The following is a 55683-nucleotide window of genomic DNA, read 5'->3' on the forward strand; positions in this document are numbered from 1 at the left end:
GGGTCTGCTTGCGCTTGCCGGCGTACTCGGCATCGGCGAAGGTCATCTGCTTCATCGGGAAACTCGGGCAACGGGATCGGCGTATTTCACCAGATTCGGGAAGTCTTCTTCAGAATTTCCTTAAGTCGCACCTTTGATTTATGCTGGCGATAGGTGATGCTCATGGATTCAGATTTTTAAATCTACCATTTGCAAATGAGTGGTATTGAGTTTTACATGTGGATTTAATTGGAGAGGTGAAGTATTCAATGCTTTCTTCAGAGTCAATATGCTGATAGATCTGTACGTACTGCTCACATACAGAAAGCATGTTGCCAATTAGTTTTCTAGATGTTCTCTCGATGGCCTGCTCTTCATAAGATAGAACGCTTGCCAAGGGGAGTTTGTCAATGATGGTGCCGGACTTGTCGTAGGTTGATACTGTCAAAACAAGTCCATGAGAGTCATCGCCTAGAACAACTTGATGTAAGTGAAAAATTAACTTCCAGGAAATTCCATTACATTCCCCTTTGCTAAGTAGCAGGTGATTTTCTGATGATGCTTTGTTGAGTTTTATTTTTAAATTCTCAAAAGCCAGTTCTGGGGTTGGCTCAATATTGTAAATGTCTATATAGTGATCTATGGAAAAGTCTTCTCCTTTGCTACTTTTGAATATTTCATCTGTGATCTCGCAGGCTAGAGAAGTCTGGAAGGCTAGAAGAAAGACAATAGAGTATAGTGCTCTCATGGTATTACGCGATCACTAAGTGTACGGAGAGTAATTATGGTGAGATTGGGCGGAGTGAGTTATCTAGAATATTATAATTACGGCTGATTAAAAATAAATCACTCAGGGTCTGTCCCTGAGTGATTCCAGTCGCCGTGCTTCGTAATTCAGGGGCTAATTCTCTCATTTGTCTGAGAGAGCTGTTTTTTAAGAGCCCATCCTTCTATAGTTTCACCATCTTCTCTAAAGTACATTATTGATAGGAACTCATTAAATTCGGTGTAAGCCTGTACCTTGTCATTCTCAATGAGAAATATGTTTTCACCATATGAGCATTTTCTATTTGGAGCGCTGTAGAGGTAGAGCTTATCAGGCCCAGTGACTCGATATATTTGCCCTGGTGGAGTTAAGTAAGTTTCGTCTCTATACGTTGTTTCATTGACTTTGTCGCAAAAGTCGCTTGCGTAAGAGGTGGTGGAAGTTATTAAAATTGCCAGGGCTAGGGAAAGTTTGATTAAAGGTCCCATGATTTTATTATGCCTTTGAGTTTTTTTGCATACTGGCTGTCAGTGGCATAGCCTCTCTTTTGTAGCTCATCAGCCCAGAAATTTGAGTCTTTACTAGATAAGAGGTCATGATATCGTTTGTTTTGCACAAAGAAATCGGTTCTGCCTTTAATGCTGTCGTCAAATGATTGGTAAGCCATGAACTTGTCCAGTATCTTAATCCTCTTTCCATTGACTTCCTCGTGTGTCCATATCTCGACAAAGTCAGGATTTCCATGTGCTTTGATTCCAAAGAGATTGTAGCTATATTTTTTCGTATTCACATCTGTCGGTACATGTCTTCCGTAGCCAGTCTCTAGTATTGCTTGCGCTGTTGTTATCGCTGCGGGAACGCCAGAGCGCTCTTCTTCTCTTAATGCCGACTCATGTACAAGGCTGACGAAATCTTTTTTCGAGAGATTTTTTCCAATTTTTGTGGCAACCTTGTTAGTGGTTGGTCGTAAGTTGGTTATAAATGTAATAGGGTGAAAGTGGTACACCTGCTTAGGTAAGGTGACTTGCATAGCCCCTTCAAGCTCATTCCAAAATACCAAGTTATCAATTCGCTCCTTTTCATGACGAAATAGTTCGCGGGTAGAATTGAGTAAGTTGTTAATCAGTTGGATGTTTGAGTTTCCAGACTGCTTCTTAATGGTCTCATAGTTTTCTTTAAGCAAATCCTCCAGCACGTGCCATTTAGGCTCGTTGGATTTTGCCTGCCACTCGGTCGGATGGTACGCGATCAGTTTTGACCAACGCTCTCTTAGGGCTGGATCACGGAGAGCCGACTGTAGTTCTATTGGGGTGACTTTTCCATTTTTGTCACCCAATTTATCGATTTCTCTATAAAGTTCTTGAAAGAACTCTGGCATATCCTCCGGGTCCAAGAATCCGTCCGCATCTGGATTGTTTTCTTGTACAACTCGGAAGCCCAATTTTTTCCAGTCATGCTGGGTTATAACTTCTGGGCTACTCGGAGTAGATGAGTTTGGTTTTTTAACCAGACCGGATATAGTTTGAGCATTATCGTAGACCGTAACCGAATACCACTCTTGACCTTTTTCATCTTTCTGTATGGGGCATTTGTTGAGCTCAACTGCATGCTCGCGTTCTAGCCTACTAGCAGTAGAGGCTGGAAGCAGTTGATTGCTAGTTAGAATGTTCTTGTTGTGGACTTCAGTGCCTTGCGGCAGAAGAAGGTATTGTTTGCCATCTTTGATATCTGCTTCATTGCGCAGAAATTTATCCAAATTCCTATCGTCGGTGAAAATCTCAAAGTGTACTTGATGGTTGCTATTCTTACCGCCATTTATACTTGCAGGGGTTTCATATAACCCAAGATAGCTAATTGGATCGCCTGCTTTAATAGGGGTGGATACGCTGACAACTTTGTCGAACTCAGTAGGCTGAGCGGTGCTAAGTTCTAGTGTTGTGTCATCAATACAAATCCACACAAAGGCAGGGCATAGTTGACGATCCCACAAGCCTCCACTAGCGATTGAGCACTTGGCCATTGTCTTTTCCTGGCCAGCACGAACTACTTTTTTTAGTGAGTCGGTGTGGTACTCGAGGGTGCTATTCTCCGCAACAAGCCCTATTCGCTTAGACTCTTCATCGTTTGGGTTTTGAAATGCAGCGATCCGCGCCTTGGTACGAGCGATAACTTTACCTTTCCAGTAGCGCGGGCGCGTTAGCGCATGTTTAGGTATTTCATCGACGAATGACTTAGTTGGCTTATTCTCTTCGGTCATACTGAGGGCTAGCCATATAGTGTCTCCAGTACCGGCGGTTTGTTTTCCTGCCTTCCTAACAGAGCCACTGATAATTTTGGCTTGTGCGAGCTCGTAGACTGTAGCGTCTTCAGGCGTTTTTCGATGTACGGGATCTGCCGTAATTACCTCTAGAATAGATCCAGTTGAGATGTGCCCAAGTGGCTCTGAAGAGAGATTATCGCTAGATCGCACATTAAGGCCATGAGCTTTAACTTTTACCCGTCTCTTAAATGCACCTTCAGTTTCTGGGAACGCCTCAAATGGCAAGAGATGCATATAAAGACTATAAAAGGTGAGCTTGTTTCTTTCTGGCTTAACATGAGCAGATGCTTTTTGCTCGACAGGGGTAGGATTCAGAATCTTGAATATTTCATTGTTATTCTTGTCTTTAACAGGGTTTCCGTTCTTGTCGAGTGCGGCAAACCAGATAGTCTCCCCGGTAGCCCGCGTGGAAGCATGGCCATCTCTATTTGTACCTATCAACTCACCACTGATAATTTTGGCGCTGGCAAAACGATAACCACTGCGGGCTGAGTCCTGGATCTCTAAGATCTGTAATTCAGTTGCCGCGGGCATCAGCGCCTCAAAATTGCCGCTTTCTCCGAGCTTCACATCGGCGATATCACGTCCATAACGAGCGCAAGACAAGCTGATGTGGCTACCTGCCAAATTTACCTTCGGTTTCTCTTTTTTTTCTGGTGCGCGCTTGGGGGATTCATAAGTATGGCGAACTAGACAAAAAGATGTTGAATATTGCAGGTTTGTACTTTGGGTCAGCCCTTTAAACTCAGATTGCAGATAGCGTCTATTTAGGCGGTAAGCAATCACTTCTCCGTCCGCAATACAGCGTACAGGCTGATCAACTCTGCAATGAGGGACGCTTTTTTCACTGAAATGAACTCCGCCATGCCAGAAATCATGATTCCCCAATAAATAATGCCCAGTCGTTTCTTGCTCTAAAACTTTAAACAGCTCTTCGGTTTGAAAACTATTACCATCAGCCTTGCGCACGGGAAATTGATAGAGCTGATCATTGTTGCCTTCTGCCAAACCTTCTCCTGGAATGATCGCTCCAGTGGCAATATCGGATATGTAGCGGATGAACTGGTCTTTTTCCAGTTCGACGTGCACGTGAATCGCATATGTAACGGTTCCAGCAGCACCTGTTCCAGACTGAATGCCTATTGGCTGGCCGTACTCGACATAGTCGCCGTTCTTGACCTTGAAGTTTGTGCTCAGGTGAAGCACCTGCCCGATCAGCTTGCCGCCTGGGGTGTCATAGATCGATACCGTGCCATAAGCAGATTTGGTTTTTACATATCCAGAGATGGGGCAAGGAACAGGAATGTTCGCATTGCTTCCATTCACCAGTAATACGAAGTCTTTTTTTATTAAAATGCGACCGTCGGAGGTCTTGCGAATTTCCTCAAGATCGCCGTCTATGGTTTCGTAGTCCCGACCAGCTTCCTGCCCAGAAGATGGATGGTGCTTCTCTAGGTCATCGAAAGTAGTGACCGTTTGTATTGCACTGCCGACGCTCTCGACAATGCTGTATCGACTGGCTGACATAACTCTTCCTTGAATATCTCAAGCGACCAATGTGGCTGGCATTGCAATTAAATTCCGCAGCGATTTCCGAAGGTTTTAAGCTGTTGCTTCCCGGATGGTGTCTCCACCCAGAAGTCCACATGGCGGTCGTCCGACTCTCGATACTCGGAAAAATTAAACTGTTTGATGATTGAGTAGCCGGCTTGGGCCGTAGTGACCTCACTCGCAAAGCGAGCTGACTTCTCATCCGCTTCCGTTTGAATGAGCTCTATGAGCTTTCCACTCAGTTTCAGATACAGAACATCGTCGATGACAATGGCAATCGGTTTGGCAGTAGCGGTCGCTTCGTAATGGTCATTCGCGATCTGGTGTATGCAACGGTAGATTTCATCGCGTCCTGCGTGATGGTAGGCCTGCAGTGCTTCCTCATAAGAAAGTGCTTCCAGTTGGAGAGTGACCTCCTGTGCGCTGCAAGCGCTGCTGAGCAAAATGAAGGGAAACGAGGCCAAGAGAGCGCAGATGCTTGGTTTCATGTGAGGTTCCAAAATCATTCGGAGAACAGAAAGAAGGCCTGAGGGGCGCTCTCGGTGTTTGGCAGATTGTTGAGCAAGGCCTGATCCAGCAAATTCCCCGTCTTGTCCTTGTCAGCCATCCCCGGCTGCAACGGCTGTTTGAGGGCGATACCACTGCCCGAACCCGGTGCGCCGCCGGCGTTGAGTTTGGCCAGGGGGCCGACCAGGGTGATGCCGCCGGGGTCGAGTTTGATGAAGCTGCCGCCGGCCTTGAGGGTGAGTTCGACGCCGGCCTCAATGACCATCTTTTGCCCGGCCTTGAGGTGGATCTCGCGGCCGGCCTTGGTCAGCTGGGCGGTGCCGAGCTTGATGTGCTGGTTCTGGGCGATGGTCAGGTGGTCTTCGGCCTTGACCTCCACCTTGCGCTCGGCATGGGTGGTGTGGTGTTCCTCGGCCCTGAGCTCGGTGTAGCTGTTGGCCTCGACGGTGTCGTGGCGCTCGTGGCCGATGCGGATCTTCTGGTCGTGCTCGACGTTCTCGTCCCAGTCCTTCTGGGCGTGGATATAGATCTGTTCCTGGCCTTTCCTGTCTTCGATGCGCAGCTCGTTGTAGCCGCCACCGCCCGGGCTGCTCAGGGTCTTGAATACCGTGCGGGTCTTGTTTGCCGGCAGGTCGTAGGGGACCAGGTGTTCGGCGTGGTATAGGCAGCCGGTAACCAGCGGCTGGTCGGGGTCGCCTTCGAGGAAGGTGACCAGCACTTCCATGCCCACGCGCGGAATGGCGATGCCGCCGTAGCGGTCGCCGGCCCAGCTGGAGGACACGCGCAGCCAGCAGCTGGTGGTGTCGTCGGCCTGGCCCTCGCGGTCCCAGTGGAACTGCACCTTGACCCGGCCGTACTGGTCGCAGTGGATTTCTTCGCCCTTGGGGCCGGTGACCACGGCGCTCTGGCTGCCCAGCACCTTGGGTTTAGGGTGGCGCAGGGCGGGGCGGTGGAGGACATCCCAGGGGGTGGCGGTGAAGCGGTTGCGGTAGCCCTGGTGGAAGTTGTCCGAGTGGCCTGTCGCACCCTCACCCCCGGCCCCTCTCCCGGGGGGAGAGGGGAGTTGGCCGCCGCGGAAGTTGGTCACCGATTCTTCCAGCACCTGCGGTTGTTTGCCTTCGTGCAGCACTTCCTGCAGCAGCCACAGGTCGTTCCATTCGTGGCGCGGGTGTTCGGAGATTTCCAGCAGGTGGCCGGTGACCAGGCGCGGTTGGTCGCTTTCGCCCTGGGCCAGGCGGTAGTCGGCGCGGTGGCGTTCCAGGCTGCGTTGGCTGAGGTGCTTGCCGCGTGCACGCTCGGTGAAGCGGCCGGGGTAGTCGTAGTCTTCCAGGCGGGGCTCGAACTCGGCCTTGGCGCCGCACTCCATGAGCAGGCGCGGCTGCTCGAAGTCGTAGTCGCGGCGGCTGACCTGGTTGGTGCGGGTGGCCAGGCGCAGGGCGAAGCGCTTGATCACCGGTTCGTCGGCGACCATGCCGCTGTCCTGCACATAGGCGGTGGGCTGGCCGAGCTTGGGGAAGCCGGTCTGGTCGTCGCCGAACACCAGCACATGGGCCTCGGGGCCGTGCTCGAAGTGGTAGTGGATGCCTTCCTCCTCGCACAGGCGCTGGATGAAGTGCAGATCGGTCTCGTCGTACTGCACGCAGTAGTCGCGCTCGGGGTAGAGGGTCGGGCCGAGCTGGAAGCGGTAGGCGCCGCCGAGGATGCCGTGCTCCTCCAGCACCTGCGCGATGATCTGCGGCACCGTCAGGTGCTGGAAGATGCGCTGGTTGCTGCGATAGCCGAGCCAGGTCAGCTTCGGGCTAAGCGTCAGGCGGTAGCGGGTCAGGCGTTTGCCGGACTCGCCCTGACCGGCGTCGTGGATCAGGCCGTGGATGCCGCTGCCGTCCGGTGCGAAGGCGAGGAAGGCCGGCTTGCCGAGTAGCTCGGCGAGATCCAGGTCGGGGCGCTCGCTGACCAGTTCGACCTCGAAGCGGTAGGGCTGGTCGAGGGCCTCGCGGCCGCTGAACTCGAGCACCTGCAGGTCGTGTTCGACGCCGTCGAGGGTCAGGCTGAAATGGGTCTGGTTGGCGGGGTTGAACATCTGATCGTCCTTGTCGAGGTGCCGGTTCAGGCCAGGCGGTGCAGCAGGCGTGCGAGCAGCGAGGCACTCGGTTGTTGGGCACGGAAGGCGTGCAGCAACTCGGCCAGGCTGCCGCGCTGTTCGGGGTCGAAGGCCAGGGCGCGGCGCAGGGCCGGCCACAGGTTGCGCGGCAGGTCGGCGGGTGCTTCCAGCGGCAGTTCCATTGCCTGTGCCTGTTTAGCACTTTGCCGGCGGAAGGGATGTTTGCCGCTGCACAGTTCGTAGATCACGCAGGCCACCGAGTAGAGGTCGGCGCCGGCGCTGAGGGCGGCGCCGTCGAGCAGTTCGGGGGCGGCGTAGCGTGGCGTCCAGGCGGCGAAGCGGCTGCGTGCCAGGCGCGGCAGGCCCTTGAGGAAACCCTCGCGGGCCTGGCCGAGGCCGAAGTCGAACAGGCGGATGTCGTCGCCGAGCATCAGGTTGCTCGGCTTCAGGTCGCCGTGCAGCACGCCCTGGTCGTGGGCGTAGTGCAGCGCTTCCAGCAGGTCGACGGCGATGCGCTGCGCCTCGGCCCAGGGCAGGCCGCTGGGATACTGGTGCAGCACATGGTCGAGGGTATTGCCGGCGAGCAGCTCCATGGTGATGAAGGCGCGCTGGCAGGCCGGGTCCACCTCGAAGCTGTAGAAGCGCACCAGGCTGCGCTGGCTGAGCCGCGCGGTGAGGGCGAACTCGCTGTAGAGCAGGGCGCTGGCGTCCGGGTACTCGGCGAAGTCCTCGCTGAGGGTCTTCAGCGCCACCCAGGGTTGCGGCTCGCCGAACTGCTCGCGCAGCAGGTCGCGGGCGCGGTACACGGCGCCCATGCCGCCGACGCCGAGCAGGCGCTCGATCCGGTAGCGGCCGCCGAGCACCTCCGGCAGGCCTTCTGGCAGCGGGCGCGAGGCGCGCTTCGGGCTGGCCCCTGCCATCAGGGTCAGGTCGGCGCTGCAGGCCTTGGCTTCGGCGTTCATCGGTTGATCACCACGGCGCTGAGGTTGTCGCGGGCCGGGCCCAGCAGGGCCAGTTCGAACAGGCGCTGCAGGGCCAGTTGCGGGCTGGGACGCAGCAGGGCGGCGGTGAGCAGATCGTGGTCGAGGTCCTGGTAGAGGCCGTCGCTGCACAGCAGGAACACGTCGCCGGGCAGGCTCTCCAGTTCCAGGGTATCCAGCTGCAGCTCCTCGGCCGCGCCGATGGCGCGGGTCAGGGCGTGGGCGCCGGGCTGGCGCGCGGCCTCTTCCGGGCTCATGCCGCGCTCGTCGACCAGTTGCTGCAGCAGCGAGTGATCGCGGCTCAGCTGGAACAGCTGGCGCCCGCGCAGCAGGTAGGCGCGGCTGTCGCCGGCCCACAGGCAGGCGACCCGGCTGCCCTCGGCGAGCAACGCCACCACGGTGCTGCCGACCAGTAGGTCCTGGGTCTCGCCGGTCAGGGTCAGGCCCAGGCTGAGGTGGCGGTTGATGCGCTGCAGGCAGTCGCGTACGGCATCCAGGCGGTCTTCGAAGTCCAGGCCGGCGGGCAGCTCGGCCAGGCTCTCGACGATCAGGCGGCTGGCCAGGTCGCCGGCCTGGTGGCCGCCCATGCCGTCGGCGACCACCCACAGGCCCTGCTGCGGCTGGTCGAGAAAGGCGTCCTCGTTGCGCGCGCGCACCTTGCCGGTGTCGCTGCGCCCGGCGCTGCTCCAGAGGCGTTGGGCGACCTTCATCAGAGGGTCGCCGGCAGCTTGAAATGGCGCAGCAGGCTGGCATCGAAGGGGTTCGGCGAGCGCTGGCTGTGCAGCAGGTACTTGGCCTGCAGGCCGCCGAGGTTGGCTTTCACCAGCAGCACGTCGCGGCCGCTGTGCTGCTCCACCTGCATCATGTCGAGCAGGCGGAACAGTGCCCAGGGCCCGCTGTTCTTCTCGATGCCGACGCGGCGTCCACCCTGTTCCTCCAGCACCAGGCTGCTGCGCTCGCTGGCGCCCTCGGCCGGCCAGCGGAAGGCGCTGGCGACGATCGGACCGTGGCGGTATTCCAGCTGCTGGCCGCCGAACTTGAAGTCGGCGCGGTTGAGGCTGTAGTCGAGGGCGAAGGGTTCCAGCTTGAACAGCACCAGCGGCTCGGCCGGGTTCTCGGCGAAGAAGCTGCGGCGGATCACCTGGGTGCGGTTCATCTGCGCGAGGAACACCGGCGACAACGGCAGGCCCTGGCCGTCCATGCGGCGCAGCTGATACTTGCCGTCGCTGTCGCTGACGAAGGCCTTGAGGTAGCGGTCGACGAAGGCATCGGCCACGCCATCGGCCTTGAAGAACTCGCGGAAGTCGGCGATGGCCACGTCGCTCTCGCTCTTGGCGCTGAACGGATAGCGCTTGAGCAGCGACTCCTTGTAGAAGCCGTACAGCTCGTGGCGGTAGCGCTTGTTCAGGTAGCCGTAGGCGTCGTTCAGCACCAGCTGCCAGCTGTCGTCGGCCACCAGGGTCAGCCAGTTGGCCACCGGTTGCGGCAGGCGGGCGGCGCTGCCGCGCACCTGGTTGATCGCATCCGGGCGGCCCTGCATGCGCGCCTTGGCCATCTCGAAGGCGGCCTGTTCCGACGAGCTGGCGTGGGCCAGGCTGCTCAGCTGCAGCTGCAGGGCGTCCAGCGCCTGCAGGGTGGCGGCCAGTTCGGGGCCGGCGCCGCTGTTACTGTCGAGCAGTCGGTGCAGCGGTTCGAAGCGGCGTTGCAGGGCTTTGCGCGCGGTGTCCGGCAGGCTCTTGGCGACGGCATCCAGGCCCTTGCCGGCGGCCGCGGCTGCCAGCTTGCCCTTCTTGCCGAGCTTGGCCTGGGCGGCCAGGTCGTCCACCTGGTCGGCGGCGGCCGGCAGGTCGAAGCGGGTGTTGTCGCGCACTTCCACCAGCACCTGCAGCAGCGGCGAGTTGGCCGCGGTCAGCGCGGTGAGGGTGACGATGCCCTGGGCGGTATTGCCGATCGGCTCCAGGCCCAGGCGGGCCACGGCCTCGCCCCAGTAGTTGGCGTAGTCGCGGAAGTACAGCTGCTCCAGCTCGACCATCAGGCGGCCGAGGTCGCGCTCGCTGAGCTGGTTGCCCTCGCCCAGCACCCAGTTGTCTTCGAGGATGTCGCGCACCAGGCCGAGGCCCTGGGCGACGAAGTACTGTTGGTAGCCCTTCTGCGTGTACAGGCCGGGGATCGCGTAGTCGCTGCCCAGCAGCAGCGGCGCCTGGGCGCCGAGGGCCTGGGCGATGCGGTACTCGGGCAGGTTGCGCGCCTGGTCGCGAAGCATGCGGTAGACCACCTGGGCCAGCGACTCGCTGCGCAGGATCTGCCGCGCCTCGGCCACCAGGTTGTCGTTCAGCGGGTAGGCGGCGAACGGCTCGGCCAGCAGGCGCTTGAAGTGCGCGTTCAGCTGCTTCTGGGTCGGCTCGTCGCCGGCGTAGCGCAACGACCAGTCGGCGGCCAGCCAGTCCTGCAGGAAGGCCGGCTCGCGGCGTTGCTCCAGGTTGAGCATCAGGTAGGCGCGCAGGCTGCCGAGCAGCAGCTCGCGGTCGTCGCGGTTGGCGCGGATCTGGCCTTCCAGCTGACGGGCCACGCGCGGCAGCAGCTGGCTTTCCAGCTGGCGGCGGTAGGCGGCATGCACCTCGGGCTGCACGGCCGGGCCCTGGTACAGGCCGCCGCGTTCCAGCAGGCGGGCGTCGGCGGGGAACACCTGGGTGGCGGCGTAGCCGCCGCCCAGCAGCGGCAGGGCCTGCTTGGCCTCGTCCTGGGCGCTCAGGCTGTCGCCGTCGCGACCCAGCTGCAGGGCCAGTTCGCGCAGCTGTTCCAGGCGGCCGTGGTTGGCCGAGTAGCTGGCGCCCCAGAACAGGCCGAACAGCAGCAGGCAGCAGGCGGCGCCGGCGTACAGGGCGCGCTGGCGCCAGTCGATGCGGCGGATTTCCTTGTCGTCCAGGCCGGCCAGCTCGGCCTCGGGGAAGATCACCCGGCTGAGCAGCTGATGAATGAAGCGCGCGCGGCCGCTGCGGTAGGTCGGCAGGCTGCTGCCGGCCAGGCCGAGGTTGCGGCCGATACCGGTGGTGCTCGGGTCGAGCAGCTCCTGCAGCTGCGGCGCGCTGGTCAGGTAGAAGCCGCGCAGGTGGCTGGCGCGCTGGTAGCGGTTGCCGCTGAAGGCCAGTTCCACCAGCAGGCACAGACGCTCGCCGAGCTGGCCGAGCTGGTGCGGGAAGTCGAGGATATGGCCGCGGCGCTGGGTGTCGCGCTCCTGGTGCAGGCGCATGATCACCTGGCTGTTGAGGCGGCGCAGCAGTTCCTCGAACTCCTGGCGTACCACGTTGGCGTCGGTGGCCACCTGGCCCTTGCGGAAGCTGGCGCCGAGCACCTGGTCGCTTTCCTCGCGGCTCAGCTGGTCGAAGAACTCGTCGAAGCCCATGACCTTGTCGGCCTTGCTCAGCACCAGGTACACCGGCACCTCGGCGCGCAGTTCGGCGTGCAGCTCATGCAGGCGCTGGCGCAGCTGGCGGGCGAAGTTCTCCAGCTCCAGCTCGCTGGCGTAGAGCAGGGTGTCGACCGGCACGGCGACCAGCACGCCGTTGAGCGGGCGCGCGCGGCGCTTGCGCAGCAGGCTGAGCAGGGTGTGCCAGGCGCGGCTGTCCACGGCCACGTCGGGCTGGGTCAGGTAGCGGCCGGCGGTATCCAGCAGCACGGCGTGGTCGGCGAAGTACCAGTCGCAGTAGCGGGTACCGCCGACATCCTTGGTCAGGCGGCGCTCGTCGCCCTTGTTCAGCGGGAAGTCCAGGCCGGAGAACTCCAGCAGGCTGGTCTTGCCGCTGCCTTCGGCGCCGAGCAGCAGGTACCAGGGCAGCTCGTTGCGCCACTTGTCGCTGCGGCCGCGGTACAGGCTGGAGGTCTTCAGGGTGTGCAGGGCCTGCTTGAAGCGGCTCTTCAGCTCGACCTGCTCCTCGCTGATCAGGCCCTCGCGGCGCAGGCGCTCCTGGGCGTCGACGTCTTCCGCCTCGGCCTTCTTGCGCAGGTTGGCGCGCCAGCTGATGAACACGATGAACAGGCCCCAGGCGAGGAACAGCAGGCTGATGCTGACCAGGCGGCTGGCCGCCGACTCCCAGAACTTGGAGTCGGCCACCGCCAGCAGCGGGCCGACGAACCAGATCAGCAGGGCCAGCACCAGGACCAGGCACAGGCTCCAGACCCAGGTCTTGCGGAACAACGCCGCGGTTTTCTTGAGAAAGTCCTTCATCTCAGATCATCCCTGATTGCTTTGTACGGGGGCCGGGGCAAGCTCGGCCGCCTGATAGGGTTGCAGCACGGTGCCGCGCTGCTCGTGCAGCACCCAGCTGAAGCCTGCATAGAGCAGCGCCAGGCCGGCGACGGTGGCCACCGCCACCAGCCAGCCGGGGACGATGCGCACCAGCCGGCGACGGCCTTCCTTGAGGCCTTCCCAGTGCGGCGACAGCTCGCGCGGGATGTCGCCGCGCAGCTGGCGGATCTGCCGGTACAGGCTGTCGCGGATCGCCTCCAGTTCGAGCATGCCGCGCGGCAGCACGCGGTACTTGCCCTCGAAGCCGAGCGACAGGCAGATGTACATCAACTCGAGCATGGCCAGGTGCTTGACCGGGTTGCGCGACAGGTGTTCGAGCAGCTGGAAGAACTTCTCGCCGCCGAAGGTCTCGTTGTGGAAGGTCGACAGCAGGCTCATCTGCGACCAGGCGCTCTCGTTGCCCCAGGGCGTGGTCACCACCGCCTCGTCGACCACGGTGCACAGCACGTAGCGCGCGGCCATCACCTGGCCGCCGTCGACGCCTTCCTGCAGGGCGCGGTGTTCGAACAGCTTGATCGCCACGTTGAGGCGCTCGTTGAGCGCGTCGAAGTTTTCCGGGTTGGCGTTGGTCTTCAGCCGCACCACTTCCGAGAGCAGCAGCGCGCTGGCCGCCACCAGCGGGTTGAAGCTGATATTGAAGACTTCCGCCGGGCGCATGCGCGCGGCGTAGACCATGCGCTCTTCGAGCTGCTCGAAGCGCGGCGTGTTGAAGTCGGTGAGCGGGCCGCGCGGGGCGGCGCCTTCTCCCTGGCGGCTGAGGACGACGGTGGTGTCCTGTGCTTCCCTGATCATGTTCAGCTCCTGATCGCCCAGAATTTCAGTTCAAGCCCGGCGAAGTCGCCGGACACGTGGAAGGCAAAGCCGCCGGAGCTTTCCAGTTGCGCCAGTTCCTCGGCGCTGAACTCCAGGGCGAAGTAGGTCTTGCCGGCGTGGAAGGGAATCTGCCGCGGCGCCACCGGCAGCGGTTTGACCTTGATCCCCGGCAGGTGCAGGTTGACCAACTGGCGGATGCGCTCCACGGCGCCGATCTTCAGGTGCGCCGGCAGGCGCTTGCGCAGCTCCTCGGACTCGCACTGGGCATTGGCGGCGAGGATGAAGGTGGCGCTGCCGAGCAGCTTGTGGTCCTGCAGCGGCGAGACCTGGATGCCGTACTGGCGCTGCTGCAGCGGCAGCTCGATGGCGTGCTGCTCCAGCACCATGGACAGCACCTGGCGCAGCGCCTCCATCAGCTTGCGGAAGCTGCCGGCCTGGTCGTTGTGCAGGTAGCGGCCGTCCAGGCGCGGGCGCTTGTGGTCGGCGGCGAAGGTGGCCAGCTCGCCGTGCAGGCCGACCAGCTCGCGGTACAGCAGCTCCGGGTGCATCTGCTCCAGCGACAGGTAGTGGCGCAGCTGCGGCTCGTAGCGGTTGACCAGCTGCAGCATCAGGAAGTCGCCGACTTCGGTATTGCCCAGCTTGCCGGCGGCGCGCACCCGCTCGGCGAGGATGTCGCCACGGTGGCCGAGCAGGCTGATCACTTCCTTGAGGCAGGACAGCAGGTAGCTGGAGGCCTGGGTATGCAGAAAGGTCGGCGTGAAATCTTGATCGAGGCTGATCACTCCGTCCGGGCTGGTGTCGAAGATTTCCGCGACCTTGAGGCTGACGAAGGCCTGGCCGCTCTGCTGCTCGCCGAGCAGCAGGCGGAAGTCCGGGCGGCCGCAGCTGACCTGGCTGACGGTGGCGTCGCCGGCGTTGGAGTCGGCCACTTCCAGGTCATGGGCGCGGTAGCGCGCCAGCACGTCCTGCTGCTCGCTGCGGCGGCTCTCGATATGGTTGCCGGTGACCAGCGGCAGGGCCAGGTACACCGGGGTGGCCGCGGTGTTCGGCGGCACGTCGAGGGCCAGCGGTTCGCGGCTGGCGTCCAGCTCGAACAGGCTGCCGTCCGGCAGCACGCCGCTGGCCTGGCTGAGCACCAGCTTGCCCATGCCGAGGAACTGGCGGTCGATCTCCAGGCTGAAGAAGCCCCAGGGATAGATGTCCTGCAGGCGCGAGCGTGACTTGAGCTGGTGCTCGAAGTAGCGATCGTTCTGCTGGAAGTGCTGCGGGCGCAGGAGCATCCCTTCCTGCCAGACAACCTTGAGCATTTCCATTGCTCAGTCCTCTTGCTTGAGCGGCGCGATGCCGTGTTTTTCCAGGCGCACACCGGCCCGGTTGATTTCCTGCTCCTGCAGGCTGACGACGAAGCGCCAGCTGGCTTCCGGCAGGTCGCGGTAGGCGGCGATGACGCCGACGTAGCGGCTGCCCGGCTGCACCGAGAGCTTCAGTTCGCGCTCCTCGCCGGGGCGCACTTCCAGCTCCTCGAAGCTGACCAGGTCCGGCATCAGCGATTCCTTCGGGCGCTGGTAGAGGGAGAAGAAGTCGCTGTTGCTGAACGACGAGGGGTTCTTCAGTTCCAGCAGGCGCACGACGATCGGTGAGGGCCGGCCGTGCAGGTCCGGGTTGAGGTCTTCGCTGGCCTGCAATTTCAGGTCGAGCTTGGTCACGTCGGAGTAGGGCGACAGGCTGGAGCAGCCGCCGAGTGCGGCGAGCAGACTGAGCAGGCTAAGGCTGATAAGACGGCGCATGGCATTCATCCTTGCTTCTTAGGAAGGCTGGTAATCGGTGTTGAGGGTGGCGATCAGGCGTACCTGTTCTTCGTAGGTCTTGGCGAAGTCGCGGGCGAACAGGCGCTGGCTCCAGTCGTCGTCCTTCTCCAGCGCGCGGAAGTGGCGCTGGTAGGCGCGCCAGCGGCTGCCCGCGGTGGCGATTAGCGGCTTGCGATCCTGCTCGAAGCGCAGGGCGAGCTGCTCCGGGGCGAACTGCTCGAACAGGCCCTGCACCGCCGTGCGGCTGGCGGCATACAGCGCCACCTGGTGCGCCTGCAGGTCGCGGAAGGCGCGGCCGACAGCCTGTTCGGCCGGCAGCTGGCCGGGCTTGTTGCCGCGCAGCAGGGCGCCGAGGGTCTCGCCGGCGTCGCCGACCTGCTTGAGCGGGTTGTTGCCGGCGCTCTGCACTGTGGTTAGGGCCAGGCGCAGTTCGTTCTTCAGCTCGCTGCGGGTGCGCAGGCTCTGCTGCAGGCCGGCCACGCTCTGCTTGAGCAGGCGTGCGGCTTGCACCGCCAGGGCCTCGCGGGCCTCGGCATCGAGGTCGTCGACTTTCACCCCCAGGGCCTCGCCGAAGCGTTGCCAGAAGCCCTCGGCCAGCGGCTCGGCAGGCGGCGCGGCCGGGCGCGGTTGCGGGCGGGGCGCAATCACCGGCTCGGGCTCGACGTCCTGCACCAGCTCGGGCACCAGCAGGCTTTCCATGTCGATGCGCGCGTACTGGGTGCGCGCCTGCTCTTCCTCGGGCGCCTGCACCAGGCCGGCGAACTCGTCCAGCTGGCTGTAGCCGCGCTGACGCTGCTCCAGGGCGGCGATGGGGTCGAGGTCGAGGAAGGCGTCGTCGGGGATGATGCTGCCGGCGTGCTGGCGCTGGCCGATGCTGTCCTCGAACTGCGCCGGGTCCTGCAGCACGCGGGCGCGGATCTCCAGCTCGCCGAGGCAGTACACGCTGCCGTGCTCGATGCGTTGCGGCTCGCCCTTGGGCAGGCGCGCGCCGCTGTCCTTGAGGGTCACGCCGTTGCTGCTGGTGTCGGTCAGGTAGAAGTGACCGTCGGCGTAGCTGACCTGGGCGTGGCGGTTGGAGAGGATGCGCTTGCTGTCCGGGATGGCCCAGTCGCAGTCCTCGCCACGGCCGATCACGCCGCCGGCCTTGAGGAAGCTCTTGCTGGTCAGCAGGCCCGGGGCGTACTGCTGGGCGCTGACGATGTCGAATACCAGTTCCATGGTAGGGGCTCCTTGCGCTCAGTCGTCGCGCTGTTGCACTTGCGAGTCGCCCAGCGGGCGGTAGTCGTCGTCGCTGGACTTGTAGTTGCCGTTGCAGCCGGCCAGGCCGAGCAGGGCGGCGAGCAGGGTGAGGGTCAGTAGGCGGTGGGACATCGCGGGTTCTCCACGGGCGGTGACGGATGGGAAATTCATGGTGGCCTCAGACATCGGCCTGGCTGATCTGCAGCCGGCTCATGCGGTACAGCAGGGTGCGGCGCGGCAGGCCCAGTTCGCGGGCGGCCTGGCTCTGGTTGCCGCGGTTCTTGCGCAGGCAGTCGAGCAGCAGGTTGCGTTCGACCTGCTCCATGCGTTCGCGCAGGTTCATCGCGCTGTCGGTGTCGCCGAGGCCGGCCGGGTGCAGGTTGAAGTGCTCGGGCAGCAGTTCGCCGCCTTCGCACAGCAGCACGGCACGCTCTACTAACCCCTTCAACTCGCGCACATTGCCGGGGAAGGCGTAGCCGGCCAGGTGGTCCAGCGCCGCCTCGGACCAGCGGCACGGCTGGCGCTGCAGGAAGGCGCTGGCCTGCTCGGCGAAGTGCCGGGCCAGCTGCAGGATGTCCTCGGCGCGGGCGCGCAGCGGCGGCAGCTCGATGGGGAAGTGCGACAGGCGATAGAACAGGTCTTCGCGAAAGCGCCCTTCCTCGACCAGGGCGCGCAGATCGCGGTGAGTGGCGGCGACGATGCGCACGTCGACTTTGTGCGTCTGCGTGCTGCCCAGCGGGCGTACCTCGCCCTCCTGCAGCACGCGCAGCAGCTTGGCCTGCAGGGCCAGGGGCATGTCGCCGATCTCGTCGAGGAACAGGGTGCCGCCGTCGGCGGCGTCGAACAGGCCCTTGCGGTCGCGCTCGGCGCCGGTGAAGGCGCCCTTGCGGTAGCCGAACAGCTCGCTCTCCAGCAGGTTCTCCGGCAGCGAGGCGCAGTTCTGCACGATGAAGGCCTGGCTGCGGCGGAAGCCGCAGTCGTGGATGGCACGGGCGACCAGTTCCTTGCCGGTGCCGGTCTCGCCGGTCAGCAGCACGCTGGTGGGGTTGTGCAGCACCTTGCCGATCAGCTGATACACGCCGCGCATGGCCGGGCTGGTGCCGATCAGGCCGTAGTCGCTGGGCAGTGCCGGGCTGATCGGCTCGGGCAGGCTGGCCCGGGGCGCGCGTAGGCGCTGCAGCAGCTGGTGCTGGGCCAGGGCGAAGGTGCCCAGGCTGGCCAGCGAGGCGGCGAAGCCTTCCAGGTCGCGGGTGCCGCTGGCGGCCACCAGCAGCAGGCCGGCGACCCGCGCCTGCTCGTCCTGCAGCGGCAGGCACAGCAGGCTGCGCCAGGGCTTGTCGATCACCGGCAGGAAGCTGGTCTCGTGCAGGCTGGGGTCGAGGCTGGCCAGGCTCAGCGGGCGGTTCTGGCACAGGCAGTACTGCAGCAGCTGCTCGCCGTCGTAGTCGCTGGGCAGGCTGGCCTCGTGCTCGGCGAGCTGGCCGTCCAGCCACTCGGCGGCCAGGGTCAGGCACGTGTGGGTGCTGTCCAGCAGGTACAGCTGGGCCAAACGGCAGCCGCTCAGCTGCGCCGCCGCTTCGGCCAGGGCCGCCGGCAGGCGTTCGGCGCCGGCCAGCCGGGCCAGGTGGGTGAACTGCTGCAGCAGCTGCTCGGCATAGGCCAGCGGCTGGGCGATCTGCCCCAGCAGTGGCGCGGCCTCGGGGATGCGCTCAGGCAAACTCACAGCTCAGCGCTCCTTCGCCGTCCAGGGTGGCGTGCACGCGGGTGATGTGGCTGCCGCTGGCCATGGCATCCAGCAGGCGGTCGGCGATCTGCGGCAGCAGGCTCTGCTCCAGCAGCTGGTCGATCAGCCGCGCGCCGCTGTCGCTGCGGGTGCAGCGCTCGGCCAAGTGCTCGATCAGCGCCGGGCTGTGGCTGAACTCCAGACGGCGTTTGCCCAGGCGCTGGCCGAGGCGCTGCAGCTTGAGCTCGATCAGCTCGCGCAGCACGCTGCCTGCCACCGGGTAGTAGGGCACCACGCGCATGCGCGCCAGCAGCGCCGGCTTGAAGTGGCGGCTGAGGGTCGGGCGGATCGCCTCTTCCAGCTGCTCCACCGGCGGCCGTTGCTCGCCCGCGCAGTGCGCCTCGATCTGCTCGCTGGCCAGGTTGGAGGTGAGCAGGATCAGGCAGTTGCGGAAGTTGATCTCGCGGCCTTCGCCGTCGTTGGCCACGCCCTTGTCGAAGATCTGGTAGAAGACGTTCATCACGTCCGGGTCGGCCTTCTCCACCTCGTCGAGGAGGATCACCGAGTAGGGCTTCTGCCGCACCGCCTCGGTGAGCATGCCGCCTTCGCCGTAGCCGACGTAGCCGGGCGGCGCGCCGATCAGGCGGGAGACGGTGTGCTTCTCCTGGAACTCGGACATGTTGATGGTGGTGAGGAAGCGCTCGCCGCCGTACAGCAGATCGGCCAGGGCCAGGGCGGTCTCGGTCTTGCCCACGCCGCTGGGACCGACCAGGAGAAACACCCCGGCCGGCGCGTCTTCCTTGTTCAGCCCGGCGGCGCTGGCGCGCATGGCGCGGTCGAGCACCTGCACCGCCTGCTCCTGGCCGCGCACGCGGGCGCGCAGGTCGCTGGCGAAGCTGGCTACCTTGGCATTGTGCTCGCGGGCCAGCTGGCTCAGCGGCACGCCGGTCCAGTGGCTGATCACCTCGGCCACCAGGCGCGGGCAGACTTCGAAGCTGACCAGGCGCTCGGCGGCCTGGGCATCGCCGAGTTCGGCCTGCACATCGCGCAGCTGGCCTTCCAGCGCGGCCAGTTCGTCCTGATTGTCGCTCGCGCGTGCTTCGGCGCACTGCTGGCGCAGTTCCAGTAAGCGCTCGGCCAGCTGGCGCTGGGCGCTCCAGCGCGCCTCGATCTGCTCCAGCTCCATGGCGGCTTCGGTCAGGCGCTGTTCCAGGGCGGCCAGGGCCGCTTCGTCGATGCCCAGGCCGGCCTGCAGGTCGCGGCGCAGGGCCAGGCGCTGGCGCTCGCCTTCGGCCAGCTCGCCGCGCAGGCGCTCCAGAGCCTGCGGCGCGGCGGCCAGGCTGATGCGTACGCGGGCGCAGGCGGTGTCGAGCACATCCACCGCCTTGTCCGGCAGCTGACGGCCGGCCAGGTAGCGGGCGGACAGCTCGGCGGCGGCCACCACCGCGTCGTCGCGCAGGTAGATGCCGTGGCTCTTCTCGTACACCGGGGCCAGGCCGCGGAGGATGGTCACCGCCTCCTCGACCGTCGGCTCGTGCAGCTGCACCGGCTGGAAGCGCCGGGCCAGGGCCGGGTCCTTCTCGAAGTACTTCTTGTATTCGCTCCAGGTGGTGGCGGCGATGGTGCGCAGCTCGCCACGGGCCAGGGCCGGCTTGAGCAGGTTGGCGGCGTCCGAGCCGCCGGCCTGGGCGCCGGCGCCGATCAGGGTGTGCGCCTCGTCGATAAACAGGATGGTCGGCTTGGCCGCGCCCTTCACCTCGTCGATCACCCCCTGCAGGCGCCGCTCGAACTCGCCCTTGACGCTGGCGCCGGCCTGCAGCAGGCCCATGTCCAGGCACAGTAGCTCGACGCCCTTGAGCACGTCCGGCACTTCGCCGGCGGCGATGCGCAGGGCCAGGCCCTCGACTATGGCGCTCTTGCCGACACCGGCCTCGCCGACCACGATCGGGTTGTTCTTCCGCCGCCGGGCGAGGATGTCGATCATCTGGCGGATGGCGTCGTCGCGGCACAGCACCGGGTCGAGCTTGCCGTCGCGGGCGCGCTGGGTGAAGTTGTGGGTGAAGCGCTGCAGGTTGGATTCGCCCGGCGCCACCGGCTTGCCGGCGGCGGCCTGCGGCTGCTGGCTCAGGGCGAAGTCGCGCAGGCGCTCGGCGTCGATCCTGGCCAGCAGCGGCTGGTAGCGCGTGCCGGCGTAGCGCATGGGGTTGCGCAGCAGGGCCAGGAGCAGTGCGGCCTGCTCGATCTGGCTCTGGCCCAGTTCCAGGTTGGCCACCAGCAGGGCGTCCTGCAGCCACTGCACCAGTTCGGCGGAGAACACCGGGTTGCGCGACTCGCTGGCCTCGCCGCGTGGCTGCAGGGTGGCGGCCAGCTCGCCGGCGTCCACCTCGGCGTCCTGCAGGGCGCGGGCCAGCAGGCCGCCCTGGCGCTCCAGCAGGCCGAGCAGCAGGTCTTCGACCAGGATCTTGCTGCCGCCACGCTGCAGGCAGCGTTCGGCGGCGGCTTCCAGTTCGCGGCGGGTCTCGGCGTCCAGTGCCTGGACCAGCTGTTGAAGGTCGACGTTGATCATCGTTCTCTCTTTCCCTAGTGAGTCTTGCTGCCGATGGTGACCACACCGTCGGCCTGTTCGTGGCCCAGCCAACTGGTCCAGCCCAGGTGGCAGGGGTTGTCTGCGCCGATGCGCAGCTCGCGGATTTCCTCGTGGCGCAGGGCCAGACGGATGTCGTAGTCGAGCGGGTCGCGCAGGGTGAAGCGCACCAGCGCGCAGAGCGGCTGGTAGCCGCTGCCGATCGGCAGGAATTCGTGGAAGCGTTCCCAGCTCAGCTGGCGGATATGGATGCGGAACTTGCCGCCGCGGTCGCGCACCGCCTCGCCCAGCACCAGGCTCTCGCCCAGCTGGCTGTTGGCCAGGCCGAGGCGGTTGCGTTGCTCACTGATGATCTCGACGCGGCGCTCGACGCACTGCTCGATGCGCAGGTCGGCATGCTTGAAGTAGTAGCGCAGCACCGCCTCGATCAGCGCCGCCGAGTGGGCGCGCAGGCTGAGCAGGCCGAGGTAGGGCAGCAGGCGGCGCCAGTTGAGGTCCTCACTGGCGCGCAGGCGCTCGCCGCCGAGGCCGATCAGGGCGAACAGGCGTGCCGAGAACAGGTCGCGGGCACCGCTTTCGTAGTGCGCGTAGTAGCGGTACTTGCGCCAGATCGGCAGCAGCAGGCGCTGCAGGCGGTCGTTGAACAGGTCGAGGAAGTCGCGGGTGGTGTTGCCGTCCGGGCCGTCGCCCAGCGCCTGTTCGCTGTAGAAGGCCGGCAGCGGCGAGCCGGCGCCGAACAGGCCGACCAGATTAATGCGCAGGCGCGCGCGCAGCTCGCCCCGTTCCTCGAAGAACTCCAAGCGATCCGTGTCGCTGCCGGGGAAGCCCAGGCTGGGGTTGGCCTGGAATTCCAGGCGCTCGTACAGCGCCTCCTCATCCAGCTCGGGATGGGCGGTGCGCAGGCGTTCCAGCACCCGCAGCACACCCTGGAACAGGCTGTATTCGCGGATGCCCCGGCTGAGTCGGTTAAGAGCATGCTCAAAGTCTGCTGCGCGTCGGCCAGGCGGCGTTGAAGTCGAACTCAGAATGCTCATTTACACCTCGTAAACTGCGCTTCTTCGTCCGACTTCGCCTTGCCTGGCTCTAGCTCGCATGCCTTTGAACATGGTCTTAGAGCAGGGGCTGTTGCCCCATGCGCGGCGTCCATTGGTACACCTCTCCCTGTGTGCTCCTGACGCGCAGCTCGTGGTAGCTGTTGAGGCTGGCGTAGAGGGCGAAAAATTCATTGAGCACCGAGGCGAACAGGAACAGATCCCCTTCGCCCAGGTAGCCGTCCTGGTCCATGGTCAGTTCGGTGCGCACGCCGCGAATCGGCAGACCGCGATGCAGGCGGTCGACGTGCTGGTGGGCAATCTTCTTCAGGCCGCCGAGCATGCGCTGGCTGACCTTGAGCGCGTGCTGGTCGTAGTGGCGTGGCAGGTCGTAGGTCTCCAGGATCACCTTGAGCGCCTCGACGTCGGCCAGCGACAGGTAGTTCAGCGACATGTTGGAGATCAGCTTCCACAGGTAGTCGCGGTGCAGCGGCGGCGCGTAGCTCGGCGTCACCGCGCCGATATTGCGGAAGGTGAGGAACTCCGGCGTGTCCTCGCTGGGCAGGCAGATATCGCCGGGCTTGAGCTGGCGCGCCAGGCTCTGGTTGGTGCAGGTCAGCTCGATGGACAGGGTCTCCTGCGCTTCGCCGTTGCGCGCGCCGAAGCTCAGCCAGGTCTCCAGGCCGTCGCCGAGCAGCGAGGGTTGCTGGCGCACGCTGTAGTGCGCGCGTGCGCGTGGCTGGTCGAAACTGGTGTCGTGCTCGAACGACTCGAACGGCACGTACTCCTCGTAGCCCATGCCGCCCGGTTTCCAGCCGGTCACCCGGTCCACCGAGAACACCCCGCAGTGCCGTGGGTCGAGCTCGGCCGGCAGCAGCAGGTACTGGTCCTGCTTGCCGTCCAGGCGAATCGGGATGGCGTCGTGGGCGAACAGGTTGACCACCGGGGTGCAGTACAGGCGCACGTTGTCCAGGGTCGGGCGGATGCGCTGCAGGCCGGTCTTGCGGATATCGAAGCGCAGCTCCAGACCTCGGGCGCGCTCCAGCACCTGTTCCGGCTGGCGGGCGATGGCGTCCAGGCCCTTGAGGTCGACGAACAGGAACTTGTCCTGGAAGGCGAAGTATTCCTGCAGGTGGCGGTAGCCGCGGAAGGTGTTGTGCGGGTAGGGGATCAGCGCCTGTTCCTCGTTGAAGCCGACCGCCTCCACCTGATTGGCCGCCAGGCCGATGCTCGGCAGCGGCAGGCCGTAATCGTCGGTCAGCGCCTGGCCCTGTTCGTCCAGCAACACCAGCTGGATGCCACTGAGGTGACGCAGCAGGCCGAGATAGAGCAGCTGGGCGATATAGCGCTCGCCGGCCAGGTGCAGGCGCAGGCTGCTCAGGCCGATCTCGCCCAGGTGGCCGTCGGCGCTCATCGCCAGGCGCAGGCTGAGCAGGGCGCCGTCACCCTTCACCGAGTAGTCCAGCCCGCTCAGCGCCAGCGGCAGCACCTCGCTGGCATAGGCGGTGCGGAAGCTGCAGGTCACGCCCTCGACGGCCTTGGCCTCCACCGGCGTATGCCGTGGCACCTGCAGCGCCGGGCCGGGGCGCTTGAGCGGGTCGAACTGCAGCATGCTGAACGCCGGCAGCGGGCGCATGTAGTTGGGCCACAGCAGGTGCATGAGCGAATGGGTCAGCTCCGGCAGCTCGTCGTCGAGCTTCTGCCGCAGGCGTCCGGTGAGAAAGGCGAAGCCTTCCAGCAAGCGCTCCACATCCGGATCGCGCCCGGCCTGGCCGAGAAACGGCGCCAGCGCCGGGCTGCGCTCGGAGAAGCGCTTGCCCAGCTGGCGCAGGGCGGAGAGTTCGCTTTGGTAGTGGTGGTTGAAGGACATCAGATTTGGTCCCCGTCGATGCCATTGAACGCGCACTGAAGGCGAACGTATTCGCGCCAGTCTTCCGGGTGCCGGGTGTCAGCAAGCCATTCGGCGCGCTGTTGCGGACCGAGGCTGAGCCAGTAGGGCCACCAGCATTGCTGCCACCAGTGTTCGAGGTTGCCCTGCAGGCTGCCGAGCCCTCCGGCGTCAACTTCCGGGAATACTTCCCAAGGGTTCGGCGGTATTTGGTCGTGAGGATTGAAGGGCATTAGTGGGCCTGCTCCTTGGCCGATTCGATGCAGCGCCAGAGACCCTCTGTGGAGTCTTCTTGCGAGATTGCGATGTGCTTCGGCTGCAGCGTGATGGGCGGCAGTTTGATTGGCGTCGAGGAGCACCAATGCATGTTCATCCAGATGCAGTGGCGCGTTTGGTAGCCGGGGGCGCTGATCGACAGCGTGGTGCCGCAGCGCGGTGTATCGGCCAGCAGGGTGAACAGGCGATAGTCGTTGTGCTCGACGAAGGCGAACCGCCCCTCTGAGTCGCTGAGAGTTTCGTAGCGCCAGGATTCGTCGCTGCCGATATCCAGTTCCACCCTGGCGCCCGCCACTGCCCGACCCGTTTCGGCGGACAGCACCCGGCCCTCGATGGCCGGGTTGCGGGTGACCGAGTGGGGGGTAGGGCACGCAGGCACCAAGGGTCGATAGCGCTACAAGCAGAAGGGGCACGCCCATCTTCCCCTGTCTAGGCAATTCGAGCTGACTGTGCTGGTTGAAGGTCATGGCGTCAGTTCTCGATGACCCGGTAAGGGGTATTGCTGATGAACAGGTTCAACCAGCTGTCTTGCCACTCCGGCACGCCGATCTCGAAGGTCCGCTGCTGCTTGTCGAAGTCGAACCAAACAATGCCTACGGTGCTGTCATCTTCGTGCGAGCGCATGTCCGTGTAGTGCTTGTCGTAAAGCGGCGAGCGGAAGCTGGAAGCCGGTGCCTGGGTGTCGATGACACGGATGTATGCGAGGTCGCTCCAAGGGGCGAGCGAGACGTTTTGCACAATGAATCTGCCGCTAGGGCTGTACACCGAGACTTTCGATTCGCGATGGAGAGCGGCTTGAACTGCGCCGACACAGGCGACCAGCACTGCAGCCAGCAGCAGCGCTGGAGCGATCCGGTCGGGAGTCTGCACTTGGGAGCGGGTGCTCATTGGACTCGATGAAACTTCCATGTTCATGGGCATAGTTGAGTTGAAGATATCTTCCAGATATCGACGGTATTTCCTGGGTTGCCAATCGTTGTTTCTTCAAGAGCGGCGATAAATTCTGATTTTTTTAGTGTTATCTTTCTTTGATTTGCGGATATTTCCAGTTTATAAGTATCAGGAAAGCTATTTATCAAGTCATCGCTAAAGGAAATATAAGAAAGCACCTCTGTGGTTTCGCCTGGCTGCAGTGTTTTGACAAGATGCAGAGGTGTCTTGGCATTCGAATATTCGTTAACGTCAATACCAATCGCGTATGAGCATTTATTATGGAAATCTACGATATGCACGTACCAGTCTTGGCTTGTACAGCCCGTCATCAGCATCGTCGCTAATATTCCAAGTAGTCTATTCATTGCTGTAAGAGCCGATAACCACGTATTAGGCTGGAGCCTGGTTAAGAAAATAAGTACCGATGGCATGTAGCGTTGGAACAATGCACAGCCCGAAAAATGCCATCACTCTATAGGTCAGAGTATTTCTGGGTTTATCGAAAAGCCCAACTATGGCGACGATGAGGCAATAAATAGCCAGCAGGCCAAACAAGTCGCTGTCCGCAACAACAGCTAAATATCCAGAAATATTCACGTTTGATTGAATTCCATAAAATTCCAGCGATAGAGCTGGAAGATTTTTAGAAAGTCTTCTCGGCTTGATCCGGTCGTTAGGTTTCTGTAGTTCCAGTTTGAGCCATTTAGATTGTAAACACCGTTTTCTATGGGCATTCCCGCATAGCCATCATTTTGCGGGTCGGCCATATTTGATCCCAGTAATCGCTGTACTGTTGTGAAAGGGCGGACGCTGATACCGCTGGTATTACCTTGTTTTATTTCGATCTGATCAGTGCTTACGCTCATTGCAACCTGCACATGGTGGGCGACGTTACCCGGACGATCGTGGGCTTGAGCCAATATGTCGCCAGGCATAAGCTCGGCTGGCGTCTGCAGTGCGGTTACATTTTCTCCAACGCGCTGCATGTCTGGTGCGCCATATGTCAGCATGACCATCTCAGCAAAACCGTACATGTGACTCAGATAGCGGTCATGCTCGGCAGGCTGATAGATCTCCATGTTTCTATACGTCCTGACGCCGGTCTTAAGTTTTACTGGAAGCTGTCGAGATGAGGCGAACTCGCACAAAATACGTATAGCAAAATCTTCACATGTAAATTTGTTGTTTTTGATACTGCCGTTTTTATCCCAGTACTGTTCGTGTACTAGGCGCTCGGCGATGGCAGGGGCTGTGTTGTGGTACTCCTTGATCGCAGCCTCAGTCCAGAAGTTGGTCGTTTTCCAGAACACTTTGAGCTTTATTTTTTTGACTGCTTTCTGTTCCTGGCTCGCCAGAGCGATGGAGCGGCTTGTCAGAGAGTTAAGGACCTCGGCAGTCATATGAGATTTACCTGCACAGCGGCAAAGAAGTCGATTGAATCCCCTGCATTTCCCTGCACTTTTTGGCTTAAGCCTGCCGCATCGGTATGTCCGTCTATCCACTGACCCTGAGGCGTACGCAGCTTATATGGGATGCCATGTAGCGGATTACCGTCTTGATCTTCGATCAATATGCATTGGCTGTAGCTGGCATTAGCAATGCTGAGCGGTTGAGGGCTAGTGAACGCCGCTCCACCCCCACTAGTCCCAATCAACACCGTCCCCGACCCCGCGACCACCACATTGCCGTGGCTACCCACGGTGCCGATGGTGGTCGCCGGCTTGCCGTTGATCAGCACGGTCGGGATCACGTTGCCGCTCAATGCGCCGCCGCAGGCGGAGGGATCACCCTGGCGGGCCGCCGGCAGGCTGTCGAACAGCACGTTGGGCGAGCCGGCGGCAATGGGGTTGGTGCCGTGGCCGGGAACCGGGCAGGCGGTGGGGTCGCCCAGGCGGGCGGCGGGTTTACCGGACATCCATGCTCTCCTTTGAACAGGCCCTTACCTGACCTTCACTTGCCCGCTGCCATCCAGCTGCGCGGCAAAACTGACCTGACGCTTGATGCCCTCGACCTGCAGCAGCCCTTCGATGGCGAAGTTGAGGCTGAGCGGGTCGTGCTCGCGCGGCAGGGAAATGACCCGCACCTGTTTCAGGCGCGGCTCGTATTGTTCGATGAAGCGTTCGATCGCCATGCGCGCCTGCTGCAACGCGTCGTGCAGCGACAGGCGCATGTCGTTGAGATCGGGCAACCCGTAGTCGGGCAGCGTCTGCACGCTGCCCGCACGGGTGCTGAGCATCTTGGCCAGATGGGCAGCCACCGAGGCCATCACGCTCGCCTCGTGGTCGAGGCGGGCGCGGCCGGCGGTGTCGCCGCCGAGGCGCTCGAACAGGCTGCCGTATCCAGTCATCTCAGGTTCTGCCCACGAACAAAACACGGTGGCGGCGCTGGGCGTTTTCGCGCAGTGCAAGGAAGGCCGGACGCAGTGGGCTGCCTGCCCACAAGTTCGGCATGACACCGCAATGCGCGAAAACGCACGCGCCCCGGAGGGCTGCGCCCGAAAGCGCGCCAGCCGGTGTTGCTCGTCCCTTATTTGGGATCGCCAAACTGCGGGACTCGCGCCTTGTCTGGCGCGCTTTCGGGCGGCAGCGCCGGTGTGTTTTGTTCATGGGCAGAACCTCACTCCTTGTCCAGCTTGCCGACCAGCGACAGGGTGAAGTCGGCACCCATGTACTTGAAGTGCGGGCGCACGTTGAGGCTGACGCGGTACCAGCCCGGCTCGCCTTCCACATCGCTGACGATCACCTGTGCGGCGCGCAGCGGACGACGGCTGCGGACTTCCGAGCTGGGGTTTTCCTGGTCGGCGACGAACTGGCGGATCCACTTGTTCAGTTCCAGCTCGAGGTCGGTGCGCTCCTTCCAGGCGCCGATCTGCTCGCGCTGCAGCACTTTCAGGTAGTGCGCCAGGCGGTTGACGATGAACAGGTAGGGCAGCTGGGTGCCGAGCTTGTAGTTCAGTTCGGCGGTCTTGCCTTCCTCGCTGATGCCGAAGAACTTCGGCTTCTGCGTGGAGTTGGCGGAGAAGAACGCGGCGTTGTCGCTGCCCTTGCGCATGGTCAGGGCGATAAAGCCTTCTTCCGCGAGCTCATACTCGCGACGGTCGGAGACCAGCACCTCGGTGGGGATCTTGGTCTCGATCTCGCCCATGCTCTCGAAGTGGTGCAGCGGCAGGTCTTCCACCGCACCACCGCTCTGCGGGCCGATGATGTTCGGGCACCAGCGGAACTTGGCGAAGCTGTCGGTCAGCTTGGAGGCGAAGGTGTAGGCGGTGTTGCCCCACAGGTAATGCTCGTGGCTGGCGGACACGCTCTCCTTGTAGACGAAGGTCTTCACCGGGTTCTCTTCCGGATCGTAGGGATTGCGCAGCAGGAAGCGCGGCAGGGTAAGGCCGACGTAGCGCGCGTCTTCACGCTCGCGGAAGCTCTGCCACTTGGCGAACTGCGGACCCTCGAAGTGATCCTTGAGGTCCTTCAGGTTGGGCAGGCCGGTGAAGCTCTCCAGGCCGAAGAATTTCGGGCCGGCGGCGGCGATGAAGGGCGCGTGCGACATGCAGGCGACGGAGGCCACGTGCTGCATGCACTTGATGTCCGGCGAGCTGGGGTCGAAGAAGTAGTTGGCGACGATGGCGCCGACCGGCTGGCCGCCGAACTGGCCGTACTCGGCGGTGTAGATGTGCTTGTACAGGCCGGACTGGGTGATTTCCGGGCTGTCCTCGAAGTCGTCCAGCAGGTCCTGCTTGGAGGCGTTGAGGATTTCCAGCTTGGTGTTCTCGCGGAAATCGGTGCGGTCGACCAGCAGCTTGAGGCCGCGCCAGGCCGATTCCAGGGACTGGAACTGCGGGTTGTGCAGGATCTCGTCCATCTGCCGGCTGAGCTTGGCGTCGATCTCCGCGATCATGCGGTCGACCATGGCCTTCTTCACCGGCTCGTTCTGGTTGTGCGGCTTCAGCAGCTCTTCGATAAAGGCGGACACGCCGCGCTTGGCGATGTCATAGGCCTCGTCGTCCGGGGTCAGGCGGGTTTCCGCGATGATGCGGTCGAGAATGCCGGCTTCGGCGACATTCCGGGTACTTTCCACTACTGCACTGGTGCTCATGCTCGGGCTTCCTTGTCGAGAAATCAGGCGTCTTGCGGGGCTTGGGCGGCGAGGCCCAGTTCACCCAGCACGCGGTCGCGGGAGTCGTCGTCGGAGAGGACGCTTTCGATGGCCTTGCGGAAGGCCGGGGCGTTGCCCAGCGGGCCCTTGAGGGCGACCAGGGCGTCGCGCAGTTCCATCAGCTTCTTCAGCTCCGGCACCTGCTCGACCACGGCGGCCGGGTTGAAGTCCTTCAGCGAGTTGATCTTCAGCTCGACCGGCAGCTCGTCGTCGGTTTCTTCGTCCTGCAGGCGGTTGGGCACGGCGAAGGTCAGGCTCAGCTCCTGCTTGCCCAGCACTTCGTCGAAGTTGTTCTTGTCGATGCTGATCGGCTTGCGATCCTCGATCTTGCGCTCGTCGGCGCGTTGGGTGAAATCGCCCAGCACCATCAGTTTCAGCGGCAGTTCGATCTCTTCCTGAGCGTTGCCTGTCGCCGGTTTGAAGGTGACGTTGATGCGTTCCTTGGGGGCTACCGAGCCTTCTTTGGCCATGGGTGTATCTCCTTTACGGTACGGGTACGGTTCGGGTTCGTTGCGGGCCTCGCGGCCTCAATCCAGCACCACTTCGAGGTCGAGGTGGCACAGCCTGCGGTGGATCTCTTCCTTGCGCTCGCGGATCGCGTGGTTCTGCGGCAGCAGCTCGTAGCAGTTGTGCAGCAGACGCAGCACTTCCAGGGCGAGATCGGGTTCCCACTCGCCGAGGCCGGAGGCCTGCAGCGTCTGGTCGAGGGATTCGAGTTGGGTCTTGGCCAGTTCGTGCTTCTTCGCCGCGCTGCACAGGCGTGCCAGGGCCAGCTGCCAGAAGAACCGCGCGCGGCCGCCCTGGGCCTGGGCCATGCCCTGCTTGAGCTGCTGCACGGCGGGTTTCAGGCCGTCCTTGCGCAGGCGCGGCAGGGCGGCCTGCAGGGCGACTTCCCAGGCCGGCAGCTCGCCGCCTGCGCCGGCCTGCACCGCCGGTTCGGCGCTGGGCGCCTGCAGGTGCGGCATGACATGGCCGCCAATCCAGGCGCGGGTCTCGGCATCGGCGAAGGGCGCGCCGTCGTGGAAGCGCAGCTCCTCCAGGCCCGGCACGCGCTGGAGGAACAGCGCCAGCTGCATCTCCACTTCGACCATGGCGGCCTCGGCGCCCAGTTCCTGCAGGCATTCCCAGGCCAGGCGCTGGCCGTCCAGCCAGAACGGCGCGCGGGCGATGCTGGCCTCCAGCTCCACCAGCAGGTCGGCGTATTGGCCGGCGGCGAAGCGCTCGGAGAAGCTGGCCAGCTTGTCCGCCGGCAGGCCGCGCAGGCTGGTGATCTGTTCGGCGCTGGCCTGCGGCAGGCCGTCGATCGGCAGCCACAGCAGGGTACGGGACAGGCGCAGGGCGCGCAGGTCGCTGGCCTTCTGCTTCAGCCACCAGGCGCACAGCGGTCGGGCGCCGTCCTGCAGGGCGCGCAGCGACTTGTGCGCGTCGCGTTCGTTGTCCAGCGGGGTGGCCGGGTTGAATACCTGGGCGGCGGCCTGCTTGACCTGGGCGAGGGCGGCGCCGACCGCGCCGGGCTCGGCCTGGCCCTGGGCGGCGCGGGCGATCTGCTCGTCGAGGCGCCGGCACAGCGGCAGCAGCAGTGGGGCGTCTTCGCCGAGGCGCGCGGCCAGGCAGGTTTCCAGGCCGCGCAGCAGTTCGGCCAGGCTGCGGAACAGCGGCAGTTGCGCGGCGACCGGGATGTCTTCGCCGAGCACCTTCTCCAGGCGCGGGGTGAGCCAGGTCAGGGCGGCGGCGCGGGTGCGCTCCTTGCGCGGGTGCAGTTCGTCCCAGCGCTGCTGGCACAGCTCCAGCAGCAGGCCGAGGCCGGCCTGCAGACCGTTCAGGCCCTCGCGCTGGTGCAGGCTCCAGACCAGCCAGCAGGCGGCGCGCAGATCCTTGGACTGGTGGCGCAGCAGCGCCTCGCTCAGGTCGCGGACTTTCTGCCAGTCGATGGCCTCGGTCTGGTGCAGTGCGCCGGCCTTTTCCAGCTCGCCTTCGAGGGCTTCGTATTCGCTGGAATAGCGCATATCGGCACCGGCGAAGTCGCCCTCGTTAATGGGGCTGCGTGCCAGCTGAAGATAATGCTCGGCCAGGGGTGAAAGTGCAGTCATTCCTTTGACTCTATATAAGCTTTAAGCAACTTGTCGGCTTTACACATATATATGTAAAGCAAGCAATTGCTTGGTTGGTGTGTGCAACTTCTTGCGCAGCTTTTTGCGCAACAACTTGCACAGGGTCCTTATGGGGTGGGCATCCTAGCCCCAGGAAGAGGTAGAAACTGTGAAATGCGTTGCATCGGCAAAGATTGGCGCACATATTCCGCCATCAGATGGTCAGCTATTTTTGGCGCCAATAAAGATGCGCTGAAAGTTATGCTGTAAGTGCCTGCTTAGTTGTAAGTTAATACTTACCCTCAAATTAGCGCTGGTTCACGTTTGTCGGGGCTCGGACAATCTCGCTTGTGACTCCCGTCGGATTTTCGCCGCTGCCCAGGCCTGGATCTGTGACTCCGAAACGGCCCCGAAGCGGCCGTCGCGCCTTTGCTACCATGCCGAGCTCCCCGCACTCGGCGCGCCGTGCATGACTCTCTTTCCCTACCGCGTTCGTATCCTGTCGGTGCTGCTGGTGCTCGCCGGCCTGCTGTTCAGCGCCTGGCTGGCCGGCTTGCTGGCCGAGCGCCGGGCCTGGAGCCAGCGCAGCGACGAGGCCGCGGCGCAGCTGGAGCTCTATGCCCAGGCCATCCACACCCTGGTCGAGCGCTATCGCTCGGTGCCGGCGCTGCTGGCCCAGGACGGCGATATCCGCGATCTGCTGCGCGCGCCCGCCGACCCGCTGCTGCGCCAGGCGCTGAACCGGCGCCTGGAGTCGCTCAACGCCGCCGCCGGCTCGGCCGTGCTCTACCTGCTGGACAGCCGCGGCGAGGCCATCGCCGCCAGCAACTGGCGCGAGTGGAGCAGCTTCGTCGGCAACAACTACGCTTTCCGCCCCTATTTCCAGGATGCCGTGCGCGAGGACTCCGGGCGTTACTTCGCGGTCGGCGTCACCACCGGGGTGCCCGGCTACTTCCTCTCCCATGCGGTGAAGGACGCCGCCGGCCGGGTGCTCGGCGTGCTGGTGGTCAAGCTCGAGCTGGAGGAGCTGCAGCGCGACTGGTCCGGGCAGAACGACGTGCTGCTGGTCGCCGATCGCCATGGCGTGGTGATCCTCAGCAACCGCCCGGCCTGGCGCTTCCGCCACCTGGGACCGCTCGACGAGGCGCAGCGCCGGGAGCTGGAGCAGGCGCGCAAGTTCGCCCGGCAGATCCTCCAGCCGCTGCCCAGCCGACTCCTCGGCGAGGTCGGCGAGCTGGCCGAGCGGCGCCGGGTGGACGGCCCCGACGGGCTGCGCGACTACCTCTGGCAGCGCCGCGCCCTGCGCGACGAGGACTGGACCCTGCACCTGCTGGTCGAGCCCGGCGCCATCGCCGGCACGGTGCGCAGCTATCGCCTGGCCGCCGCCGGGCTGTGGACCAGCGCGGTGTTCCTGCTGCTGTGGCTGGCCCAGCGGCGCAAGACCCGGCGCCTGCAGCAGCGCAGCCGCGAGGAGCTGGAGCGCCTGGTGGCCGAGCGCACGGCGGCGCTGCGCACGGCCCAGGACGAGCTGGTGCAGGCGGCCAAGCTGGCGGCCCTGGGGCAGATGTCGGCGGCGCTGGCGCATGAGATCAACCAGCCGCTGACCGCCATGCAGATGCAGCTCGGCAGCCTGCGCCTGCTGCTCGACCAGGGCCGGCTGGACGACCTCGGCAGCGGCCTGCAGCGGGTCGACGGCCTGCTGCAGCGCATGGCCGCGCTGACCGGGCATCTCAAGACCTTCGCGCGCAAGAGCCCCGGCGGCCTGCGCGAGCGCCTCGACCTGGCCCAGGTGCTGGAGCAGGCCCTGCAGCTGCTGGCGCCGCGCATCCGCGCCGAGGGCGTCGAGCTGGTCCGCGAGGGGGGCGGACCGGCCTGGGTGCTGGGCGATGCCATCCGCCTGGAGCAGGTGCTGCTCAACCTGTTGCACAACGCCCTGGATGCCATGGCCAGCGCCGAACGGCGTCGGCTGACCCTGCGCATCCAGCGCCGGGGCCAGGAGTGGCGCCTGGAGGTGGACGACAGCGGTGCCGGCATCGCCGAGCAGCACCTGGAGCACCTGTTCGAGCCCTTCTTCACCACCAAGCCGGTGGGCGAGGGCCTCGGCCTGGGCCTGGCGGTGTCCTATGGCATCATCCACGAACTGGGCGGCCGCCTGCAGGCGGCCAACATCGAAGGCGGCGCGCGCTTCGGCTTCGGCCTGCCGGCGGCGCCATGACGACGGGGTAGGGCATGGACCTGCAGGTGATCTTTGTCGACGACGAGGCGGCGATCCGCGAGGCGGTGCAGCAGTGGCTGGAGCTGTCCGGCCTGGCCGTGCGCACCTGCGCCTCGGCCGAGGCGGCGCTGGCGCTGGTCGACGCCGACTTCCCCGGCGTGCTGGTCAGCGACGTGCGCATGCCCGGCATGGACGGCCTGCAGCTGCTCGAGGCGCTGCTGCAGCGCGACCGCGACCTGCCGGTGATCATGGTCACCGGCCACGGCGACGTGCCGATGGCGGTGCAGGCGCTGCGCCAGGGCGCCTACGACTTCATCGAGAAGCCCTTCACCCCGGAGCGCCTGCTGGACAGCCTGCGCCGCGCCCTGGACAAGCGTCGCCTGGTGCTGGAGAACCGCCGCCTGCGGGCCCGGGTGAGCGGCGCCGAGCGCATCGAGAACCAGCTGCTCGGCGTGTCGCCGGTCATGGAGCGCCTGCGCCGCCAGGTGTTGGAGCTGGCGCAGACCTCGGTCAATGTGCTGATCCGCGGCGACACCGGCAGCGGCAAGGAGCGCGTGGCGCGCTGCCTGCACCAGTTCGGTCCGCGCGCGGCCAAGCCCTTCGTTGCGCTGAACTGCGCGGCGATTCCCGAGAGCATCTTCGAGAGCGAGCTGTTCGGCCACGAGAGCGGCGCCTTCACCGGTGCCCAGGGCAAGCGCATCGGCCGTATCGAGCATGCCGACGGAGGCTCGCTGTTCCTCGACGAGATCGAGAGCATGCCGCTGGCGCAGCAGGTCAAGCTGCTGCGGGTGATCCAGGAACGCAGCCTGGAGCGGCTCGGCTCGAACCGCAGCATCGCCGTCGACCTGCGGGTGATCAGCGCCGCCAAGCCCGACCTGCGGGACGAGGTGCGCGGCGGGCGCTTCCGCGAGGACCTGCTGTATCGCCTCAACGTCGCCGAGCTGCATATCCCACCACTGCGCGAGCGGCGCGAGGACATTCCCCTGCTGTTCGAGCATTTCGCCGCCGAGGCCGCCCTGCGTCACGGCCGCGAGGCGCCGCCGGCGAGCCCCGCCGAGCTGGCGCGGCTGCAGGCGCACGACTGGCCGGGCAACGTGCGCGAGCTGATCAATGCCGCCGAGCGGCATGCCCTGGGCCTGTCGTCGGCCTCGGCCGCGGCGCCCGCCGGGCAGTCGCTGGCCGAGCAGATGGAGGCCTTCGAGGCGCAGTGCCTGCGTCAGGCCCTGCAGCGCTGCCAGGGCAATATCGCCGAGGTCATGGCCCAGCTGCAGCTGCCGCGGCGCACGCTGAACGAGAAGATGCAGCGCCACGGGCTGAGCCGTGCGCAGTTCCTCGGCGAGGGCGAGGAATAGGCGGATTCTTGCCGATGGCGCCTCCTTGATCGGCGGATTTCCGCTTATCGCCGCCCCTGATTTCGGGGAAGACCCTTCTAGATCGGGCCTTTCGGCCGCTGGCACGCCGGCTGCTATGGTTTCCCGCATGCCCGCGAAGGGCGACAACAAGAACGATCGAGACTGCACTGCCTGCCGGGAGTCCGCGGACCCCTGAGCCAGCCCGGCCCGCCGGGCGGCGCTCGCCGTTCTTGTTGCCGGGTCGCCAGCGACCCACCGACAACAACAATGGAGAAACCCGCATGACCCTGACCAAGCGTCTCAGCCTGTTCGCCGCCGCCGTGGCCTTCACCGCCAGCACCGCGGCCGTCGCCGCACCGACCTTCATCAACATCCTCACCGGCGGCACCAGCGGCGTGTACTACCCGATCGGCGTCGGCCTGTCGCAGCTGTACGGCAACGGCATCGAGGGCTCCAAGACTTCGGTGCAGGCCACCAAGGCCTCGGTGGAGAACCTCAACCTGCTGCAGGCCGGTCGTGGCGAGCTGGCCTTCGCCCTCGGCGACTCTGTGGCCGATGCCTGGAACGGCGTGGAGGACGCCGGCTTCAAGGCGCCGCTGAAGAAGCTGCGCGCCATCGCCGGCACCTACCCGAACTACATCCAGATAGTCGCCAACGCCGACGCCGGCATCCATACCCTGGCCGACCTCAAGGGCAAGCGCATCTCCGTCGGCGCGCCGAAGTCCGGCACCGAGCTCAACGCCCGCGCCATCTTCGCCGCCGCCGGCCTGAGCTACGAGGACATGGGCGAGGTGCAGTTCCTGCCCTATGCCGAGTCGGTCGAGCTGATCAAGAACCGCCAGCTGGACGCCACCCTGCAGTCCTCCGGCCTGGGCATGGCCGCCATCCGTGACCTGGCCTCGACCATGAAGGTCAGCTTCGTCGCCATCCCCGCCGAGGTGGTGGGCAAGATCGGCAACGCCGCCTACCAGCCGGCGACCATTCCGGCCAAGACCTACGACGGCCAGGACGCCGAGGTGCCGACCGTGGCCATCACCAATATCCTGGTCAGCCATGAGGGCGTCTCCGACGAGGTGGCCTACCAGATGACCAAGCTGATGTTCGGCAACCTCGACAAGCTGGCCACCGCCCACTCCGCGGCCAAGGACATCGCCCTGGAAGGCGCGGCCAAGGGCCTGCCGATCCCGCTGCACCCGGGTGCCGAGCGTTTCTACAAGGAAGCCGGCGCGCTCTAGGTCGTGGGCGCAGTGCAGCCCGACAGGCTTCTCGCCGGGTTTCGCTGCGCTCTACCCAGCCTACAAGTGGGGTCACTGTAGGCTGGGTCAGCCGCCCGGCGGCGTAACCCGGCGAATCATCCATTCCATTTAGAGACACCGGCAAAGGTTGAACCCGCGTTTGCCCTTTGCTGGCAGCTCTGCTCCCACGGTTATCGAGGTACTAGGTTCATGAGCGAGCACCACGACGGGCTGGCGGCCAACCCGCGCGACTGGCCCAAGGCGCTGTTCTGCGTCGCCCTGCTGTTCACCGTCTTCCAGATCGTCACCGCCGCCTTCCACCCGGTTTCCACCCAGGTGCTGCGCGCGGTGCACGCCGGCTTCCTGCTGTTGATCGTGTTCCTCTGCTACCCCGGCGTTGGCCAGGGCCGGCCGTGGCAGCCGCTGGCCTGGCTGCTGGGCCTGGCCGGCATGGCCACGGCGGCCTACCAGTGGCTGTTCGAGGCCGACCTGATCCAGCGCTCGGGCGACCTGACCCAGGCCGACATGCTGATCGGCCTCACGCTGATCGTGTTGGTGTTCGAGGCGGCGCGCCGGGTGATGGGCATCGCCCTGCCGATCATCTGCGGCCTGTTCCTCGCCTATGGCCTGCTCGGCGAGTACCTGCCGGGCGACCTGGCCCATCGCGGCTATGGCCTGGACCAGATCGTCAACCAGCTGTCGTTCGGCACCGAGGGCCTGTACGGCACGCCGACCTACGTGTCGGCCACCTACATCTTCCTGTTCATCCTGTTCGGCGCCTTCCTCGAACAGGCCGGCATGATCAGGCTGTTCACCGACTTCGCCCTGGGCTTCTTCGGCCACAAGCTCGGCGGCCCGGCCAAGGTCTCGGTGGTGTCCTCGGCGCTGATGGGCACCATCACCGGTTCCGGCGTGGCCAACGTGGTCACCACCGGACAGTTCACCATCCCGCTGATGAAGCGCTTCGGCTACCAGCCGGCCTTCGCCGGTGGGGTCGAGGCCACCTCCAGCATGGGCAGCCAGATCATGCCGCCGGTGATGGGCGCGGTGGCCTTCATCATGGCCGAGACCATCAACGTGCCTTTCGTCGAGGTGGCCAAGGCGGCGTTGCTGCCGGCGCTGCTGTACTTCGGCTCGGTGTTCTGGATGGTCCATCTGGAAGCCAAGCGTGCCGGCCTCAAGGGCCTGCCCAAGGAGCAGTGTCCGAACCCCTGGACGGCGGTCAAGCAGCGCTGGTTCCTGCTGATTCCGCTGGGCGTGCTGATCTGGCTGCTGTTCTCCGGACGCACCCCGCTGTTCTCCGGCACCGTCGGCCTGGCGCTGACCGCCATCGTCATCCTCGGCTCGGCGATCATCCTGCGGGTCTCCAGCTTCGGCCTGCGCGTGGCCTTCTGGATTGCCCTGGGCGTGCTCTGCGCCGGCTTCTTCCAGCTCGGCATCGGCGTGGTGTTCGGCGTCATCGGCCTGCTGGTGGCGGCCTGCTGGTTCATCAAGGGCGGCCGCGAGACCCTGACCGTATGCCTGCACGCGCTGGTCGAGGGCGCGCGCCACGCGGTGCCGGTGGGCATCGCCTGCGTGCTGGTCGGGGTGATCATCGGCATCGTCTCGCTGACCGGGGTGGCCACCACCTTCGCCGGCTATATCCTGGCCATCGGCAAGGACAACCTGTTCCTCTCGCTGGTGCTGACCATGTTCACCTGCCTGGTGCTGGGCATGGGCATCCCGAGCATCCCCAACTACATCATCACCAGCTCGATCGCCGCGCCGGCCCTGCTGGAGCTGGGGGTGCCGCTGATCGTCTCGCACATGTTCGTGTTCTACTTCGGCATCCTCGCCGACCTCACCCCGCCGGTGGCGCTGGCCTGCTTCGCCGCGGCGCCGATCGCCAAGGAGACCGGGCTGAAGATCAGCCTGTGGGCCATCCGCATCGCCGTGGCCGGGTTCATCGTGCCCTATATGGCGGTGTACAACCCGTCGCTGATGCTGCAGGGCGACAGCCTGTGGATGACCGCCTACATGCTGTTCAAGGCGGCCGTGGCCATCGGCCTGTGGGGCATCGCCTCGATAGGTTTCCTCCAGGGTCGCCTGGCGCTGTGGGAGCGAGTGCTGGCCTTCGCCGCCGGTGCGGCGCTGATCCTGGCGCTGCCGATCACCGACGAGCTGGGCTTCGCCCTCGCCGCCGTGCTGCTCGGCCAGCACCTGTGGCGCCATCGGCATAGCCGGGCAGTGGCGGCGTGATCGGCTTGTGCATGGGCCTGGCCGGTGCGGTCTGGGCCCAGGTGGCGGTGCCAGATTCAGGCTTCACCCTGGCCTGGACCCACACGATCGAGAAGATCCGCTGGGAAGAGGACTACCGCGTCAGCGCCGAGGGGCTTTTGCTCGGCGAGGCGCGGGTGCGTGGCAACGGCGCCGGCATGGAGATCCCGGACGGCGCCGAACTGCGCGACGGCAGCTGGCACTACCGCCGGCGGGTGCCGCCGCTGCAACCGCTGCGCCTCGGGCGTACGCCCGAGGCCGGCGATTACCAACTTTGTTTCGACCAGCGCTGCCATGCCCTTGGCGAGTGGCTGGGCCCGCCACGAGCGGACCGGCCGGCGCTGGAACTCTGGAGCTGCGCGCTCCAACGCTGATCCCGGCGCCACAAGCGCCAGGATGGACCCGACCCCCGCAGGTTCGCCTCCGGGGGTTTTGTTCGTCTGCGGATGGCGCCCCTCTGCCGCCTGCGGGAGAGGGGCCGGGGGAGAGGGGAGAGGGAATCAGCGGCTAAGCTGCTAGAACCCTGCCCGGAGGAAAACCACCATGCGCGCCCTCGTCGCCCTGCTGTTCGCCCTGCCCCTTGTCGCCAGCGCCGAGCCGCGCGCCGGCCTGTGGGAGTTCACCAGCCAGATGGAAAGCGGCGGCCAGGCCATGCCGGACATGCAGCAGATGCTCGGCCAGTTGCAGAACCTGCCGCCCGAGCAGCGCCAGATGATGGAGCAGATGCTCGCCCAGCAGGGGGTGAAGCTGGGCGGCGCCGGGGTGCAGCTGTGCCTCAGCGAGGAGCGCCTCAGGGCCGGCGACATCCCGATGCAGGACGCCGAGTCCGGCTGCACCCAGGAGGTCACCGAGCGCGGCGCGGAGCTGTGGAAGTTCCGCTTCAAGTGCCCCAACGGCGAGGGCGAAGGCGAGACCCGCTTCCAGGGCGATACGGCCTTCACCACCACCATCAACGGCGTCTACGACGGCAAGCCGAGCAGCATGCACAGCCAGGCGAAGTGGCTCGGCGCCGACTGTGGCGGGCTGCCTAGCCAGTGACCGCGCGCCTATCGGCTGCGGCCTCGGTGCCAGTTCCAGTCGCTACGGGCCACGGCGTCATGGGCGTGCAGGCTCTCGGCATGCACCACTTCCAGGCGGAAGCCGAGCAGGCCGTCCTGTTCGCGCAGGCACTGGTGCAGGCGCCGCGCGGCGTCTTCGCAGAACATCAGGTTCTGCCCGTTGGCCAGGGCGAAGGCCTGCTCGTCGGCGCGCTTGACCGCGGTCTGCAGCGCCGTGCCCAGGGCGGCTTCGGCGCCGTCCAGCAACTGGCGCACTGGCAGGCGCTGCAGGTCGGGGTCCAGGCGTAGCTGCAGGCGGGCTTCGCTGCGCTGGCTGTGCGGGGTGGCGAGAATGCCGCTGGAGCTGCCTATCCACGCGAGGATGTCGGCATGATCGAGCTTTTTATCCGCAAAGTCCGCCACGAATTGCTGCTGGATCAGCTGCCGCGCCAGCGCCGCCGAGCAGGGGCAGGTGGAGGAGTAGCCGAGGGTCAGCTGCAGTTCCACGTGAAACCCATGGCCATCCAGGCGGGTGTTCAGGGCCAGCGGGTAAGCCTTCCAGCCGGCCAGCGGGCTGACCAGCGCCGGGCGTTTGAGCAGCAGCTCGCCGCGCAGGTTGAGGTGGGCCTGGCGCGACAGCCCCTCGTGGCTGTCGAGAAACCGGGCTAGCACCGCCTGCACGGCGGGCAGGCTCAGCTCCTGCTGCTCCAGGGCCTCCAGCGCCAGGTACAGGCGCGACATATGGATGCCCCGTGCGCCGGGGTCGTCCAGGCTGACGCCGGCATCCACCCGACAGTCCAGCGGCTTGCCGTCGAGCAGCACGGGCAGGGCGATCTGCCGCATGCCGACGAAGTCCAGCCTGGGCTGGTCCTGCCCATGGGGCTGAGCGGCGATATCGGGGAGCATCAGGGCGGTCATTGGATTTCTCGGGCCGGTTGCGAGCCGATAATGTTATGTTATAACAAAAAACACAAACAACCCTGACGAGACCGACCGTGCTCAGCGAATCCGAACTGCTCGCCATGCCCGCAGGCGCCTACATGAACGAGGCGCAGCAGGCGTTCTTCCGTCGGCTTCTGCTCGACCAGCGCAGCGAGCTGCAGCGGCGCATCGACGATGAGTTCGGCGTGCTGCGCGAGCAGGAGCCGGCCAGCGATCCCGCCGACCTCGGCAGCGCCGAGGAGCAGCGCCAGTGGCAGCTGCGCCTGCTGGAGCGCGAGAAGAAGCTGCTGGACAAGATCGACGAGGCCCTGGAGCGCCTGGCGCGTGGCGAGTACGGCTGGTGCAGCGAGACCGGCGAGCCGATCGGCCTGCGCCGCTTGCTGCTGCGGCCCACCGCCAGCCTGTGCATCGAGGCCAAGGAGCGTCAGGAACAACGCGAACGCCATATCCGTGATATGCGAGGAACCCCCAATGGATAACCGTCTACCCGTCACCGTGCTGTCCGGCTTCCTGGGCGCCGGCAAGAGCACCCTGCTCAACCATGTGCTGAAGAACCGCGAAGGCCTGCGCGTGGCGCTGATCGTCAACGACATGAGCGAGATCAATATCGATGGCTCGGAGGTACAACGTGACGTCAGCCTCAACCGCGCCGAAGAGAAGCTGGTGGAGATGAGCAACGGCTGCATCTGCTGCACCCTGCGCGAGGACCTGCTGGAAGAAGTGGCACGCCTGGCTCGCGACGGCCGCTTCGACTACCTGCTGATCGAGTCCACCGGCATCAGCGAGCCGCTGCCGGTGGCCGAGACCTTCACCTTCCGCGACGAGCAGGGCCAGAGCCTGGCCGACCTGGCGCGCCTGGACACCCTGGTCACCGTGGTCGACGGGGTCAACTTCCTGCGCGACTTCCACGCCGCCGACAGCCTGGCCAGCCGCGGCGAGACCCTGGGTGAGGAGGACGAGCGCTCGATCACCGACCTGCTGATCGAGCAGGTGGAGTTCGCCGACGTGATCCTGATCAGCAAGACCGACCTGATCTCCAGCGCCGAACGCGAGGAGCTGACCGCCATCCTGCGTGGCCTGAACACCGAAGCCGAGATCGTCCCCATGGTCATGGGTCAGGTACCGCTGAAGCAGATCATCAATACCGGCCGCTTCGACTTCGACCGTGCCGCCCAGGCGCCCGGCTGGCTCAAGGAGATGCGTGGCGAGCATGTGCCGGAGACCGAGGAGTACGGCATCTCCTCCACCGCCTATCTGGCGCGGCGGCCCTTCCATCCCGAGCGTTTCTTCGCCTTCCTCGACCGCGAGTGGGTCAATGGTCGCCTGCTGCGCTCCAAGGGCTACTTCTGGCTGGCCAGCAAGTACCGGGAGGCCGGCAGCTGGTCGCAGGCCGGCGGCCTGATGCGGCATGGCTACGCCGGGCGCTGGTGGCGCTTCGTGCCCAAGAGCCAGTGGCCGCAGGATGAAGACGGGCTGGCCACGATCATGCGCAAATGGAGCGTGGAGGTGGGCGACTGTCGTCAGGAGCTGGTGTTTATCGGCCAGAACATCGACTTCGCCCGCCTGCGCGGCGAGCTGGACGCCTGCCTGCTGAGCGACGCCGAGATGGCCGCCGGCCCCGAGGCCTGGGCGCAGCTGCCCGATCCGTTCGGCGGCTGGACCGAGGAGGCCGCCTGATGCACGCCCTGCAGCTGCGTCCGCCGCCGCGTCAGGTGCTCGGTGAACACCACGAGGTGCTGGCCGAGGCGCTGCGCGACGGGATCAATCTGGCGGTGTGGCAGCGCCGCCTGGCGCCGCAGGTGGAGGACTTCACCCGTCTGCTGCTGGCGCAGCCGCAGGAGGTCAGCGAGGCCCTGCAGATCGAGGTCGGCGACGACGAGTCGTTGCGCCTGCCGGCGCTGCTGCCCGGCCTGGTCGACCTGCAGGGGCATGCGGCCTTCGTTGCCGATGTCACCTGGCTGGTGCAGGCCTTCGCCTGCCTGCTGGGTGCGTGTCGGGTCGGCCTGCGCCTGCGCAGCCTGAGCCAGCCGATGTGCCCGCGCTTTCACGTCGACCACGTGCCGCTAAGGCTGATCAGCACCTACGCCGGGGTGGCCAGCGACTGGCTGGAGGAGGGCGGCATGGATCGCCGGCGCCTGGGCGAGCCGGCCGCCGAGCCGCAGGAGGCAGGGAGGATTCGGCAACTGCAGGCGGGCTGGGTAGCGCTGGCCAAGGGCGAGAAATGGCAGGGCAACGAAGGCGCCGGGCTGATCCACCGCTCGCCGACGCCGCCACCCGGCGAGCGGCGTCTGCTGCTGACCCTGGACTGGCTGGCCTAGCGCGCCATCCATACGCCCTTGCTCTGCCGTTCGCAGGCCGGCTTGAGGTAGCGCGCGTCGCTGGCCACGCCGTAGTAGTGGATGTCCTGCTGGTAGGGCGTGCCCTGCACCTTGGCGCCGCGGCACACGCCGAAGCTGCCGGCCGGGCACTGCTGGGCGAAGCTGACCTCGACCTTCTGGCCCTGCAACTGCGGTGCGCAGAAGCCCTCGCGGAACAGGTTGGCGGGGATGCTGCGGTTCTCCTGGCAGAGCTTCACCTCCACCTGCTTGCCCTCGCTGTGCACCACACAGGCCTCGGCCCAGGCCTGGCCGGCCAGGCCCAGCAGCAATAGGGCAAGCATCGCACGCATCGTCTCTCTCCTCGGGCAAAGCGGCGACTTTAGCCTTTCCCGTTGCCGCGTGAAACCGCACCATAGACCCATGCTTAGCCATATCCCCACCCATCTGATCGGCGGCCCGCTGGGCGCCGGCAAGACCAGCCTGATCCGCCACCTGCTGGCGCACAAGCCGGCGCACGAGCGCTGGGCGGTGCTGGTCAACGAGTTCGGCCTGATTGGACTGGATGCCGCCCTGCTGGCCACGGACGCGGACGCCGTCGGCATCGCCGAGATCCCCGGCGGCTGCCTGTGCTGCGTGGCCGGCGCGCCGTTCCAGATCGGCCTGGCGCGTCTGCTGCGCAAGGAACGGCCGGATCGCCTGCTGATAGAACCTTCCGGCCTGGGCCACCCGGCCGAGTTGCTGCGCCAGTTGGGCGAGGCGCCGTGGACCGGGGTACTGGCCCTGCAGCCGCTGCTGCTGGTGCTGGACGCCTCGGCGCTGGCGGCCGGCCAGGCCCTGCCGGACAGCCAGCGAGCGGCGCTGGAGGCGGCCGGCCTGCTGCTGCTGAACAAGGCCGAAGGGCTGGACCAGGCGGCGCGTGCGCGGGTGCTGGCGCAGTTGCCGGCGCGACCGCTGCGCTGGACCAGCCAGGGCGCGCTGGACTTCGCCGAGCTGCCGGGCGGTGCCGTGCGCGCCGGAGCCGAGGCAGGCCGCCCCGCACTGCCCGAGGGCGGTGCGCCGCTGGCGCCGATCTGGCGCGACCCGCGTCAGCCGATCCGCCAGGTGCAGGCCCAGGCCGAGGGCTGGAGCATCGGCTGGCGCTTTCATCCCAGTCAGCGCTTCGATCTGCAGCGGGTAGAGCACTGGCTCGCCGCACTGCCCTGGCGCCGGGCCAAGCTGGTGCTGCAGGGCGAGGCCGGCTGGCAGTCGGCCAATGCCCTGGAGGGCGGGCCGCTGGCCTGGCGGGCCAGCGAGTGGCGGCGCGACTCGCGGCTGGAGCTGATCTTCGCCACGGCGCAATGCCCCGAGGCGTTGCAGAGCGGGTTGCTGGACTGCCGGCTGGGCTAGCCGGCGGCGCCTAGCTGCATCAGCTCGGCGATAATACTGCCGCTATAGCGGTGCATGAGGCTGGGCACCGCGCGCTGCCCGTAGCCGAGCAGCGAGGGTTCCATGTAGCGCCACTTGCGGGCGATGGCCTGGAGCCGGCGCTGGCGCTCGCCACCGGGTTCGGCCTGGCGCAGTAGCAGCTGCAGCTCGCTGGCGAATTGTCTGGCCTGTTCGTCGATGGCCTGGTTGTCGCCACCCAGGGCGTTGGCGCCGATGCTGTAGGCGATGTAGTCGGTCGTCAGCTGCTGCAGGCGCAGTGCCAGGCGTGCGGCGGCGGTCGGCCGCTCCGTTGCCGGGCCGAGGCTGTCGCAGTGGCGCAGCAGCTGGCGATTGAGCTCGAGCAGCATGGACACGGCGTTGCCATCGGGAAGGCGGCCCCGCTGCAGATTCTGGGCAATGCTCCGCAACTGGTCGCGGTAGCGTTGCCAGGTCGCGACCAGGGGCGCCAGGCGCGGTGCGTCGCCTGGCGCCAACTGGTTCAGCAGCTGGTCGCCGCGTTGCAGGCGCAGGTCGAGCAGTTGGCCGAAGCTGGGGTCCGCATCGACCCCGTAGAGCAGATAGAAATCGCCGAGCGAGCCGCTCAGCTCCAGGCGCAGCCCTTGCCACGGGTCGGGGTAAGGCGGGGTCGCATGGGCGAGCGGGGCGCCGAACAGAAGCGCGACTAGGCTCAGCAGACCGAAGAGGCGGGCGTTCATGGGCACTCTCCGTGCGTGGTCCGGGCGGCCGGGGCCGCCCGCTGGCGTTCTCAGGGGTGGGCGTTGAACCAGGCAAGGATCTTGCCCGGCGAGGCGGCGAACCACTCGTGGCCGCCCAGCGGCTCGGTGTAGCGCGCCGTTTCTATGCCCTGGTGCAGCAGGCGGTCGTAGTACAGGTCCATGCTCCACCAGGGCACGGTGAGGTCGACGAAACCGTGCAGGAAGTAGGTCGGCGGGTGGTCGGCCGGCAGCCGGTCGGGCACCACGCACAGCGGCCCGCTGCAGGTGGCGTAGGAGCCGGACTGGATGGCCAGGGCCTTGAACCGGCCGGGGAAGGACACGGCCATGCGGCTGGTGTTGTAGCCGCCGCTGCTGATGCCGGTGGCGTACTGACGCTGGCTGTTCAAAGGGCCGAAGTGGCCGTTGGCGATGGCGTTGAAAACATTGCCGAGGAAGTCGTAGTCGGTACTCAGCTCGTAGGCCTGGGCCAGGCCGGGGATATTGGTCTGCCAGAACAGGTCGGCCGGTGCGCTGGGGGCGATCACCGCATAGCCGTTGTCCAGCAGGGTGCGCACCAGCTTGCCCTCGTAGTAACCGCCGAACGGCTGGTTGCTGTAGTAGGTGAAGTTGTCCAGTGGGAAGAACGAGCCCTGGTAGATCAGCACCACCGGCCAGCCGCCGGCCGGCGGCGTGCCCAGCGGGGTCTGGTAGATCACCTGGCGGGCGCCGATCAGGCCGGAGTCTATCCAGGTGGTTCGGTAGCTACAGCTGACCTTGGCCGGCAGCAGCAGCGACTTGGCTCTTTCGCTGCAACGGGAGTCGGCCAGGGAGGGCAGGGAGCAAAGCAGAAGCAGGCAGCAGAGCAGAGCGCGGAAAGCAATCATGGGAGTGATCTCCGTCGTTATTGTTGGGATGACGCGCTCTAAATAGAAACAGGAATTCCGATTCCGTCAAGTGGCTCGAGGCCGCGCCTGCCGTGGCTTTGCCTGAGCTTCTGCAGAAAGTCGCGGGCCAGAGCGGCCCCGGCCCGGTGGCCGGGGCGTGTCGGCTCAGGGGTGGCGCTGGAACCAGTCGAGCACCTTGCCGGGCGAGGCGGCGAACCACTGGTGGCCGCCGTCGGCCTCGCTGTGCAGGGCCGTTTCCACGCCCTGGTAGAGCAGGCGGTCGTGATAGGGCTGCATGCTGCTCCAGGGCACCACGCGGTCGGCCAGGCCGTGCACGAACAGGGTCGGTGGATGCTCGGCCGGCAGGCTCTGCGGCAGCTGGCAGCGGGCACCGACGCAGGTGGCCCAGGACGCCGACTGGATGGCCAGGGCCTTGAACCGGCCGGGGAAGGACAGGGCCATGCGGCTGCTGTTGTAGCCGCCGCTGGAGATGCCGACGGCATACCAGCGCTCGCCGCTCAGGGTGCCAAAGCGGCCGGCCTCGATCGCGGCGAACAATTTGTCGAAGAACAGCCGGTCGTTGCTCGGCGCGTAGTTCTCGGCGTACTGCGGGTCGTTGGTCTGCCAGGCCTCGGCGGCGGTCAGGGCATTGGGGGCCAGCACGGCGAAGCCGCTGTCCAGCAGGTCGCGTATCAGTTCGCCCTGGTGATAGCCGCCAAAGGGCGCATCGACGCCGTAGGCGAAGCCGTTGACCCGCGCCAGCGAGCCATGGAACAGCAGGGCCACCGGCCAGCCACCGGCCGGTGCGTTGCCCAGCGGCAGCTGGAACACCACCTTGCGCTGGCCGGCGCTGCCGGAGTCTATCCAGGCGGTCTGCGCGCTGCAGCTGATGCCGGCGGCGCCCGTGACGCAGCGCGAGGCGGCCTGGGTATGGGAGGAGAGGCTGGCGGCCGCCAGCAGAGCGGCGCCGAGGATCAGGATGGAACGGAGACTGGACATGGACTGCTCCTGCAAAACGATGGAACGCAGGGCAGTAGACTCGCGTGCGGGGCAGGGGTCACTGAATTTTGGCGCCATTTTTCCGGCATTCGATGGATGGCGCCGCTAAGCGAAACGGGAGGCGGCGAGAAAATATCGCCACCCTACTTGCCAGAATCGGGATCGGGGTCTAAATTGCATCGGAACCGATGTTCCGATTCCGATAAAAACAACAGCTGGAGGTCATCGTGGCACATCAAGGAAGGGGGCTGGCGGTCGCCGGCCTGGCACTGCTCGGCACGCTGCCCCTGGGGGTGGCGCAGGCGTTTCAGGTGCGCTCGGGGGACTGGACCACCTCGCTCGACACCACCGTCTCCTACGGCGTCAGTTACCGCATGGAGGGGCAGGACGACAAGCTGATCGCCCGCGCCAACGGCGGTCGCGGCAGCAACTCGGGGCTGATCAACTCCGACGACGGCAACCTCAACTTCAAGAAGGGCGAGCTGTTCTCCGAGATGGTCAAGGTGGTCTCGGAGATGGACCTGCGCTACCAGGAGCGCCATGGCCTGTTCATTCGCGGCCGCGCCTTCTACGACTTCGAACTGAAGGACGATTCGCGCCGCCATCGCGAGATCAGCGACGGCGGCCTGGACCAGGCCGGTGCCAACATCGACCTGCTGGACGCCTTCGTCTATGGCAGCTGGACGCTGGGCGAGCGCGACCTCAACGCCCGCCTGGGCCGCCAGGTGATCAACTGGGGCGAGGGGCTGTTCTATCAGAACGGCATAGGCGCGACCAACCCGGTGGACATCAACGCCCTGCGCGCGCCCGGCTCGGAGATCAAGGAGGCCTACCTGCCGACCTTCATGATCTCCGGCTCCTACCAGCTGCACGACAACCTCACGGTCGAGGGCTACTGGCAGCCGGGCAAGGCCTGGGAGGCGTCGAAGATCGACCCCTGCGGCAGCTACTTCTCCACCCTCGACCCGCTCGGCGAGGACTGCGAGTACCTGTCCGCCGCGCCTCTGCAGGAGCAGGTCACCGGCATGGCCGGAACCGCCATGGCCTTCGACAGCCCGGCCGCCGCCCAGGCATGGGCCAATGGCCTGCCGCCCGGCCTGGTCAACGACCTGCTGCGCGCCTATATCCCCACCACCTTCATTCCGCGTGCCCAGGATATCGACGGCGACGATTCGCCCCAGTACGGCCTGGCCCTGCGCTGGTACGTGCCGGAGCTGAACGACACCGAACTGGGCTTCTACTACCTGCGCTACAACATGCAGGTGCCGATGATCGGCCTCACCGTAGGCCAGCCCCTGGTGCTGCCGGTGATCGGCGCGCTGCCCGACGCCAGCAGCTCGCGCTACTACGCCGAGTACCTGGAGAAGCGCGAGCTGTTCGGCATCAGCTTCAACACCTCGATCGGCGGCGACAGCATCTTCAACGGCCTGTCCCTGGCCGGCGAGCTGAGCTACCGGCCGGACACGCCGATCGCCCTCGGCCTCAACGAGTACCTGCCGACCGCGCTGCTCAACCCGGACGGCCTGCCGGTCGGCACCCGCCTCGACGGCTACCGCGAGAAGGACATGTACCAGGCCTCGCTGGCGGCCATCTACAACTTCAACGGCCTGCTCGGCTCGGACTCGGCCACCCTGTTCTCCGAACTGGTGGCCAGCCGCGTGCAGGGCCTGGAGTCGGACGTCGACTACTACGAGGCCACCAACAGCGCCTACGGCGCCCAGGCCAGCCTGCAGCTGACCTACACCAACGTGTTCAACCTGGTGAACCTGGTGCCCAGCGTCAGCTACCAGTACAGCATCAACGGGGTGGCGCCACAGCTCACCAACGGCCTGGACGAGGAGGCGCAGAGCTGGTCGGTGGGCCTCGACGCCATCTACCAGGAATCGCTGACGGTCGGCGCCAAGTACGTCGACTACAGCGGCGGCGGCCTGTCCAACAAGCGCACCGACCGCGACTACCTGACCTTCAACGTCAAATACAGCTTCTGAGAGGGATAGCCATGCATCATTCAGCAAAGCTGCGCGCCGCCCTGCTGGCCGCCCTGTTCGCCGCACCGCTGGCCCAGGCCCAGGTCGGCGCCGAGCAGGCCGCGCGCCTCGGCCAGGACCTCACGCCGCTCGGCGCGGAGCGCGCCGGCAACGCCGCCGGCAGCATTCCCGCCTGGGACGGCGGCCTGGCCAAGGACAGCGCCGCCTACGACGCCAAGCTCGGCTACAAGGACCCCTACGCCGCCGACCAGCCGCTGTTCACCATCAGCGCCGCCAATGCCGAGCAGTACCGCGAGCACCTCAGCCCCGGCCAGCTGGCCATGCTCAAGCGCTATGGCGACAGCTGGAAGCTCAAGGTCTATCCGACCCGCCGCTCCGCCTCCTATCCGGACAAGGTGTACGCGGCGGTCAAGGAAAACGCCGGCACGGCCAGGCTGATCGAGAACGGCAACGGCATCGCCGACTTCAAGCTGGCCACGCCCTTCCCGATCCCGCAGTCGGCCCTGGAGGTGCTGTGGAACCATCTGGTGCGCTACCGTGGCGACAGCGTCAAGCGCTACTACGCCCAGGCCGTGCCGCACGCCAGCGGCGACTACTTCATGACCCAGATCCAGGACCTGTTCCTGTTCAACCAGGCCGCCGGCGACTACAGCAAGGACAACGGCAACGTGCTGTTCTACTTCCGCCAGTCGGTGCTCGCCCCGGCGCGACTGGCCGGCACCGAGCTGCTGGTTCACGAGACCGTCAACCAGGTCAAGGAGCCGCGCCTGGCCTGGCTCTACGCCGCCGGCCAGCGCCGCGTGCGGCGCACCCCGAACGTGGCCTACGACTCGCCCGGTACCGCCTCGGAGGGCATGCGCACCACCGACAACTTCGACATGTTTTCCGGCGCGCCGGACAAGTACGACTGGCAGCTGGTGGGCAAGCAGGAGCTGTACGTGCCCTACAACAGCTACCGCTTCGCGGCCAAGAGCAACAAGTACAGCGACATAGTCCAGCCCGGCCACGTCAACCCGGAGCTGCTGCGCTACGAGCTGCACCGCGTCTGGCACGTGCGCGCCACGCTGAAAAACGGCCTGCGCCACCAGTACAAGCGCCGCGACCTGTACTTCGACGAGGACAGCTACCAGATCCTGGTGGTGGACCATTACGACAACCGCGACAACCTGTGGCGCCTCGGCGAGTCCTACACCATCAACCTGTACGACCAGCCGCTGGTATGGACCAAGGGCGACGCCGTATATGACCTGATCGGCGGTCGTTATGTGATTGGCATATTGTCCAACGAGGAACCGGCGGAGCAGTTCGATATCGCCCTGCGGCCGACCGACTTCACCCCGGCGCAATTACGCCGCGACAGTCGCCGGTAAGGATGCCGATATATGAGCGAAGTTAACTTTGGGTAACTTGCAGATAGTTGCAGACCATGCGCGAAAGTTCCCCGGGGATATCTTCCCTGGGGGTCGTGCCGAGGCTGCCGACCATGGTGAAGTAGTTCAATCCGGAGAGCAGCATATGGGCACCGAGGTCGGCGGCCTGCTCGGGGGCGGGATGTCGCAGCTTGTCGCGCTGGGCCAGCGCGATGCGGGCGAAGGCCTGGCCGATGTAGGCGTTGAGCTGGTGGAAGCGCTGGCGGAACTGCGGGTCCATCGAGCTGCGCCGGATCAGCGCGCGGAGCAGGCCCTCGCTGCCCTCGAACAGGCGCACCACGCCGCGGATAAAGGCCTCCACCTGGGCCTCCAGCGGCTGCGGCTGACGCGCCAGATCGGCCAGCAGGGCGTCCACGGCGGTGCGGCTCTGTTCGACGAAGCGCTCGTGCACGGCGTACAGCAGCACGTCCTTGTCGCCGAGCAGACGGTAGAAGGTGCCGACCGAGGACTCGGCCAGTTGCGCGATCTGGGAGATGCCGGTTTCTTCGAACTGATTGTCGCTGAGCAGCTCGGCGGCGACGTTGAGGAAGCGCTCCAGTGCCTTCTTGCTGCGTGCCTGGGTGGGACTGGCAATGCTGTTCATGATCGATTCTCGAAACGGCGCAGGTCGATTCTAGGGGGTTTGCCAGAGCATGGCAAATAACCAGTCGGGGCAATAACAAGTCGCTCTACAAGTTATCCGCTCGAACAACTTTAGAACTTGTCCAGTTATCTGGACGAGGCCGGATTATTGTCATCGAATAATGCAGGGAAGAACGTTTATGGATTATCTCGACTTACCCAATGGGCGCTTCGCCTATATTCGCCAGGGCCAGGGTTGCCCGGTGCTGCTGCTGCACGGCCTGGGTTCCTCGCTGCTCGACTGGCAGCCGCAGATCGAGCACCTGGCCCGCCACTGCCAGGTGCTGGCGCTGGACGTGCGCGGCCATGGTCAGAGCGAGCCGCTGCGCGCGCCGGTGAGCATGGCCGAGCTGGCCGGCGACGTGGCCGACTTCATTCGCGCGCTGCGCATCGAGCCCTGCATCGTGGTGGGCATCTCCATGGGCGGCATGCTGACCTTCCAGCTGCTGGCCGACAGCCCCGAACTGGTGCGCGCGGCGGCGGTGGTCAACAGCGCGCCGAGCTTCCCGCTGGACAGCTGGAGGATGCGCGCCCAGGTCTGGCTGCGCCTGGGGCTGGTGCGCCTGCTCGGCCTGCCGGCGCTGGCCAGGATGCTCGCCGGCAAGCTGTTCCCCAAGCCCGAGCAGCAGGCGTTGCGCGAGTTGGTGGCCGAGCGCATCGCCGGCAACGACCGCACCTCCTACCTGCATGCCATGCGCGCCATTCCCGGCTGGTCGGCGCTGCCGGCGGCGGGGCGGGCGGAGGTGCCGCTGCTGGTGGTGGCCGGCGACCGCGACTACACCCCGCTGGCATACAAGCGCGCCTATCTGGGCCAGCTGCGCCATGCCCGCCTGGAGGTGGTGGCGGACTCCGGCCATGCCACCCCGCTGGATCAGCCGCAGCAGCTGAACCGGCTATTGCAGGCCTTTATCGCCGAGCATTCGCCGCCAATCGGCGCCTGACTGGCGCACACCGCGTCGCTACACTGTGCGCCGTTTTCGTCGCGGCCCTTCCTTCATGCAACTGCTTCCCTGGACCCACCCCTGCTCCGCCGGCTTCACCCTCAGCGGCTGGCACAGCCCGCCCAGCGGCAAGCCGCTGCTGCATTTCCTGCACGGCAACGGCTTCTGCGGGCGCACCTACGAGCCCATGCTGGCGCTGCTGGCCGAGCACTTCGACCTCTGGCTGTGCGATGTGCAGGGCCATGGCGACAGCGAGCACGGCGGCCGTTTCCACGGCTGGAACCGCAGCGCCGAGCTGGCGGTGGAGGCCTTCGCGGCCGGCCGCGCGCGTTTCGGCGAGGTGCCGCGGCATGCCCTCGGCCACAGTTTCGGCGGGGTGCTCACCAGCCTGATCCTGGCGCGCCAGCCGCAGCTGTTCGAGCGCGCCGTGCTGCTCGACCCGGTGCTGTTCACCCAGACCATGATGGGTGCGATGGCGCTGTCCGAGCTGCTCGGCCTGCATCGGCGCAACGTCATGGCGAAGAAGTCGGCGGCACGTCGCCGGCACTGGCCGGATCGCGCCAGCGCCTTCGCCCTGCTGCGCGGCAGGGGCATCTTCCGCGGCTGGACCGACGCGGCGCTGCAGGCCTATGTCGACCACGCGCTGAAGGACGCGGCCGATGGCGGCGTCGAGCTGAAGTGCCGGCCGAGCCGCGAGGTGGACATCTTCAGCTCCTTCCCCAAGCGCCTGTGGCCCGCGCTGGGCAAGATAAGCACCCCGACCCTGCTGCTGCACGGCGACAAGACCTACCCCTTCGTCGGTCAGTCGGCGCGGCGCCTGGCCGGGCTCAATGCGGCGGTGAGTATCGAGGAAGTGCCGGGCGGGCACTGCTTCATGCAGGAAGACCCTGCGGACGCCGCCGCGCGAGTGCGGGCCTTCCTCCAGGCGTCGGCCTGAGATGGGAGCCGGCCGCGAGGATGTGTGGCTGGCACTGTCCGATCTGTGGCTGGACAATCAGTTGCAGGAGCACGACCACCGCCATATCGCCGGCGTGCTGCTGGCCAGCGGCCTGCCGGTCGAGGAGCTGCGGCTCATCTATCTGGAGGAGGTGGCGCCGCTGCTGTGGTTCAACCACTGGGGCGTGGCCGGCGAGTGGGCTGGCTTCGACCCGGCCTGGCTGTACGCCGGCTGCCGGCGCAACCAGCACAAGCGCCAGAGCCGCTGGCACCGCTGGCGCTGCCGCCTGTTGCGCAAGCCCATGACTCATGCCGCCGAGCCGCAATGGCGGCAGGTATTGCTGCGCCTGGAACAGCTGCGCGATTAGTCGACCCGGCGCCGGTCGTCGGGCCGCGGGTGTTCGCGGCGCCAGCTCTCCAGCTGGATCACCTTGTCGTCGTATGGCGCCGGCGCCTGGAAGGGGTGCGCCTGCAGCTCGATGCGCCCAGGCCGCAGGCCGAACATCTGTACGCTGCCGCGCAGGCGCTGCTCGCCGGTGACGGTGAACTCGAAATCGTACAGCCGCGCCAGGCGCCTGCGCCCCCGCGCGTCGCGCACCAGGGCCAGGCGGCGAAAGGCGACATTGCCGTCGAGCAGCTCGACGTCCAGCTTGGCGCAGTGCTGCTTGGCCAGCGCCAGGGCCCGTTCGCGAATGCCATGGCCGCGCCACAGCCAGGCGCAGGCGGCGGCGAACAGCATCAGCAGCAGTACATCCAGCAGGTCGATCATGGCGGCTCCGGCAGTCACAGGCCCAAGCTTAACCGATCCGTGACGCCTCGCTCAGCCGGCGCTTGAGCTCGCCGGGCTTCTTGGCTAGGGTCGCGCCCAGCGATCCCCATCAGAGAAAAGGATGTCCCATGCATTGCCCCGTCTGCCGCGACTCGCAACTGAAACCCACCAAGCTCGACGACGGCCTGCTGGCCCACGGTTGCGAGAAATGCTCCGGCGCCCTGGTGGCGCTGCTCTACTACCGCGACTGGGCCGAGCGCGCGCCGCAGCCCGTGGCGGCCGAGGCCGTGCTGCAAGCCGAGCCGGCCAGCGAGAGCCCGCAGGCGCTGACCTGCCCGAAATGCGCCAAGCTGATGAGCAAGTTCCAGATCAGCGGCACCCGCGGCAATCGCCTGGACCTCTGCACCTCCTGCGACGAGGCCTGGCTGGACGGCGGCGAATGGCAGCTGCTCAAGGCCCTGGAGCTGAGCCGCAGGATGCCGGCGATCTTCAGCGAGGCCTGGCAGCGCCGGGTGCGCCAGGAGAGTGCCGAGCAGGCCCGCCGCGAGCGCTTCACCCGCCTGGCCGGCGCCGAGGCCGTGGCCCGTGCCGACGAGGTGCGCGCCTGGCTCAAGGATCATCCGCAGCGCCGCGAGCTGCTGCACTACATCGGCCACGAGTGAGGCCGCGATGAAGAAGTGGCAGAAAGTCCTGCTGGGCAGCGCAGTGCTGCTGGGTGCGCTCGCCGGGCTATGGTGGCTGGATGAGCCGCTCGATCCCCAGGCCAGGGCCTGGCTGGCGCCGCCGGCGCCCGGCGACAGCGCCGCCTACTACCAGTTGCTGGGCCTGGATGCACCGGCCGGGCAGGACCCGCAGGCGGTCGGTCGGCAGCGGGTGCAGGCGCACCGCCAGTGGCGGGCGGAGCATAGCTTCAGCAAGCTGATGGCTTCCGCTGCTGGCGACCGTATCGCGTTGCCCGGCGACGAACTCTGCGTGCTCGGCGAAGGGGACTGCCTGCAGCAGCTGCGAGAGGATCGTGCGGTGCTGGGCGAGCTGCTGGTGCGACATGCCGAACTGCTGCGCCGTTACGAGAATCTGCTGGCGCTGCAGGACTACCGCAGCCTGAGCCCGCCGAGCATGGACGAGCCGCTGGCCAACTTCACCAGCCTGGAGCGCGCCAACCGGCTGCGCATGGCCCAGGCCCTGGCGCTGGCCGAGGACGGTCGCGGCGCCGAGGCCCTGGCCCTGCTGGAGCAGGACCTGCGCCTGCTGCGCCGGTGGCTGGAGCGGGCCGACCAGCTGATCCTGAAGATGCAACTGGTGAAGCTGGTCGGTCGTGAACTGGACAGCATCGCCGCGCTGTATCGCGCCGGTCTGGTGCCGGCGCCGGCTGCCCTGGCGCCGCTGAGCGAGGCGGAGCGTTCGCTGGAGGCGCCCATGCGCCGTGAGTTCGCCTTGGTGGGCTCTGGGCTGCTGACGCTGGTGGACGATCCGCAGACTGCTGCCGGAGCCAAATGGCTGCTGCGCTGGATGTACAAGCCGCATATGACGGTCAACGACAGCCTGCCGGACTACCAGCGAATAGCCGCCAAGTCACGCCTGGGCACTGCCGCCTTCGCGCGAACCTTGGCAGCCCCGGTGCGCAGCGAGACGAGCCTCTGGCGCCGCATGCGCAATCCGGTCGGCGCGATTCTCGGCGCCATTGCCATACCCGACTTCAACAAGTATCTGGCCCGCCTGCACGATCTGGACGCCAAGCTGACCCTGTTCAACGCCCTGGGCCAGGCCGTACCGGTCGCGGACAACCCCTATCGACCGGGCCAGCGGGCGAAATGGGACGACAAGCGCCAGGCCTACTGCTTCAACGGGCCGCTCAAGGACGAACAGGGCGTGCGCTGCCTGCCCTGGACTGCGCCGCCGGCGCAATAGCGGCTATGCTTGCACCCAGGGCGCGGTGGCGCCCCTTCTTTTGCCGAAACGGATAGCCGTCCTTGCCGTCGACCCGCCATCTACAAAGCACCGCGCGCCTGGCCCTGCTGGCCATGTTCCTGCTGCTGGCCGCGCCGCTGTTCTCGCAGGGCCTGGCCAGCGCCGGGCAGACGCCGGCCTGGCTCAGCGAGATGGCCTGCGGCGAGGGTGGACACGACCCGTCGTCGCACGATGTGCCGCCATGGGCCCAATGCGGCTACTGCACCCTGCTGCTGTCCAGCCCGGCGCTGCCCGGCGCCCTGCCCGATCCGGGCGGCATGCCGCTCGGCGTGCCGGCCCAGCCTGGCCGGACCGCAGCCTGCGCATTCAGAAGCGCCTTGCCGGCCCACGACGCGCCGCCGCGCGCGCCCCCGTTCCGCATCGTCTGATCGTTTCTCGACAGGGGCCATAGAGCCCTCGATTCGACCATTGCGGAGCATTTCTCGTGAGCAAGCCATCCTTCTACAACTTGGCCTGGCGCTGGCACTTCTATGCCGGGCTGTTCGTCATTCCCTTCATGATCCTGCTGGCGCTGACCGGCATCGTCTACCTGTTCAAGCCGCAGCTGGACCAGCTGATGTACCCCGAGCTGCTCAATGTGCGGCAGGTCGGCACGCCGCTGAGCGCCGATCAGCAGCTGGCGAGT

53 protein-coding genes (1 of these 53 only partly in view) are annotated in these 55683 nt (G+C 65.5%); 19 read left to right on the forward strand and 34 right to left on the reverse strand.

Features of this window, described 5'->3' with window-relative positions; all coding sequences use genetic code 11:
- Positions 1 to 160: 160 nt before the first annotated feature.
- The 27 genes from AAFN46_RS18745 to tssA all read right to left on the reverse strand — a co-directional run bounded on the left by AAFN46_RS18745 (position 161) and on the right by tssA (position 31047).
- The gene (locus AAFN46_RS18745) at positions 161 to 727 is read right to left on the reverse strand and encodes a hypothetical protein (protein ID WP_347810212.1); all 567 of its coding nucleotides are present in this window, start codon (positions 725 to 727) and stop codon (positions 161 to 163) included.
- A 146-nt stretch (positions 728 to 873) separates the two neighbouring features.
- Positions 874 to 1233 carry a hypothetical protein gene (locus AAFN46_RS18750; RefSeq protein WP_347810213.1) on the reverse strand — a complete coding sequence of 120 codons (360 nt, stop codon included), beginning with the start codon at positions 1231 to 1233 and terminating at the stop codon, positions 874 to 876.
- A complete protein-coding gene (locus AAFN46_RS18755) occupies positions 1221 to 4592 on the reverse strand; it encodes a glucosaminidase domain-containing protein (RefSeq protein ID WP_347810214.1) in 3372 nt (1123 codons plus the stop codon). Before AAFN46_RS18755 ends, AAFN46_RS18750 begins: the two co-directional genes overlap by 13 nt.
- Before the next feature lie 47 nt (positions 4593 to 4639).
- A complete protein-coding gene (locus AAFN46_RS18760; protein ID WP_347810215.1) occupies positions 4640 to 5104 on the reverse strand; it encodes a hypothetical protein in 465 nt (154 codons plus the stop codon).
- Between the two features lie 14 nt (positions 5105 to 5118).
- Positions 5119 to 7203, reverse strand: coding sequence for a type VI secretion system tip protein TssI/VgrG (gene tssI / locus AAFN46_RS18765; protein ID WP_347810216.1), 2085 nt, complete (start codon positions 7201 to 7203; stop codon positions 5119 to 5121).
- A 26-nt stretch (positions 7204 to 7229) separates the two neighbouring features.
- The gene (locus AAFN46_RS18770; protein ID WP_347810217.1) at positions 7230 to 8186 is read right to left on the reverse strand and encodes a serine/threonine-protein kinase; all 957 of its coding nucleotides are present in this window, start codon (positions 8184 to 8186) and stop codon (positions 7230 to 7232) included.
- Complete coding sequence (locus AAFN46_RS18775; protein ID WP_347810218.1) at positions 8183 to 8914, reverse strand: PP2C family serine/threonine-protein phosphatase; 732 nt, start codon at positions 8912 to 8914, stop codon at positions 8183 to 8185. The genes AAFN46_RS18770 and AAFN46_RS18775 overlap by 4 nt, the downstream gene beginning before the upstream one ends.
- A complete protein-coding gene (tssM, locus tag AAFN46_RS18780) occupies positions 8914 to 12429 on the reverse strand; it encodes a type VI secretion system membrane subunit TssM (protein WP_347810219.1) in 3516 nt (1171 codons plus the stop codon). Before tssM ends, AAFN46_RS18775 begins: the two co-directional genes overlap by 1 nt.
- Before the next feature lie 6 nt (positions 12430 to 12435).
- Positions 12436 to 13302, reverse strand: a complete 867-nt coding sequence (gene icmH, locus AAFN46_RS18785) for a type IVB secretion system protein IcmH/DotU (protein WP_347810220.1) — start codon at positions 13300 to 13302, stop codon at positions 12436 to 12438.
- A 2-nt stretch (positions 13303 to 13304) separates the two neighbouring features.
- Positions 13305 to 14636 carry a type VI secretion system baseplate subunit TssK gene (tssK, locus tag AAFN46_RS18790; RefSeq protein ID WP_347810221.1) on the reverse strand — a complete coding sequence of 444 codons (1332 nt, stop codon included), beginning with the start codon at positions 14634 to 14636 and terminating at the stop codon, positions 13305 to 13307.
- A gap of 3 nt (positions 14637 to 14639) precedes the next feature.
- Positions 14640 to 15110, reverse strand: a complete 471-nt coding sequence (gene tssJ / locus AAFN46_RS18795; protein ID WP_347810222.1) for a type VI secretion system lipoprotein TssJ — start codon at positions 15108 to 15110, stop codon at positions 14640 to 14642.
- Between the two features lie 18 nt (positions 15111 to 15128).
- Positions 15129 to 16349 carry a type VI secretion system-associated FHA domain protein TagH gene (gene tagH / locus AAFN46_RS18800; protein WP_347810223.1) on the reverse strand — a complete coding sequence of 407 codons (1221 nt, stop codon included), beginning with the start codon at positions 16347 to 16349 and terminating at the stop codon, positions 15129 to 15131.
- An 18-nt stretch (positions 16350 to 16367) separates the two neighbouring features.
- Positions 16368 to 16502, reverse strand: coding sequence for a type VI secretion protein (locus AAFN46_RS18805; RefSeq protein WP_277691979.1), 135 nt, complete (start codon positions 16500 to 16502; stop codon positions 16368 to 16370).
- Positions 16503 to 16548: 46 nt separating this feature from the next.
- The gene (locus AAFN46_RS18810; RefSeq protein WP_347810279.1) at positions 16549 to 18057 is read right to left on the reverse strand and encodes a sigma 54-interacting transcriptional regulator; all 1509 of its coding nucleotides are present in this window, start codon (positions 18055 to 18057) and stop codon (positions 16549 to 16551) included.
- Between the two features lie 22 nt (positions 18058 to 18079).
- On the reverse strand, positions 18080 to 20659 hold the full coding sequence (tssH, locus tag AAFN46_RS18815) for a type VI secretion system ATPase TssH (protein WP_347810224.1): 2580 nt from the start codon (positions 20657 to 20659) through the stop codon (positions 18080 to 18082).
- Positions 20660 to 20673: 14 nt separating this feature from the next.
- Complete coding sequence (gene tssG, locus AAFN46_RS18820) at positions 20674 to 21711, reverse strand: type VI secretion system baseplate subunit TssG (RefSeq protein WP_347810225.1); 1038 nt, start codon at positions 21709 to 21711, stop codon at positions 20674 to 20676.
- A 76-nt stretch (positions 21712 to 21787) separates the two neighbouring features.
- Entirely contained in the window at positions 21788 to 23578 is a 1791-nt protein-coding gene (tssF, locus tag AAFN46_RS18825; protein ID WP_347810226.1) for a type VI secretion system baseplate subunit TssF, read from the reverse strand.
- Positions 23578 to 23829 carry a hypothetical protein gene (locus AAFN46_RS18830; RefSeq protein WP_347810227.1) on the reverse strand — a complete coding sequence of 84 codons (252 nt, stop codon included), beginning with the start codon at positions 23827 to 23829 and terminating at the stop codon, positions 23578 to 23580. The genes tssF and AAFN46_RS18830 overlap by 1 nt, the downstream gene beginning before the upstream one ends.
- Positions 23829 to 24194: a carboxypeptidase-like regulatory domain-containing protein gene (locus AAFN46_RS18835; RefSeq protein WP_347810228.1), complete on the reverse strand. Its 366-nt coding sequence runs from the start codon at positions 24192 to 24194 to the stop codon at positions 23829 to 23831. The genes AAFN46_RS18830 and AAFN46_RS18835 overlap by 1 nt, the downstream gene beginning before the upstream one ends.
- A gap of 149 nt (positions 24195 to 24343) precedes the next feature.
- Positions 24344 to 24760 (reverse strand): hypothetical protein, encoded by a 417-nt coding sequence (locus tag AAFN46_RS18840; RefSeq protein WP_347810229.1) that lies wholly within the window; start codon positions 24758 to 24760, stop codon positions 24344 to 24346.
- A gap of 23 nt (positions 24761 to 24783) precedes the next feature.
- On the reverse strand, positions 24784 to 25104 hold the full coding sequence (locus AAFN46_RS18845; protein WP_347810230.1) for a hypothetical protein: 321 nt from the start codon (positions 25102 to 25104) through the stop codon (positions 24784 to 24786).
- A gap of 294 nt (positions 25105 to 25398) precedes the next feature.
- Positions 25399 to 26205 carry a hypothetical protein gene (locus tag AAFN46_RS18850; protein WP_347810231.1) on the reverse strand — a complete coding sequence of 269 codons (807 nt, stop codon included), beginning with the start codon at positions 26203 to 26205 and terminating at the stop codon, positions 25399 to 25401.
- A complete protein-coding gene (locus AAFN46_RS18855) occupies positions 26202 to 26720 on the reverse strand; it encodes a PAAR domain-containing protein (RefSeq protein ID WP_347810232.1) in 519 nt (172 codons plus the stop codon). Before AAFN46_RS18855 ends, AAFN46_RS18850 begins: the two co-directional genes overlap by 4 nt.
- Before the next feature lie 24 nt (positions 26721 to 26744).
- The gene (gene tssE, locus AAFN46_RS18860) at positions 26745 to 27152 is read right to left on the reverse strand and encodes a type VI secretion system baseplate subunit TssE (protein ID WP_347810233.1); all 408 of its coding nucleotides are present in this window, start codon (positions 27150 to 27152) and stop codon (positions 26745 to 26747) included.
- A gap of 269 nt (positions 27153 to 27421) precedes the next feature.
- Entirely contained in the window at positions 27422 to 28897 is a 1476-nt protein-coding gene (gene tssC / locus AAFN46_RS18865) for a type VI secretion system contractile sheath large subunit (RefSeq protein WP_347810234.1), read from the reverse strand.
- A 23-nt stretch (positions 28898 to 28920) separates the two neighbouring features.
- Positions 28921 to 29427 carry a type VI secretion system contractile sheath small subunit gene (gene tssB, locus AAFN46_RS18870; RefSeq protein ID WP_277691994.1) on the reverse strand — a complete coding sequence of 169 codons (507 nt, stop codon included), beginning with the start codon at positions 29425 to 29427 and terminating at the stop codon, positions 28921 to 28923.
- 57 nt (positions 29428 to 29484) lie between these two features.
- Positions 29485 to 31047, reverse strand: coding sequence for a type VI secretion system protein TssA (gene tssA, locus AAFN46_RS18875; RefSeq protein ID WP_347810235.1), 1563 nt, complete (start codon positions 31045 to 31047; stop codon positions 29485 to 29487).
- 469 nt (positions 31048 to 31516) lie between these two features.
- Between tssA and AAFN46_RS18880 the strand changes: the two genes are divergently transcribed.
- From AAFN46_RS18880 to AAFN46_RS18905, 6 genes are all read left to right on the forward strand, one after another.
- Positions 31517 to 33262 carry an ATP-binding protein gene (locus AAFN46_RS18880; protein WP_347810236.1) on the forward strand — a complete coding sequence of 582 codons (1746 nt, stop codon included), beginning with the start codon at positions 31517 to 31519 and terminating at the stop codon, positions 33260 to 33262.
- Between the two features lie 14 nt (positions 33263 to 33276).
- Positions 33277 to 34614 carry a sigma-54 dependent transcriptional regulator gene (locus AAFN46_RS18885; RefSeq protein ID WP_347810237.1) on the forward strand — a complete coding sequence of 446 codons (1338 nt, stop codon included), beginning with the start codon at positions 33277 to 33279 and terminating at the stop codon, positions 34612 to 34614.
- 281 nt (positions 34615 to 34895) lie between these two features.
- Complete coding sequence (locus AAFN46_RS18890) at positions 34896 to 35849, forward strand: TAXI family TRAP transporter solute-binding subunit (protein WP_347810238.1); 954 nt, start codon at positions 34896 to 34898, stop codon at positions 35847 to 35849.
- A 210-nt stretch (positions 35850 to 36059) separates the two neighbouring features.
- Positions 36060 to 38087 (forward strand): TRAP transporter permease, encoded by a 2028-nt coding sequence (locus tag AAFN46_RS18895; RefSeq protein ID WP_347810239.1) that lies wholly within the window; start codon positions 36060 to 36062, stop codon positions 38085 to 38087.
- Positions 38084 to 38479: a DUF1850 domain-containing protein gene (locus tag AAFN46_RS18900; protein WP_347810240.1), complete on the forward strand. Its 396-nt coding sequence runs from the start codon at positions 38084 to 38086 to the stop codon at positions 38477 to 38479. The genes AAFN46_RS18895 and AAFN46_RS18900 overlap by 4 nt, the downstream gene beginning before the upstream one ends.
- 169 nt (positions 38480 to 38648) lie before the next feature.
- Positions 38649 to 39143 carry a DUF3617 domain-containing protein gene (locus AAFN46_RS18905; protein ID WP_347810241.1) on the forward strand — a complete coding sequence of 165 codons (495 nt, stop codon included), beginning with the start codon at positions 38649 to 38651 and terminating at the stop codon, positions 39141 to 39143.
- An 8-nt stretch (positions 39144 to 39151) separates the two neighbouring features.
- Here the strand turns inward: AAFN46_RS18905 and folE2 are convergent, their stop codons facing one another.
- Positions 39152 to 40060: a GTP cyclohydrolase FolE2 gene (gene folE2 / locus AAFN46_RS18910; protein WP_347810242.1), complete on the reverse strand. Its 909-nt coding sequence runs from the start codon at positions 40058 to 40060 to the stop codon at positions 39152 to 39154.
- Between the two features lie 104 nt (positions 40061 to 40164).
- Here folE2 and dksA point away from each other — a divergent pair, with 104 nt between their 5' ends.
- From dksA to AAFN46_RS18925, 3 genes are read left to right on the forward strand one after another with little or no spacing between them, the layout of a single operon-like run.
- Positions 40165 to 40563, forward strand: a complete 399-nt coding sequence (gene dksA, locus AAFN46_RS18915; RefSeq protein WP_347810280.1) for an RNA polymerase-binding protein DksA — start codon at positions 40165 to 40167, stop codon at positions 40561 to 40563.
- Positions 40556 to 41761 (forward strand): zinc metallochaperone GTPase ZigA, encoded by a 1206-nt coding sequence (gene zigA, locus AAFN46_RS18920; RefSeq protein WP_347810243.1) that lies wholly within the window; start codon positions 40556 to 40558, stop codon positions 41759 to 41761. Before dksA ends, zigA begins: the two co-directional genes overlap by 8 nt.
- Positions 41761 to 42402 carry a DUF1826 domain-containing protein gene (locus AAFN46_RS18925; protein ID WP_347810244.1) on the forward strand — a complete coding sequence of 214 codons (642 nt, stop codon included), beginning with the start codon at positions 41761 to 41763 and terminating at the stop codon, positions 42400 to 42402. Before zigA ends, AAFN46_RS18925 begins: the two co-directional genes overlap by 1 nt.
- Here the strand turns inward: AAFN46_RS18925 and AAFN46_RS18930 are convergent.
- The gene (locus AAFN46_RS18930) at positions 42399 to 42752 is read right to left on the reverse strand and encodes an NADH:ubiquinone oxidoreductase (RefSeq protein ID WP_347810245.1); all 354 of its coding nucleotides are present in this window, start codon (positions 42750 to 42752) and stop codon (positions 42399 to 42401) included. The two genes, AAFN46_RS18925 and AAFN46_RS18930, sit on opposite strands and share 4 nt — an antisense overlap.
- A gap of 70 nt (positions 42753 to 42822) precedes the next feature.
- Here AAFN46_RS18930 and AAFN46_RS18935 point away from each other — a divergent pair, with 70 nt between their 5' ends.
- Positions 42823 to 43788 (forward strand): CobW family GTP-binding protein, encoded by a 966-nt coding sequence (locus AAFN46_RS18935; RefSeq protein WP_347810246.1) that lies wholly within the window; start codon positions 42823 to 42825, stop codon positions 43786 to 43788.
- Here the strand turns inward: AAFN46_RS18935 and AAFN46_RS18940 are convergent.
- The 3 genes from AAFN46_RS18940 to AAFN46_RS18950 all read right to left on the reverse strand — a co-directional run bounded on the left by AAFN46_RS18940 (position 43785) and on the right by AAFN46_RS18950 (position 46405).
- Positions 43785 to 44522 (reverse strand): hypothetical protein, encoded by a 738-nt coding sequence (locus AAFN46_RS18940; protein ID WP_347810247.1) that lies wholly within the window; start codon positions 44520 to 44522, stop codon positions 43785 to 43787. The two genes, AAFN46_RS18935 and AAFN46_RS18940, sit on opposite strands and share 4 nt — an antisense overlap.
- Before the next feature lie 50 nt (positions 44523 to 44572).
- A complete protein-coding gene (locus tag AAFN46_RS18945; RefSeq protein ID WP_347810248.1) occupies positions 44573 to 45406 on the reverse strand; it encodes a plasmid partitioning protein in 834 nt (277 codons plus the stop codon).
- 165 nt (positions 45407 to 45571) lie between these two features.
- Positions 45572 to 46405 carry an alpha/beta hydrolase-fold protein gene (locus AAFN46_RS18950; protein WP_347810249.1) on the reverse strand — a complete coding sequence of 278 codons (834 nt, stop codon included), beginning with the start codon at positions 46403 to 46405 and terminating at the stop codon, positions 45572 to 45574.
- Positions 46406 to 46632: 227 nt separating this feature from the next.
- Between AAFN46_RS18950 and AAFN46_RS18955 the strand changes: the two genes are divergently transcribed.
- Together AAFN46_RS18955 and AAFN46_RS18960 are read left to right on the forward strand one after the other, a co-directional pair.
- Positions 46633 to 48393: a DUF1302 domain-containing protein gene (locus AAFN46_RS18955; protein ID WP_347810250.1), complete on the forward strand. Its 1761-nt coding sequence runs from the start codon at positions 46633 to 46635 to the stop codon at positions 48391 to 48393.
- Positions 48394 to 48404: 11 nt separating this feature from the next.
- On the forward strand, positions 48405 to 49763 hold the full coding sequence (locus tag AAFN46_RS18960) for a DUF1329 domain-containing protein (RefSeq protein WP_347810251.1): 1359 nt from the start codon (positions 48405 to 48407) through the stop codon (positions 49761 to 49763).
- Between the two features lie 22 nt (positions 49764 to 49785).
- Here the strand turns inward: AAFN46_RS18960 and AAFN46_RS18965 are convergent, their stop codons facing one another.
- Complete coding sequence (locus AAFN46_RS18965) at positions 49786 to 50406, reverse strand: TetR/AcrR family transcriptional regulator (protein WP_347810252.1); 621 nt, start codon at positions 50404 to 50406, stop codon at positions 49786 to 49788.
- Positions 50407 to 50584: 178 nt separating this feature from the next.
- On the opposite strand from AAFN46_RS18965, the gene AAFN46_RS18970 reads away from it, so the two are divergent.
- The 3 genes from AAFN46_RS18970 to AAFN46_RS18980 are packed head-to-tail and all read left to right on the forward strand — an operon-like array spanning position 50585 to position 52689.
- Entirely contained in the window at positions 50585 to 51385 is an 801-nt protein-coding gene (locus AAFN46_RS18970; RefSeq protein WP_347810253.1) for an alpha/beta hydrolase, read from the forward strand.
- A 55-nt stretch (positions 51386 to 51440) separates the two neighbouring features.
- Positions 51441 to 52322: an alpha/beta hydrolase gene (locus AAFN46_RS18975; protein ID WP_347810254.1), complete on the forward strand. Its 882-nt coding sequence runs from the start codon at positions 51441 to 51443 to the stop codon at positions 52320 to 52322.
- 1 nt (position 52323) lies between these two features.
- Positions 52324 to 52689 carry a hypothetical protein gene (locus tag AAFN46_RS18980; RefSeq protein WP_347810255.1) on the forward strand — a complete coding sequence of 122 codons (366 nt, stop codon included), beginning with the start codon at positions 52324 to 52326 and terminating at the stop codon, positions 52687 to 52689.
- On the opposite strand, the gene AAFN46_RS18985 is transcribed toward AAFN46_RS18980, so the two are convergent.
- On the reverse strand, positions 52686 to 53090 hold the full coding sequence (locus AAFN46_RS18985; RefSeq protein WP_347810256.1) for a DUF3301 domain-containing protein: 405 nt from the start codon (positions 53088 to 53090) through the stop codon (positions 52686 to 52688). The two genes, AAFN46_RS18980 and AAFN46_RS18985, sit on opposite strands and share 4 nt — an antisense overlap.
- Before the next feature lie 128 nt (positions 53091 to 53218).
- Between AAFN46_RS18985 and AAFN46_RS18990 the strand changes: the two genes are divergently transcribed.
- The 4 genes from AAFN46_RS18990 to AAFN46_RS19005 form a co-directional block, all read left to right on the forward strand.
- Entirely contained in the window at positions 53219 to 53752 is a 534-nt protein-coding gene (locus AAFN46_RS18990; protein WP_347810257.1) for a zf-TFIIB domain-containing protein, read from the forward strand.
- Between the two features lie 7 nt (positions 53753 to 53759).
- Positions 53760 to 54998 carry a hypothetical protein gene (locus tag AAFN46_RS18995; RefSeq protein WP_347810258.1) on the forward strand — a complete coding sequence of 413 codons (1239 nt, stop codon included), beginning with the start codon at positions 53760 to 53762 and terminating at the stop codon, positions 54996 to 54998.
- Positions 54999 to 55060: 62 nt separating this feature from the next.
- Positions 55061 to 55426 (forward strand): DUF2946 family protein, encoded by a 366-nt coding sequence (locus AAFN46_RS19000; RefSeq protein WP_347810259.1) that lies wholly within the window; start codon positions 55061 to 55063, stop codon positions 55424 to 55426.
- A 56-nt stretch (positions 55427 to 55482) separates the two neighbouring features.
- Positions 55483 to 55683 carry the 5' end (the start) of a PepSY domain-containing protein gene (locus AAFN46_RS19005; RefSeq protein WP_347810260.1) on the forward strand. The gene runs 1164 nt beyond the window's last position, so the window shows 201 of its 1365 coding nt (coding positions 1-201); it begins with the start codon at positions 55483 to 55485; its stop codon lies off the right edge, out of view.

The organism is Pseudomonas sp. CAU 1711, from assembly GCF_039888625.1.
Lineage (GTDB): Bacteria > Pseudomonadota > Gammaproteobacteria > Pseudomonadales > Pseudomonadaceae > Aquipseudomonas.

Coding starts and splice junctions, on each gene's coding strand:
- AAFN46_RS18930 (WP_347810245.1), bottom strand. CDS start 42,752: ATGCGTGCGATGCTTGCCCTATTGCTGCTGGGCCTGGCCGGCCAGGCC.
- AAFN46_RS18935 (WP_347810246.1), top strand. CDS start 42,823: ATGCTTAGCCATATCCCCACCCATCTGATCGGCGGCCCGCTGGGCGCC.
- tssG (WP_347810225.1), bottom strand. CDS start 21,711: ATGAGCATTCTGAGTTCGACTTCAACGCCGCCTGGCCGACGCGCAGCA.
- tssI (WP_347810216.1), bottom strand. CDS start 7,203: ATGTTCAACCCCGCCAACCAGACCCATTTCAGCCTGACCCTCGACGGC.
- AAFN46_RS18745 (WP_347810212.1), bottom strand. CDS start 727: ATGAGAGCACTATACTCTATTGTCTTTCTTCTAGCCTTCCAGACTTCT.
- tssF (WP_347810226.1), bottom strand. CDS start 23,578: ATGTCCTTCAACCACCACTACCAAAGCGAACTCTCCGCCCTGCGCCAG.
- AAFN46_RS18775 (WP_347810218.1), bottom strand. CDS start 8,914: ATGAAGGTCGCCCAACGCCTCTGGAGCAGCGCCGGGCGCAGCGACACC.
- tssM (WP_347810219.1), bottom strand. CDS start 12,429: ATGAAGGACTTTCTCAAGAAAACCGCGGCGTTGTTCCGCAAGACCTGG.
- AAFN46_RS18855 (WP_347810232.1), bottom strand. CDS start 26,720: ATGTCCGGTAAACCCGCCGCCCGCCTGGGCGACCCCACCGCCTGCCCG.
- tssB (WP_277691994.1), bottom strand. CDS start 29,427: ATGGCCAAAGAAGGCTCGGTAGCCCCCAAGGAACGCATCAACGTCACC.
- AAFN46_RS18895 (WP_347810239.1), top strand. CDS start 36,060: ATGAGCGAGCACCACGACGGGCTGGCGGCCAACCCGCGCGACTGGCCC.
- AAFN46_RS18960 (WP_347810251.1), top strand. CDS start 48,405: ATGCATCATTCAGCAAAGCTGCGCGCCGCCCTGCTGGCCGCCCTGTTC.
- tssA (WP_347810235.1), bottom strand. CDS start 31,047: ATGACTGCACTTTCACCCCTGGCCGAGCATTATCTTCAGCTGGCACGC.
- AAFN46_RS18890 (WP_347810238.1), top strand. CDS start 34,896: ATGACCCTGACCAAGCGTCTCAGCCTGTTCGCCGCCGCCGTGGCCTTC.
- AAFN46_RS18965 (WP_347810252.1), bottom strand. CDS start 50,406: ATGAACAGCATTGCCAGTCCCACCCAGGCACGCAGCAAGAAGGCACTG.
- AAFN46_RS18990 (WP_347810257.1), top strand. CDS start 53,219: ATGCATTGCCCCGTCTGCCGCGACTCGCAACTGAAACCCACCAAGCTC.
- tssJ (WP_347810222.1), bottom strand. CDS start 15,110: ATGCGCCGTCTTATCAGCCTTAGCCTGCTCAGTCTGCTCGCCGCACTC.
- AAFN46_RS18805 (WP_277691979.1), bottom strand. CDS start 16,502: ATGTCCCACCGCCTACTGACCCTCACCCTGCTCGCCGCCCTGCTCGGC.
- AAFN46_RS18940 (WP_347810247.1), bottom strand. CDS start 44,522: ATGAACGCCCGCCTCTTCGGTCTGCTGAGCCTAGTCGCGCTTCTGTTC.
- AAFN46_RS18750 (WP_347810213.1), bottom strand. CDS start 1,233: ATGGGACCTTTAATCAAACTTTCCCTAGCCCTGGCAATTTTAATAACT.
- AAFN46_RS18755 (WP_347810214.1), bottom strand. CDS start 4,592: ATGTCAGCCAGTCGATACAGCATTGTCGAGAGCGTCGGCAGTGCAATA.
- zigA (WP_347810243.1), top strand. CDS start 40,556: ATGGATAACCGTCTACCCGTCACCGTGCTGTCCGGCTTCCTGGGCGCC.
- AAFN46_RS18830 (WP_347810227.1), bottom strand. CDS start 23,829: ATGCCCTTCAATCCTCACGACCAAATACCGCCGAACCCTTGGGAAGTA.
- AAFN46_RS18980 (WP_347810255.1), top strand. CDS start 52,324: ATGGGAGCCGGCCGCGAGGATGTGTGGCTGGCACTGTCCGATCTGTGG.
- icmH (WP_347810220.1), bottom strand. CDS start 13,302: ATGATCAGGGAAGCACAGGACACCACCGTCGTCCTCAGCCGCCAGGGA.
- AAFN46_RS18970 (WP_347810253.1), top strand. CDS start 50,585: ATGGATTATCTCGACTTACCCAATGGGCGCTTCGCCTATATTCGCCAG.
- tssH (WP_347810224.1), bottom strand. CDS start 20,659: ATGATCAACGTCGACCTTCAACAGCTGGTCCAGGCACTGGACGCCGAG.
- AAFN46_RS18850 (WP_347810231.1), bottom strand. CDS start 26,205: ATGACTGCCGAGGTCCTTAACTCTCTGACAAGCCGCTCCATCGCTCTG.
- AAFN46_RS18880 (WP_347810236.1), top strand. CDS start 31,517: ATGACTCTCTTTCCCTACCGCGTTCGTATCCTGTCGGTGCTGCTGGTG.
- folE2 (WP_347810242.1), bottom strand. CDS start 40,060: ATGACCGCCCTGATGCTCCCCGATATCGCCGCTCAGCCCCATGGGCAG.
- AAFN46_RS18840 (WP_347810229.1), bottom strand. CDS start 24,760: ATGAGCACCCGCTCCCAAGTGCAGACTCCCGACCGGATCGCTCCAGCG.
- dksA (WP_347810280.1), top strand. CDS start 40,165: ATGCCCGCAGGCGCCTACATGAACGAGGCGCAGCAGGCGTTCTTCCGT.
- AAFN46_RS18985 (WP_347810256.1), bottom strand. CDS start 53,090: ATGATCGACCTGCTGGATGTACTGCTGCTGATGCTGTTCGCCGCCGCC.
- AAFN46_RS18995 (WP_347810258.1), top strand. CDS start 53,760: ATGAAGAAGTGGCAGAAAGTCCTGCTGGGCAGCGCAGTGCTGCTGGGT.
- AAFN46_RS18905 (WP_347810241.1), top strand. CDS start 38,649: ATGCGCGCCCTCGTCGCCCTGCTGTTCGCCCTGCCCCTTGTCGCCAGC.
- tagH (WP_347810223.1), bottom strand. CDS start 16,349: ATGGAACTGGTATTCGACATCGTCAGCGCCCAGCAGTACGCCCCGGGC.
- tssC (WP_347810234.1), bottom strand. CDS start 28,897: ATGAGCACCAGTGCAGTAGTGGAAAGTACCCGGAATGTCGCCGAAGCC.
- AAFN46_RS18950 (WP_347810249.1), bottom strand. CDS start 46,405: ATGTCCAGTCTCCGTTCCATCCTGATCCTCGGCGCCGCTCTGCTGGCG.
- AAFN46_RS18925 (WP_347810244.1), top strand. CDS start 41,761: ATGCACGCCCTGCAGCTGCGTCCGCCGCCGCGTCAGGTGCTCGGTGAA.
- AAFN46_RS18885 (WP_347810237.1), top strand. CDS start 33,277: ATGGACCTGCAGGTGATCTTTGTCGACGACGAGGCGGCGATCCGCGAG.
- tssE (WP_347810233.1), bottom strand. CDS start 27,152: ATGACTGGATACGGCAGCCTGTTCGAGCGCCTCGGCGGCGACACCGCC.
- AAFN46_RS18770 (WP_347810217.1), bottom strand. CDS start 8,186: ATGAACGCCGAAGCCAAGGCCTGCAGCGCCGACCTGACCCTGATGGCA.
- AAFN46_RS18760 (WP_347810215.1), bottom strand. CDS start 5,104: ATGAAACCAAGCATCTGCGCTCTCTTGGCCTCGTTTCCCTTCATTTTG.
- AAFN46_RS18945 (WP_347810248.1), bottom strand. CDS start 45,406: ATGATTGCTTTCCGCGCTCTGCTCTGCTGCCTGCTTCTGCTTTGCTCC.
- AAFN46_RS18975 (WP_347810254.1), top strand. CDS start 51,441: ATGCAACTGCTTCCCTGGACCCACCCCTGCTCCGCCGGCTTCACCCTC.
- tssK (WP_347810221.1), bottom strand. CDS start 14,636: ATGGAAATGCTCAAGGTTGTCTGGCAGGAAGGGATGCTCCTGCGCCCG.